Below are 57,671 nucleotides of genomic sequence, written 5' to 3'. Positions count from 1 at the left end.
TGCGGGATGGTCTACCCCATTCAACTCAAAACGCCTAAGAAACAGATATGACGATTTCACCTCAAACCCTCTCCACCGACGTCGCAATTGTTGGCGCCGGTCCGACCGCCCTCTTCGCAGCCTTTGAATGCGGAATGCTCAAACTGAGCTGCGTCCTGATTGACGCGCTCGACAGTATTGGCGGTCAGTGCGCGGCGCTATATCCGGAAAAGCCGATCTATGACATTCCGGCGCACCCTTCCATTGAGGGCGGCGCACTCATCGAAGCGCTGGATCAGCAGATTGCACCGTTCGACGTTCCCCGTCTGCTCGGCTCCCGCGTGGAAACCCTGACGGGCCACCGAGGAGACTTCACGCTCACCACAGTACGTGGCGACACCGTGAAAGCCAAGGCTGTCATCATCGCCGCTGGTGCTGGCGCATTCGGTCCGAACCGTCCACCGCTAGACGGACTGGAAGCGTATGAGCGCACGGGTGCAGTTCAGTACTACGTCAAGAAGCGTGCTGATTTCGCCAGCAAGAAAATTGTCGTTGCCGGTGGTGGCGATTCTGCTCTGGATTGGGCGCTGTCGCTTTCAGAGGTTGCTGAGCACATTTATCTGCTGCATCGCCGAGACCGCTTCCGCGGTGCCCCGGAAACACTGTCCCGCATTGACGATCAGATCAAAGCAGGCCGCATTGAAAAGGTCGTCCCGTACCAGCTTCACGCCCTGCATGGTACGGACGGCCAGCTTTCTGCCGTGGAAGTCACTACTCTGGCTGGCGAATCCCGCCATCTGGACGCTGATACGCTCCTGCCGTTCTATGGTCTTTCCACGGATCTCGGTCCGATCGCGCTTTGGGGTCTGGACACGCATCGCAACACGGTTCCGGTCACCCCGGCGACCTTGGAAAGCAGCACACCAGGCATTTTCGCCATCGGCGATGTGGCAACCTATCCTGGTAAGCTTAAATTAATTCTTCAGGGATTTTCTGAAGGTGCGATGGCAGTTCATGCCATTCACGCCATAGTTCATCCGGATACAGCCCTGCACTTCGAATATTCCACCAGCAAGGGCGTTCCGGGCTGAAAACCCGGGGGTAGACAACCGTTTCCGCTGGTGCTGATCTGATCGGTACCAAATCGAAAATACGGTTTTCTACCAATCGGAAAGCAGCAGAACTGTCATGAAAATCATCGTCATGGGCGCCGGCGTCATCGGCGTGACAACCGCCTGGTATCTTGCTCAGGAAGGTCATGAAGTTGAGGTTATTGACCGGCAGCCTGGCGTAGGGCTTGAAACGTCCTTCGCCAACGCCGGTCAGGTCTCCCCTGGTTACTCGACACCATGGGCCATGCCGGGTCTGCCGTTCAAAGTCGCCAAATGGATGACCAGCAAACACAGCCCGCTGATCATCCGCCCGCGCTTCGATACGGCCATGTTCCGCTTCATGGGCGAGCTGCTCGCGAACTGTTCGGAAAAAGCATACGACATTAACAAGAGCCGTATGCTTCGGATTGCGGAGTATGCCCGCGATAAAATCGACGCCCTGCGCGACGAAACCGGCATCGCGTATGACGGTGACCAAAAGGGTCTGATCCAGCTTTTCCGGGCGGATGCCCAGGTCGAACACGCAGCCGAAGACATGCGTCTTCTGGCAGAAAGCGGCGTGGATCATCAGCTTCTGAACGTCGATGAAATCATTGCGCATGAGCCGGGTCTGGCCCATGCCCGCCATCGCCTGCGCGGTGGCCTCCGCCTTCCAGGCGACCAGACGGGTGATGCGCATCTCTTCACACGTCGTCTCGCCGCCATGGCAGAGCAGAAGGGTGTGAAGTTCCGTCTTGGCACCACGATTGAAGCCATCGAAGCGGCTGACAAATCCATCGTAAGCATTCGTACCAGCGCTGGCCGCCTAACAGCAGATGCGTATGTGCTGGCTCTTGGCAGCTACTCCCCGCGCCTGATGAAGCCGCTGGAGCTGCGTCTGCCGATCTATCCGGTCAAGGGATACTCCTTGACCATGCCAATCACAGACGAGAGCCGTGCGCCGGTATCCACGGTGAATGATGAAACCTACAAGGTTGCCATCACGCGCCTCGGGGATCGCATCCGTATTGGCGGAACAGCCGAACTGACTGGCTTCAGCCTGCGCCTCAGCCCGGACCGTCGTGAAACGCTGGAACTATCCTTCAACGAGATGTACGGCGGCGGCGACCTCTCCGCCGCCCGTTACTGGACAGGCCTGCGTCCCTGCACGCCAGATGGCACACCCATCGTCGGACCAGCTCCGCGCTACGGCAATCTGTGGCTTAACACCGGTCACGGCACGCTTGGCTGGACCATGGCAGCGGGCTCCGGCCAGATCGTTGCAGACCAGATCTCCGGCCGACAGACGGCCATCCCGTCACTGGATCTCTCTCTCGACCGTTATCTGTAAAACAATGCTGCTATCGGCTTTATAAAGCTGATAGCAGCATTGTTTCTCTGGCAGACCGATCTGACGTGATCTGCCAAAATCGGTTTTTAGCCATACTCTTCCGCTCAAGCGGACAGAAAAGCCTGAACGTCCTCTGCGGACACTGTGCCTTCGTGCTCAAGCAGCTCCTGCTTACCACCAACATGATGGGGCATCACCATCAACGGTGTTCCGTCATCCATGAAGCGAATACGCAACGTCTCCCAATCTGGTGCTACAAACTGCCTGTAAGCCTGCACTAAAGCGCATTGGTCGATACACCAGTTGGTCGGATTATCCGAATTGTAGGCAATTTGAAGATAATTATGCAGGAAACGGGCGATGTCGGGCACTTTCTCCGCATTCCCAAAGTAGGAGATGCCAGCCCCAAAACCCCACGGCTCTCCAAAAAACTGATGCCCGGCCTTATCGTATGCATAAAGGCGGAAGCCATAATCTGCCGTGGCTTTCATCTCTTCCCAGAGTGTCAAAAAGTCTGACGGAAAGTAGCCGTCGCAGTCTGCAGTAATGACCGGACAGCTCCAGCGCTTGGCAATTTCCGGAAAAATCAGATATCGAATGGCCGTATAGGTTGCACCGTCGCGGTAGGTCAGCGGGCCATGCGCGAAGGTGAAATCAAGCCCATAATCATGCACTGACAAGGCACTGACTATCTCTTCCAACCAGTCCAACTGTTCATTCGTCGGGCTATCGACACCCAAACAGAGCCGGATGCGGCCACCCTTGGGTCGGGCCATGCACACTTTCAGCAGAGACAGCACTAGCTTGGGAATGAACTGGAAGTATCCAGTATCACATCCGAAAACCAGACAAAGCTCTGGCTGAACGTCCTCCTGCCCCGGAAGAACACTGGACTTCCAAGTCCACCCCGAAGTTCCAAGACGGTCTTCCACGACTTTGTTTTCAAGGCCTGCAACTTCATTTTCAGGCAGCCACGAAAACACACCGCAATTATAGTGAATTGGCATGATCCCGGTTTCGATGGCTTGGGTCTTGGCCTCGCTATAATGCTTGTCTGCGGCAGCTCGATCCCCGGACAGCCACGCGTCATGCCCCAAACAAATCTCGCTCCAGTAACGGATGCCATTACATGTCTGCTCATGCCGCAAAAGCGCCAGGCCACGGTCTCGACCTTTACTGAAACAGGACTGCTCAAACATCAGACTGTAGGCCTGCACCACATCCTGATTATTTGTTATGGCCAACTTCTGGGAGAGCATCAGGGAATCAAAAAGAGGATCGAAGCCACTTCCTGAAACCTGTTGCATCAGTTCTGGGAGAAGAAGAAGCATGTTCTCTCCTTCTGCCATTCTGGTCTCAAGATACCCAAATTGCCTGATTATGCTCGGATCAGGGAACTGCTGTGCAAGCGCCTGAGACAGGTGCGCTGTCGCGGCAGCATGATCTCCCATCCGCTCCGACAGAATGGCCTGAAAGTAGATGAGATCAGGACGCTCATCATACAGTCGGGCACATTTCAAAAATTCCTGGGCAAAATCCAATCGCCCCTGCTCTGCGCACATCAACGCCAGATACAGAATATGAATGATTTCATGCGGAGCGACGGAAACTTTAAGAATTTGCCTGTTCAGCCATTCAGTTTCGGACGTTGAATCAGTGCCCATGAGACTCTCAGACAGGGCATTCAACAGTTGAGATAAGGCTTTGGACGGGCAAGATTCCAAGATCCAGAGGGTCTCTTCGCCTTCAGTCTCCAAGAGAACGATATCATCTTCTCTCGTGGCCATCAGGGTTTCGAGAGGCCATGCCTGCTCCCCAATTACGAGAGAAAATTCACGAATATATGGGAGGTGCAAAGACCCTTTCCCCATAGACCATCTGCGCGACAGCAGAGCATGAAGGACAGGAATGAGAGATGCCCGGATTGGAAGAAAGCTCTCCCAGTCCATGTGATGCCCCGTCCAGTCCAGATCCATGGAATTTCGGCTGGAGAGAAACTCTGTTCCCATCCTCAGAACACACAAAGGTCGTGTTGTGTCAGGCAGCTCGCGAAGCACGAGCCCAGACCGGGCAGGTGTCACTTCATAACCGTTTTCTACCAGAACTGGTGTGACCACTTTTAGCAAGACGTCTGCAAAGGATGCTGTGCAGAGGCAGGCTTCCCTGCTGGCAAGCAGTGTTCCATGCCAAGACAGAAGATAAGAAGTCATGAAATCCAAATCCGGAAAATTGACGGGACGATAATCTTGAACGCAACAAGTCTGGGGTAACCGTACAGTAAAAACAAAAAAAGCGGGACCAGCCTGAGCCGATCCCGCTTTCCTCTACTTACCACCCGGTAAAACCGGGTAAGCCGCCATTAGTTGGACGGCGCTGCTTCATCCGTCGTGGAGGCAGCAGCGGCAGCCTTCTTGTGCTTCTTGTGGTGGTGCTTCTTGTGATGATGCTTCTTCGTGGTGCTCGTCTTGTCAGACGTTGCGGCATCCGTGGATGCTGCTTCCGGAGCGGCGGCAGGCGCAGCCGGTTCTGCTGGCGCGGCAGGAGCCGTCGGAGCAGGCGTTGCTTCGACCGGAGCAGACACTGGATCAGCGAAAGCCGGAGCAGCTGTCAGGGCCAGAGCAGAAACGGCGGCGATTAGGGAACGATTGAAAAGGCGCATCTGAGAACGAAGCTCCAGAGAACTGAAAAACGGACCACATTTCAGAAAACTCGAAGTGGCCATGCTCTGAAATTAGCACCAGTGCGCGTCTTCGTCGTGCATTAACTTTATGAAATTTCAGGGGGATAGAGGTTCCTCTTCGCAAAGACGCCTCAATTCCGCCAAAGTCCCGTCGAGGACTTCCTGATTTCTTGCCTCTCGACTCTCAGCCATAAAAAAACGCGCACCGGAAACCCGGTGCGCGTTCTTCGAAATCTATTCCCTGATGGGAAAGATCAGCTTTCGCGGCTTTTGGAAGCGCGCTTACGCTCGTTCGGATCCAGGTAACGCTTACGGATACGAATGGCGGACGGCGTCACTTCAACCAGCTCATCGTCTTCAATGTAGGCGATGGCCTGCTCAAGGCTCATACGGCGCGGCGGCGTCAGAAGCAGGGCTTCGTCCTTGCCGGATGCACGCATGTTGGTCAGCTTCTTTTCACGGACCGCATTGATGTCCAGATCGTTCTCGCGGGAGTGCTCACCCAGGATCATGCCTGTGTAAATCTTCTCGCCAGCGTCCACGAACATCGTGCCACGATCCTGAAGGGCAAACAGCGCGTACTGCGTTGTCTGACCATCTTCAGCGGAGATCAGCGAGCCGTTACGACGGCCTTCGATCGTGCCGACATATGGCAGATAACCATGGAACAGACGGTTCATGAGGCCCGTACCGCGCGTGTCGGTCAGGAACTCACCGTGATAGCCGATCAGGCCACGGGACGGGATCAGGAACGTCAGACGAACCTTGCCACCACCGGACGGACGCATGTCCTGCATCACACCCTTACGCAGGGACATCTTTTCGACGACAACACCAGAATACGGCTCGTCAACGTCGACCAGAACTTCTTCGAATGGCTCTTCACGATCGCCGGTCTCTTCGTTTTCACGGAAGAGAACGCGCGGACGACCGATCGTCAGCTCAAAGCCTTCACGACGCATCTGCTCAATCAGAACGCCAAGCTGAAGTTCACCACGACCGGCAACTTCAAAAGCTTCGCTTTCCGGGCTTTCCGTAACCTTAATGGCCACGTTGCCTTCGGTTTCCTTGAAGAGACGGTCACGGATCTGACGGGACGTAACCTTCTTGCCTTCACGGCCACCCAGCGGACCATCGTTGATGCGGAAGGTCATGGACAGGGTCGGCGGATCAACCGGGCGGGACGGCAGCGGCTCGCTGATGGACGGATCAGCAATCGTGTCCGGAATCGTTGCTTCGGACAGACCAGCAACGGCCACGATGTCACCAGCTTCGGCTTCATCAACCGGCACGCGGTCCAGACCACGGAAAGACAGCAGCTTGGTCAGACGGCCGGTTTCGACAACCGTTCCGTCCGGACGGAGCACGCGAACCGGCATGTTCACCTTCGCACGGCCCTGATCGATACGACCCGTCAGGATACGGCCAAGGAAGTTGTCGCTCTCAAGGATGGTTGCAACCATGCCGAAAGGCGCATCCTTGTCGACGTTTGGCGTCGGGACGTGGCGCAGAACCAGATCGAACAGCGGGGACAGGTCCTTCTTCGGTCCGTCCAGCTCAAGATCAGCCCAGCCCTGACGACCGGAAGCGTACAGCATCGGGAAGTCGAGCTGGTGCTCGTCAGCGCCCAGGGATGCGAACAGATCGAAGATTTCTTCGTGCACTTCGTCCGGACGCGCGTCGCTACGGTCGATCTTGTTCACGACCACGATCGGGCGGATGCCACGGGCCAGAGCCTTGCCCAGAACGAACTTCGTCTGCGGCAGAGCGCCTTCAGCGGCATCAACAAGGATGATCGCGCCATCCACCATGCTCAGGATACGCTCGACTTCGCCACCGAAGTCAGCATGGCCCGGCGTATCAATGATGTTGATACGCGAGTCTTTCCAGACAACGGATGTGCACTTGGCAAGAATGGTGATGCCACGCTCGCGTTCGAGATCATTGCTGTCCATCGCGCGGTCAGCAACGTGCTGGTTCTCGCGGAAAGAGCCGGACTGCTTGAGGAGCGCGTCAACCAGCGTGGTTTTGCCATGATCGACGTGCGCGATGATGGCGATGTTACGGATTTCCATTTGGTCTTCCAGACGGTGCATCGAAGATGAGAATTTGCGCCGTCTTCTGCACCGAATCCCGCGAATATGCAAACTCTGTCGCAGTCTTTTCGTAAAGGGGCCGGGTTGAGTGAGGCGCAAAGCTGGTCCACATCTTCGGAAAACACAGTCTTTCCGCGAGAAGAATCCACCATGTCTGACCATCATCCAACCGGGCCTTCCGCCCCGGGAACTGACGCCCTGAGCCAGCTTGGCCGTAACACGCCTGCAGCAAACAGCCCGGAAGAAGCCGTTCTGGAGCGTGTACCCTCCCCTCATCAGGGTCGCAAATACGTCGTGCGCTTCACGGCACCGGAGTTCACATCTCTTTGCCCCGTGACGGGCCAGCCGGACTTCGCGCACATCGTCATCGATTACATCCCGAGCAAATGGATCGTGGAGAGCAAGTCTCTCAAACTGTACCTGACCAGCTTCCGCAACCACGGCGCTTTCCACGAGGATTGCTCCGTTGCGATTGCCGAACGCCTTGTCGAACTGCTCGATCCGGAATGGCTGCGCATCGGAGCCTACTGGTACCCCCGCGGCGGCATCCCAATCGATGTCTTCTGGCAGACAGGTGAGCCACCAGCAGGCGTCTGGATTCCCTCACAGGACGTTCCCGGCTATCGGGGCCGTGGCTGAGACATGACTGAAGCGGCTGCCATTGCCCGTGCCCGCGGGCCTGTCACCCAGGCACGGCTGGCGGTTGATTTCAGACGGATTGGCCTTGAACCCGGCATGACGGTTCTGGTTCATACGGCCATGAGCCGTATTGGCTGGATCTGTGGCGGGGCAAGAAGTGTTATTGAGGCTCTTCTTCAGGTTGTGGGGCCGGAAGGCACGATCGTCATGCCTGCGCAGTCTTCGGACCTGAGCGATCCCGCCGGATGGTGTGATCCACCCGTTCCACAGACCTGGTGGGACACGATCCGGGCCAGCATGCCAGCGTTCGATCCCCGCACAACCTCCACGCGGGGCGTTGGCACCGTTGCCGAGACCTTCCGCACGTGGCCTGGAACGCTCCGAAGCCTGCATCCGCAGGTTTCCTTTACAGCCCGGGGGCCACGGGCTGCAGACATCCTCTCCAGCCAGCCTCTCGAAGACCCGTTTGGCGTTGTTTCCCCTCTCGCGGTTCTGAACCAGTGCGGCGCTTACGTGCTGATGATCGGCACAGGCTGGGAAACCTGTACGGCGCTTCATCTGGCGGAACGCCTCTCAGATCCGCACGGTCCCACGTTTGAAGACGGAACTGCTCTGCCGGTGGATGAAGAACGTCGTTGGGTCCGGTTCCGCATGCCGCAAACGAATGTGGAGCGCTTTCCGGCCATCGGGGCAAAGCTAGATGGGCAGGCCATGCTGCAACATGGCCATGTCGGGGCGGCCCCATCGCGGCTATTTCCAGTCGCTCAGGCCGTTGATATGGCCGTGGAAATGTGGAGCTTACCGTCCCCCTTATGACGTAACCGGGATGCGTATTTCAGTCCCCCCGTGCGGGCTCTTTCTGAGGGCCAGCACCATGAGAACCACTCCATAAACAAGCGCCACACCATCCACACTCACAGCCAAGGACGTAACCTCTCCCGACGTCAGAGATCGTGTCATGTCCGTCAGGGGGATCAGCAGGGTCAGCACGCCAGCCGCAGTTAGAAGGGGACGAAGACTTCTCGTTCCGCCCCAACACGCAGCGACAGTGAGGCAGATGAAAAAGACCGCGTAAAACAGGGCCTCGGCTGCCTGGTAGTGGCCGCCTTCTGGTAAGAAAGGCGCGGCAGCAAAAACTGCGGATACACCGCTGATGCAGCCAATCATACAGCCTGTTGTCAGAGCCGAAAGGCAGCGCGTTCCAAAGCTGTCTTCCGTCAGACCTGCCGAGCGGTCACGGCGCCTGCGTGATGAGATCCAGAGCTGATTGCCTGAGTAAAACAGGAATGCTCCACCAAACCCCAAAACAGCATAGCCCCACCGGATCAGCCACCCTCCGTAAGTCCCGAAATGCAGAGCGTAGATCAATGTAAGGGCCTGGAATGCCGGCTTCTGATGGTTAGGCAGAAAATCAGTTGAGATCAGGCGCCCTGTGTAAGGATTGACCTCGCCATACCCCCCATCCGGTCGCCGGCTGATCTGCGCAGCGTCCTGTACCGTCACGTGCAAAGACAGCTTCCCGCCCCGGCTGGAATAGGCCAGCGTGTCCGGCTCAAGCCCCGGAACCTGCTTTCGAAAGGCATCGACAATAGCCAGTGGCTCAAGAAGTGCCTGAAGCCGGTCACCCTGGTGCGAGTGATTTTTCTGAGGCGGATGTGCGGACACTGCTGGCAGAAACAGGGTTTTTTCCAACGCCATGATGGGCTGATGAAATGCAAACCCGGCAGCCGTTGCAGCCATCACGATGTGAAACGGCAGGGAGCAAACACCCAGCAACGTATGGAAATCGAGCCACATGCGGCGCAGATTTTCGGTCAGTCTTACGGCAAAGAGATTACGAACCAGAGAGGGCAGCAGAACAATCGTGCCCGACACGAGAGCCACAGCATACAAAAGCGCCACAATCCCCATAATGAGGCGCCCATATTCCCGGTTCAGGGGAAGGCCTATTCTTTGATGCAGGATGTTGAGGAAATACCCGACCTGCGAGGGTGTTCTCGTCTGGGTAACGAGTGTGCCATCTGCGGCCAGACCTGCATAAACTGTCCGTGCAGGCCCATGATCCCTGTCTGATGAGACAACCCACATGAGGCTCGATGGACTGGTCTCATCCGGATGCAAAACCACAGTATGGTTGGCAATCATGGACGGATCTGCCGTCTCGGCCTTCTGCACCAGCTCGGACAGGCGATCTGCCGGAACCGGCGCTGGCAAAGTAGCTGTGCGAGAGGCCCAGTTCCCCAGCGGCAATTCAAACATCGTCATGCCGCCTGCGTAAAAGGCGATGAACAGGAACAGCCCTGCCATAATGCCCACCCAGCTATGAACATTCCGGTAAAGCCGGACGACATCCCCGCGAATTTTCATGCCATGACACCATGCAGCAGGAAAAACAGGACCCACACCACGGCATTGACGAGAACCAGCGTCAGCCATGCCTGACGGGGTGAGCGGAACAGGAAAGAAAATGCCACCACGAGCCCCCAGACAGGCCCGGGAAACCAGCGCAAAATCTGGGATGCTGCGGTTTTAAGCTGGGCATCGGCGTGAAACAGCAGCCCCAAAATGCCCATCAGACCGATCGCCAGCGTGGCGCCGAGTATCAGTCCAGCCAACACCTTCCCGATCCATCCTGTGCCATCCAATGGCTTGGGCTGCGTCGTACCACTCACAATGTGCGCCCCTGAGGCCTGAAAATCGCCAGTGTCAGAGGCAGCAGAATACACGCCAGCATTAGCACGGTTCCGACGATCAGCAGTGCGGTCAGAAAATGCATTCTCAGGCTCATCACCCCCACAGCAGCCAACAGGCTGAGCAGCCCCGGCAATAAGCCCTCACGCGGCGAAAGAGAGCGGCGCAGTAGACACTGAGACGGTACAGAAAGGTAAAACAGTCCGGCCGCGAGACTTGTCAGGACTACAGAGAGGAGTTCAAACACCACCGGTCGCTCACCAACGATAGGACAGAGTGACGAAGACTGCCCGCCCTGGCGCCCATGCACAAGCAACCGAGCGCGTACATGCGGCGACGTAGTGGCGGTTTGCAATATTGGTGCCGTTGAACTGAATTCCGAAGCGCTGATAATCGATGTGCGCCTGCAAATCCCAGACAAGCTGGCTTGGAACCGTGAAGGTCGCAGGGAGTGCGCCTGCCGTGTTGCCCGTATAGCGCACACCAGCACCCAGACCCGTCACCCAGTTTCGGGCCAGATGGAAATCACGCTTCAGGAACAGGGATGCCATGTGAGATGGGATGGCCACTGGACGCTGGTTTTTCTGGGCCGCGACGGTCGTCTTCGTGATGCGAGGATCCTGATAGGTGAACGACGCCAGCATATCGATCTTGTAGGGGAGACGACCCACGCCTTCCGCCTCGAAGCCCCGTGTTCTTTGTTCGCCCGTCTGAATGTCATAGGTCGAATCAGCTGGGTCAGTCGTCAGAACATTGCTTTCGACCAGATTGAAGAAGTCAGCCGTTAGCATGAAATCTTCACCCCAGGGCGTGCCATGTGGAGGCTTGTATTTCAGGCCAGCTTCGATCTGCCGTCCGCGTGTCGGCAGAAAAGGCGTGTTCTCACGTGTCGTTCCAACCTGAGGCTGAAAAGACGTTGCATAAGACACATACGGCGCCAGACCGATGGCGGATTTGTAAAGCAACCCAACACGCCCGGTGAAGGCATTGTTCTGCTGAGGGGTCTGCTCCCCCGTCCGATTATTGACCGTCAGGCTTTGCGTGAAATCCTCACGGCCAGAAAGCGTCAGGTAGAAACGATGCCAGTCTGCCTGTTCCTGCGCGTAAAGGCCTGTTTGTGTTTCTGTCTCGTTTGTATTGGTGGTCGTACCGTAGGTCGGCCAGGAAATCGGATTGTAAACGGGATTGTACAGATCAAGAGAGGGCGCTGTCTTTTGCCCACGACGGAACGCCATAAAGTCACTGCGAAAATCCACACCGACCAGTAACTCATGGTGAACAGGCCCCGTCCTGAGCTTCAGGTTTGAGCGCGTATCCAGCGTGACATTGTTATAGTTCGAGGACTGCAACAGAGCCTGACGCGTCAGAGTTCTCTGGTCAGCAGACAGGGCAACAGCCGTCACATATCGGTATGACGCATCAATATGCGCGTAACGCATGTTCTGACTGATGGTCCAGTTGGGCGTCAGATGACGTGTGAAGCTGTAGCCGATGGAAGCCTGGCGCTTTGAGTAAACATCATAGTCTGCATCGCTGTTCAGGAAATTGCGCGCAATATAGCCGTATGGGCTCGCATAAAGCGTTCCGTTTGCGGGAAGAAACTGGGACGTGGACCCGCCGTCGACCTGCTCGTAACTGGCAAGGATCGTAAAATCCGTCTTGCTGTCCGGACGCCAGCTGACGGAAGGCGCGACGTAAATCTCATTGTTCTTGATGTTCTTGGCATACGTGTCGGATTTTCGGATCAATCCGTTGAAGCGCCACAGGAGTGTCTTGGAGGCGTTCAACGCTCCACCCACATCTGCCGCACCCTGAACACGACTGTAAGACCCGGTCTGGAACGTCACCTGATTTTGCTGATTCAACCGCGGGCGCTTGCTGACAGCATTGATGATGCCGCCAAGCTGTCCCGACCCATACAGCGCGGACGAGGCACCACGCAGCACGTCCATTTCCTCAAGGCCCCACGGCTCAATGCTGTAGGAAAAAGACGTCGTCGCGTCCGGCGTCCGTGTGCCATCAAGGTAAATATCCGGAGAAAATCCACGGATTGTTCCGAAATAGCCGCGTGGATCATCCTTTGAGCCATAATCGGAAACACCGGCCGCATAGCGAACTGCTTCGGAAATACTCCGGGCGTTCAGCATCGTCATGCGGGCCTGCGTAATGACGGTCAGGTTCTGGGGCACGTCTTCAAGTGGCGTGGATGTCTTGGTCGCAGCATTTCCGCCAGCCGCTAGCAACCCGACATGACTGCCCTTCACTTCCAGACGCTCTTCCCGTGACAGCTCAGGGGAATGACCGTCATGCCTGGAGTGTTCAGCGGCTTTTTCGCGGCCCGAAGGCGGATGCTGATAATGCCTCGGACGTTCCTTCTCCGGCTCCTGCGCAAGCACCAGACCCGAAGGCAGCCCCAGCAACATCGTTGCACAGGGAATAAGACACGACCGTACCCGCATCACAAAATCTCCGAAAAGCGAGCGCGGAGATAACACTAATGATAATTATTCTCAACAACGAAAAATGAGGAATTTCGAAAAAAGCTTCGAAATTTCCATCACTTTTTCAGATCATGACCTACAGGTCATATCCCTGTAACCAAAGCCGACGAATGGTTACGCTTCAATTCCTAACTGCCCCTGGAAGTACAGTAACGGGGCTTCATCACGAACAGTGATGGACGTGGGCTTCGCCATAAACAATGCATGCGTGCCACCTTGGAACGTCTCGACGAGTTCGCAATGCATCTGCACCAGCGCGCCATCGATGAAGGCTGTGCCATCTTCCGCCCGCACCACAACGTCTGACCCGAATTTGTCCGCCGTTCGGCTGGCAAACAGCATAGCCACATCCTTGTGGATGTTGTTCAGGATGCTCAGACCAAAACGTCCGGCTTCAGCAATCGCTTTATAAGTCGAGCTGCCACGATGCAGGCAGATCAGAAGCAGGAGCGGATCAAGGGAAACAGATGTCAGGGCGCTGATGGTTGCACCCTGTTCGCCTTCACTTCCCTTGGCGGTCACAACTGCGACACCCGTTGCGAAATGGGACATCGCCCGGCGAAAGTCCTGCTCATTCAGTGTCGTCATGACAACTCTCCTGCCATCGTCGGAATTTTTGGTTCCGGCACCATTACAGGAGAACCCTGACCGTCACCAGAAGCGAGGGAACCGCTGGACGCTCTCTTCTTCAGAAACGGGCAGTCATCGGATGCGCGCCCATACGGCCATCTTCGCGATCAAGTTTCTCAATCGCTGCCATGTCACTCTCAGTGAGGGTGAAGTCGAAGACGTCCAGATTTTCAGCCAGTCTTTTTGGGTTCGCTGATTTCGGGATCACGATCAGACCGTTCTGAAGGTGCCAGCGGATAATGACCTGAGCGGGTGTCCGACCAACGCTCCGGGCAACCTCCCCAATCGTCGCATTATCCAGTACCTGCCCTTTCCCGAGCGGGCGCCATGATTCCGTGCGAATATTGTGCTGCTCGTTAAAGGCACGGAGCGCCTTCTGCTGGAAAAATGGATGAAGCTCAATCTGGTTGACCGCCGGAACGACACCAGTTGCATCCATAATACGCGACAGATGGTCCGGCTCGAAATTGGACACCCCGATGGACTTCACGCGCCCCTCTTTTTGTAAGGTCACGAGTGCCTTCCATGTTTCCACATACTGACCCTGCTCCGGCATCGGCCAGTGAATGAGGTACATATCCAGAACCGGACGACGCAGCAGCCGGCAGCTCTCCTCATAGGCACGCAGCGTATTGTCGTAGCCCTGTTCGTCATTCCAGACCTTCGTCGTCACGAATACATCAGGATAATCCGCCAGAGCTTCACCAACGCCATCTTCGTTCCGATAAAGACGCGCTGTATCGACAGAATGATATCCGAGCTTCACAGCCTCCCGCACAACCGTTGCTGTTTCTTCAGGGAGCGTCTTCCAGACGCCCAGCCCGAGCTGCGGAATGACCCGGCCATCGTTCAGTGTAATTCTTGTCTGGTTATCCAGATATGGCACCTCATCGTTCATCAGAAATTCCTTTTCAAATCTTGTTCTTACATATCAAACGCCTGGTCGGCCGGCTGAGTTCAGGCTGGCACCACGAGCTGTGAAAGCTTGCGGGCCAGAGCTTCGGTGCTGAACGGTTTCACAAGCAAAGCACAGCCGGGTTCAAGCAGTCCTTCATCCAGAATATTCTGCTCCGCATAGCCCGTAATGAACAGAATTTTCAGATCGGGAAATCTGTCTCTCATGCGCGCAGCGAGTTGCCGCCCGTTCATGCCCCCTGGCATACCAATATCCGTAATCATCACGCTTGGCTGAACGCCATTCGAAAAACGATCTGACAATTCCAAAGCTGAAATACCGTCCTCTGCCGTCAGAACTCTTGCCCCCAAATCTCCGACAACGTCACTGACAATGAGGCGTACGGCTTCCTCGTCATCCACAATCAACACCAGCTTTCCAGAGAGCCGTACAGACGCCGTTTTCGTCAGAATATCGCCGTCAGGAACATCTGCTGGTAACAAAGTAGCAGGCCCGTTGTAGCGAGGGAGCCAGAGGCTAACAGACGTTCCGTCTCCAGGCTGGGACCTGATCTGGGCTTGCCCACCAGACTGACGGGCAAAACCGTAAATCATGCTCAACCCCAGGCCCGTCCCTTTCCCTAGAGGCTTGGTCGTAAAAAACGGATCAAACGCCCGTTGCAGCGTTTCTTCCGCCATCCCACAGCCGTTGTCCTCAACCTTTAAAAGCACGTAGTCACCAACAGGCACCCCGGCTTCGTGGCTGGCCACAGATCCTAAAGATGTATTAGCGCTCACGATCCGTATGGTCCCGCCGCTCTCCCGCATCGCATCACGTGCATTGATACAGAGATTGAGCACGGCGTTCTCAAGCTGGTTAGCATCAACCCGTGTCGTCCAGATTCCCGGCTGCAGATCAAACTGAATAGATACCAGTGGGCCAACGCTTCCGCGAAGAAGGGTCTCCAGACCACTGACCAGACCATTTACATCTGTCGGCACGGGGTCCAAAGGCTGCCGACGCGAAAAGGCCAACAGACGGTGCGTCAGTGAGGCTGCACGTCGCACCGCATCCTGTGAGGCCGTGATATAGCGATCAAGGCCAATAGTACGGCCTTGCGTCAGTCGGGTTTCAAGCAGCTCAAGACTCCCGCCTATTCCCGCAAGCAGATTGTTGAAGTCATGAGCGAGACCACCCGTTAGCTGGCCAACAGCTTCCATTTTCTGGGACTGGCGCAACTGCTCTTCCAGATCATTGCGCTCGGTGACATCACGGCCAACACCGTAAATGGTGTCACCTTCATTATTGAAGTTCCAGTTATAGAGCCGCCATGTGCCGTTCCGGTGCTTCATCCGCACGTCCAGCGCGACGTCGGACCACGGCGTGCTGTGTCGAACCTGATCAAAAGCTTCACAAACGGCGCCCTGATCATCCGGGTGACACAGGGCTTCAATCCTCAGCCCGATCAGACCTTCCTGTGTATAACCCAACGCCCGCAACCAGGAGGGACTGACAGCCATGTAGTGACCACTTCGGCTGATGATAACGAACAGGTCCTTGGCGATGGTCCAGAGGCGGTCACGTTCCCGCGTTCGCTGGCGGATCCGCTCCTCCAGCATGACGTTCATTTCACGCAATTCCTGCTGGGTCTTGGCCTGGCGCATGGCGGCATGGGTGCGATCTGCCACAGCACGGGTGAAGACGATTTCTTCTTCGGTCCAGACATGCGGAACAGTGGAATACACGCACATCACACCCACAAGCCTGCCAAACTTGAACAGGGGCACATTCAAAAGCGCCCGAATGTTGAGGGTTTCAAAGCGTTCGACACGCTTAAGCGTCAAAGTGTCCAGACGCACATCTGAAATTGCGACAGTACGCCCGCGAGCCAACAGAGGGCCATAATCACCATAATCCCGAAACGCATGGAATCCACGGATAGACGCCTGACGTTGGACATGACTGCCTGACCCCAGCGTCACTGTCCGCATTGCACCAATCAGCAGACCCGTTCCCGCCTCATCGACTGTTCCGTAGGCGGCGCAGCTTACGGAAAGTTCGCGACACAGGATCTGCGCGGCGACGCCTTCCATCTCATCAGCGTTTTCCAGTGCCCTCAGGCGATCTCCAAGCTCCACCAGGGCTGCCTGACGGAGGGCCTGTCTTTTGCTGTGATCAATATCCAGCACGATGCCGGGAAAACGAAGCGGCCGCCCGTCTTCAGTCAGATCGCAACGACCATTCCCTTCAAACCATCGCGGCCCAGCTGGTGTGTGGACACGGAATTCGAAATCGCATCGCCCCCCTGTGTGGAGGGCGTTTGTGATGGCGGCCGCAACGCGCCCCTGATCTTCCTGCTCGATAGCAGCATAGAACGCTGTAACAGGAACGCCCTGCTCCAGCGCTTTTGCATCAAGACCCAGCGTTTCAGCCAGACGGGTATCCCCGATCACGAGAGAATAATTGTCATCCCACATCCATGTTCCGGCAATGGCGCCTGCATCCAGTGCAAGCTGAAGCCGAAGACTGGACTGATTGACTTCCGTCAGATCACGCCCTGTCGCCAGAAGCCGCTGGACGTCTCCGTCTTCTCCGAAAATCGGCGTGACGGCCACATCCCAGAAACGGCGGTTTCCCCGCATGGTATTGGCATCCCCCTGAAAGCGTCCCGCCTCTCCACCCAGTGCCGTTTTGACGGCCTGAGTCGCCATGATGCGCGCCTGCCCCCGCCACAGATCAACCCAGGGAACACCATGCAGGATAATCGGGCTGTCGAGTTCCATAGCCTCGATGCCACCTGCATTGATGAACCGGATGCACCCATCCATGTCCAGAATATGAATGCAATCTGGCGAACTGGAGAGAAGAAGGTGGGTAAAAGCTTCGCTGGATCTGAGCGCTTCAGCCACGGCAGAGGCGTTTGAAACGTCCATAACCACGCCGACAGAGCACAGATCATCGTGACCCGGCCGATCATCATCCCGCCAGCCGCGAATAAGCAGATGCCGCACCATTGTCGGACCCTGCGCATGTGAGACCACGATGCGGAAACGGAATTCGAAAGTGCCTTCTTCCCGCAATTCGTCTTCTGCAACACTTTCATATGCGGCGCGGTCATCTGGGTGGAGGCAGGCATATGCATCTTCCAGCGAAAGCCCCTGCATCAGCAGTTCGGGAGGAAGCCCCCAGATCTGGGCAAAGCGCTCATCTCCAAACAAAAGCCGACGCGTCAGATTACAGCGGAAAAAACCCATCTCCGCGGCTTCGGCCATTCTTCTGATACGCCGATCCAGCCGATGAAGCTGACTGGCCACTCCGGAGCCGTCTGCCACGGGAAATGACCTGGCAATATGGCGCGCGCAAAGAGCCTGGACATTCTCCAGACCTGGCGTTTTCTGCCTGACACACAGCCAGACTTCAGGAGAGCTTTCATAAACGGGAAGACGGCAAACAGCCTCAGAACTTTGTCCCTCAAGCTCGGTAAGAAAGTGGCTGTCTCCACCAGAGACAATGACCCACTCCCGATCATGGTCACGGAGAACCAGAGCAGCAGCTCCACCGCCCAGACTGACCGCCAAAGCCAGTAGATGCTCCGAGAAGTCTTCAAGGGCTGTTCTGATCTGATGCACGATCGAAGGAGGAAGAGCGTTGCCGCTGGCTTGCGCTACTTCTGAACCGGCCGTCATGCTGTCTCTCCCGGTCACGCCGCTTTTCCCGGATGGACGAGGGCCGACCTCACACTAACAGATCTTCACAGGAGCGCAGCCTCCCGCCAGAGTTCTTTTCCATAAAACCTTTGCGACCATCAAGAGCGTGCTGCGTTTCCTTCGCCATGTGCCATCCGATGAAGAAGGAAACCCGCCATGCTTGGAATTGATCTGAGTGGTCGTACAGCCCTTGTCACAGGGTCCACTGGCGGGATCGGGCTCGCCATAGCGCGGCGCCTGGCAGAAGCTGGCGCAACCGTCATCATCAACGGCCGCAAACAGGAAAGCGTAGACAAAGCGCTGGACGTTCTGCGGGAACGTATTCCTGGCGGCACTTTTCGCAGCGTAGTGGCGGATGTTGGCACTGCCGAAGGGTGTGACACGCTTGTGAACACTGAAAGCGCAGTTGATATTCTGATCAACAATGCCGGAATTTTCGGCCCCAATGACTTCTTCAAGACCACGGATGAAAGCTGGCAGAAGCTGTTCGAGGTCAACCTCTTTTCCGGTGTCAGACTGGCCCGCGCATATATGCCAGGCATGAAAGAGCGTAACTGGGGCCGTGTTCTTTTCATTGCGTCGGAATCGGCAATCAACATTCCGGTGGAAATGATCGATTATGGTGTCAGCAAAACAGCCATGCTGGGTCTGGCCCGCGGTCTGGCCAAGGATATGGCGGGAACGAATGTCACGGTAAATTCCGTCCTGCCAGGACCGACCCTTTCCGAGGGTGTAGAAGACATGCTCAAGGCTCAGAACCCTGACAGCACTCAGCCTGTGGAAGAGCTTGCGGCGGATTTCGTCCGGAAGCACCGCCCAAGCAATATCCTTCAGCGCATGGCAACAGTTGATGAAGTCGCAAATATCGTTGTTTACGCAGCATCGCCCCTCGCCTCCGCCACGACGGGCGCAGCTTTGCGGGTTGATGGCGGAACCGTCGATACGATCTAAAGACCCGAGTTAAGAATATAAAAAAAGCCCCGGCGCCTTTCGACGCCGGGGCTTTTTATGGGGCGTTACAGGCTCAGCCGCGACGTGCAGCGGCCAGCTTCTGATCGGTGCGATACTGGCTCAACGCATACACGGACCAGATTGCAGCCGGGATCCAGCCAATGACAGTGACCTGAAGGAACAGGCAGATAATGCCTGCAAACGGGCGACCAATGGTGAAGAACTGAAGCCACGGCAGAAGCAGGGCAAGAATGAGACGCATAAGATAGTCCTTTCCTAAAACAGGGTCCGTCATTCTTCGTCAGGTCTGACATGGATGCAATGTTTCATCCGCCATGTCCGCCCTCAGGCACACTCGCCAGCTTCACGACAAATCAGTTCCAGCAGCAGCAGAGACCGACCGGTGACGGTGTATTCATGCTTCTGGTCAAAGACTTCTTTCTCGATCTCGCTACCAGCGTCTGGCTGGTTTGTGTCCAGCAGAAGCTTCCATCGGCCTTCTCCTGTCTCTGGCAGTATGAATGGAACGGCATCTTTCCATCCATTGAATACAAGCAGCACAGTCGCATCTGACCCGCGTCGCATGATGCCACTCCGTTGGCTGCGACCGTCGATCATCAGACCAAAACACTGATCATGCCCCCAGTCTTCCGGCATCATCTGATTGCTGCCAGCAGTCAGCCAGGTGAGTTCCTGAACATCCAGCTCTTTATTGTAAGCCTCCGTCAGAAAGCGCCCGCGCCGGAGAATGGGATACCGGCGCCTCAACCCTGTTAAGCGGCGAACGAAACTCTGAAGTTGGGCGCCTTCTTTGCCGATCTCCCAGTTCAGCCATGAAATCTCACTGTCCTGACAGTAGGCGTTATTGTTCCCCTGCTGAGTCCGGCCAAATTCGTCACCGGCCAGAAGCATCGGCGTTCCCTGTGACAGTAGCAGCGTGGACAGCATGTTTCTGCATTGGCGCCAGCGAGTAGCATTAATATCCGGGTCTTCTGTCGGTCCTTCCACGCCATAATTGAAGGATCGGTTATCGGGAGAACCATCCTTGCCGTCCTCCCCGTTCGCATCGTTATGACGCTCGTTGTAGGAAACGCAGTCCATGAGCGTGAAGCCATCATGAGCCGTGACAAAATTCACACTGGCCCATGTCTGCCGCCCACTGTGGTTGAAACGGTCCGGGCTGGCCAGAAGCCTGGGCGCCAGCGCGCCAGACTTGGCCTCGCCACGCCAGAAATCACGAACAGTATCCCGAAACGTGTCATTCCACTCTGCCCAGCCCGGCGGAAAATTCCCAACCTGATAACCACCCGGACCAACGTCCCAAGGCTCGGCAATCAGTTTCACATGCGACAGCACCGGATCCTGACGGCAGACACGCAGAAACGTTGCATCATTGTGGAAACCGTCTTCTTCACGGGCAAGTATTGTTCCGAGATCAAACCGAAATCCATCAACACCCATTTCCTTGACCCAATATCTCAAGCTGTCCGCAACAAAGCGGATGCAGTTCAGATGTGTCAGGCTGAATGTGTTTCCGGTTCCCGTTTCGTTTATGTAATGTCTTTTGCTGTCCGGCATGAGTCGGTAATAGGAAACATTATCCAAGCCTCGGAATGAAAGCGTAGGACCAAGCTCGTTACCCTCTGCTGTATGGTTGTAAACAACGTCGAGAATAACTTCGAGGCCCGCCTCATGGCAGGCACGCACCAAAGCCCGGAATTCCTGAGCCGCATTATCAGGCTCTGCTGCGTAATGGCTTTCGGGAGCAAAAAAACCGATCGTATTATAACCCCAGTAATTTCTCAGGCCCTTATCTGCCAGAAATTTGCTGTTAACGAAGCTTTGAACCGGCAGGAATTCCACCGCTGTCACGCCCATATCCCGAATATTTTTCAGCAGTTTCGGGTCTGACAGTCCGGCATAGGTTCCCCGCAGTTTCTCGGGCACGGCAGAGTTCTGACGGGTATACCCTTTCACATGCATTTCGTAGATGACCGTATCCGTCCAGGGTGTATCGGGATGGTCAAAATGCTGCGGCGTCGGGTCAATGATGATGGCTTTGGGGACGAATGCAGCACTGTCTGCCGTGCTGAAACTCAGATCCTTGTCCGGGCTGTCCAGCTCATAGCCAAACAGGGAAGGATCCCATTTAAGGTCCCCATGGAATGCTCTGGCATATGGATCCAGGAGTAATTTATTCGGATTGAAGCGGTGCCCTTCGTCAGGCTCATAAGGCCCATGAACACGGTAACCATATAACTGCCCCGGCTTCAGATCCGGGATCCATCCATGAAAAACATGATCGGTATATTCAGGCAGACGGATCCGATCTGTCTCGCGTGTTCCGTCTTCATCGAACAGGCAGACTTCAACAGCTTTGGCGTGGGCAGAAAAAACGGCGAAATTTACCCCGGAATCGTCATAGGTAGCTCCGAGATTATTAGGATTTCCTTCCTGTAATCCCTTCTGACGCGAACCGCTCATTTTGATTGTTCCAGCAAAAACGCAAGTCGGTTTTCCTGCCCCATGGCAGAGCCGTGCAGCTTTTGGGGCGATAACGCTGGAAGGGCTTCTGACACGACTATAAATTATTTGTGAAGGCGTTTCCAACAGCATCCATCAGGCGTTGTTTCATCGACAAAGCCAAAAAATATCCAACTCCGCAGGATAGCGAGAGGTGTGTGTGTGATGACGCAGAATACGCCCGCATCAGCTGTGAGAGAGCTGCAGCTTCTTTCCGTAGCGGCGGAGATTTATCCGCTGATCAAAACCGGGGGACTGGGAGATGTCGTTGGCTCACTGCCAGCGGCACTTGAGCCTCACGGGATCAGCACACGCACCATTGTGCCCGGCTATCCGGCGGTTCTGCATGCACTGTGCAACCGCAAAGAAACAATCCGGATCGACAATGTTCTCGGATATTCCGTTATTCTTTGGGAAGGCCGCACTGATGGAGGCACGCTTTATGCCGTGGACGTGCCAGATCTCTACAACCGTCCCGGAAATCCCTATCTTTCGCCAGACGGTCAGCCCTGGAGCGACAACGGCATTCGTTACGCGGTGTTATGCCGAACGGCCGCATTAATTGCGGCCGGATTACTACCGGACTGGAAACCAGACGCAGTTCTGAGCCACGACTGGCATGCCGGGCTGGTTCCCGCCTATCTGCGCTATATGGATGGCCCGACGCCGCCGGTCGCCCATGTCGTACATAACCTTGCGTTCCAGGGGCTCTTCCCACGCGAAATGCTACACGCGTTCGGTTTGCCGGAGTGGTCTTTTACCTTCGACCAACTCGAATATTACGGCCAGATCAGCTTCATGAAAGCCGCTCTTCAATTTTCAGACCGTCTGATCAGTGTGTCACCAACCTATGCAGAAGAAATTCAGACTCCTGAGGAAGGAATGGGGCTGGATACCGTCCTACGGGCACGTTCCAACGCTTTGACCGGCATTCTGAATGGTGTGGATCTTCGGGAGTGGAATCCCATGACCGATCCCTCCGTCTTTTTTCCCTATGCGGTTGGAGACATCATCGCGCGCCGTGCGAACAAGCGTGTGTTTCAGGCTGAGTTTGGCCTTCCCCAGAAATCGGATGCTCTGCTTCTCGGGATGGTCAGTCGTCTGACAACACAGAAAGGGGCTGACCTTCTCGCAAAGCTGGCCCCTCGTCTCTTTCAGGAGAATATCCAGCTCGCTGTTGTCGGTGTGGGTGATGAAGGCATCATGCAGGAGTTTGCGACCCTACGTAGCCGGTATCCGCAAAATTTCGTCTGCCATCTGCGGTACAGCGAGACACTTGGCCACAGACTGCACTCTGCGGTCGATGCATCCCTGATCCCTTCCCGTTTTGAACCCTGCGGCCTGACGCAGTTTCATGCTTTGCGTTACGGATCAATCCCGATTGCAGCCCGCGTGGGAGGGCTGAGCGACACCATTATTGATGCCAATTCAGCCGCTGTATCAGAGGGCGTTGCAAACGGAATTCTGTTCTCCCCCACCACAGAGGATATGCTCTATCTGGCAATCCGCCGCGCGCAGGCACTGTTTCGTCAAAAGGCTGTCTGGGCACGGATGCAGCGGAATGGGGCGCTGCACGATGTGTCCTGGAATGGCAAAGCCGCCCAATACGCCCGCCTGCTGCAGGACATGACCGGCCATGAAACAGTCATGACAGAGCCGGGCAGTGATATCGCCCCACGCCGGGCCGATCCGGCATCTGCACGTCCACGGCTGTCACGGCAGGTTGCACGGATGCCGCGCACCGCAGGCGACGCAGCAACATCTTCACTTGTTCCATTCACGCCCCGTACGGGCACCCGTTCCTGAAGGTATTTTTGCATGATGGCTCGTCCGGTCGATCCCGTTCTTCAATCCATGACAGACGCACTTATGGCCGGGCAATGCAGTGACCCCTTCGCACTCCTGGGCCGCCACCGGGATCATCGCCAGGATATTGTGAGAGTCTTTTACCCCGATGCTGTGGAAGTCCATCTCATGGTGGAACAGGCATCAGGGCAGGTTTTGGAAAAGACCATGCGTCGGATCGATGATCGCGGCCTGTATTCCGCCACGCTCCCCCGCTCCGCCCGCTATCGCCTGCGCATCCGCTGGGCCGACGCCTGGCAGGACACCCATGATCCATACAGCTTCGGACTGCTTCTGGGCGACATGGATCTGTACCTTTTTTCGGAAGGAAAACATCAGCAGATCGACCGGATGATGGGCGCCATTCCCATGGCCGTTGACGGCGTAAATGGCGTCCGCTTCGCAGTGTGGGCACCAAACGCCAAACGTGTCTCCGTCGTTGGCGACTTCAATATCTGGGATGGCCGCCGGCATTGCATGCGCCTGCGTCATGGGTCTGGCGTGTGGGAGTTATTTATTCCTGGAGTGCACGCCGGAGAGCGTTACAAATACGAAATAGTCTCTCAGGATGGACACGTTCTTCCCGCCAAGGCTGACCCCTATGCCAAAGCCGCAGAACTTCCGCCTGCCAATGCCTCCGTTATCGCGGCGCCAGATGACTTTGTCTGGCACGACGCGGAATGGATGAGCACGCGCGCGGCCAGACATGCCAATCAGGCTCCCATTTCAATTTACGAAATTCATGCACCCTCATGGCGTCATCCCCAGCACGGCAATGACATCATGACGTGGGAGGAGCTTGGTGATGCGCTCATTCCGTATCTTCAGGATCTGGGATTTACTCATCTCGAGCTGCTCCCGATCGCGGAGTATCCTTATTCCGGGTCGTGGGGATACCAACCGCTCAGCCTCTATGCGCCTACAGTACGCCATGGTTCACGCGCCCAGTTTGCCAACTTCGTTGACCGTTGCCATCAAGCCGGTCTCGGCGTCATCATCGACTGGGTTCCTGCCCATTTCCCTGCTGACCAGCATGGGCTGAGCCAGTTCGATGGCACACACCTGTATGAACATGCAGACCCGCAGGAAGGCTATCATCAAGACTGGCACACCCTGATTTATAATTACGGACGCAACGAAGTCTGTGGTTTTCTGGCGGGGAGCGCCCTGCACTGGCTGGAACAGTTCCACGTCGACGGTCTGCGCGTCGATGCTGTCGCGTCCATGCTGTACCGGGATTACAGCCGCAAGGAAGGGGAATGGCGCCCCAACATTCATGGAGGGCGCGAAAATCTGGAAGCGGTCAATTTCCTGCGCCATCTGTCAGAAACTCTGGAAGACCTCCACCCCGACACAATGCTGATCGCGGAAGAATCAACCTCCTGGCCAGGCGTGACAGCGCCCGCCAGAACAGGCGGCCTGGGCTTTACCTACAAATGGAATATGGGCTGGATGCATGACACGCTGCGGTACATGGAGCTTGATCCGCTCTGGCGCAGTTACCACGCAAGCGACATCACTTTCGGCATGATCTATGCTTATTCGGAACGTTTTATCCTGCCACTTTCCCATGATGAGGTTGTCCACGGAAAAGGGTCTCTCCTGACCAAAATGCCGGGAGATGAGTGGCAGAAACATGCCAATCTGCGCGTACTCTATGCCCTGATGTGGGCCTATCCGGGCCGAAAACTTCTCTTCATGGGCGGAGAGCTGGCTCAACCGCACGAATGGAACCATGAAGGTGAGTTGGCGTGGTATCGGCTGTGGGACGGGTATGGCCGCGGCATGCATGAGACGGTTCGTTCCATCAACACGCTGTATCGCTCGCACCCTGCCCTTCATGCTTCCGATGATGAGCATGAAGGATTTCAGTGGCTCGTTGCCGACGATATCGCCAACACCGTTTTTGCCTGGCTCAGACAGTCTCCAGATGCACGCCCTGTTCTTGTTGTGGGCAACATGACGCCTGTTCCGCGCATGAACTACCGCATTGGCGTTCCATGGCGCGGTGAATGGCGAGAGCTCCTCAATACAGACGCAGCCCATCTGGGTGGAAGCAATCTCGGCAATCATGGGCAGGTGTATGCCGAGGATATTCCCGCCCACGGCATGCCACACTCTGTCGAACTGATCCTCCCCCCCCTTGCCGTGCTTTATCTTTCTCCAGCTCCCTGAGACAAAGGACGCAGCGCATGTCTTCCTTCAGGTTTAAAAACCGCCTGGGTGCAGAACTCATCGCTCCCGATCGGACACGGTTCACGCTCTGGGCTCCCTCCTGTGAAAGAGTTTTCGTGGAGGTGGAGGACCTTCCGCCTGTCGCCATGAGGCGACACGCAGATGGAACATTCGTCGCCGAAGCACCTTGTGGTGCCGGGGCGCGATACCTCTACCGCGTCCGCGACAACGTCACGGTTCCTGACCCGGCCAGCCGCTTTCAGCCTGATGGCGTACATGGGCGAAGCGAAATTCTTGACCCCGGTTTTTATGATTGGAAAACACCCGACTGGAAGGGGCGCCCGTGGGAAGAAACGATCATCTACGAGACGCATTTGGGTCTAGAAGGCAATTATGAGGGCATGAAAGCCCGCCTTCAGGAACTGGCAGATCTGGGCATCACAACGGTTCAGTTCATGCCGGTCAACAGTTTCAGTGGTCACTGGAACTGGGGATATGATGGCGTTCTGGTTTATGCCCCAACGCCAGCTTATGGCCGGCCGGAAGCCCTGAAGGACCTGATCGACCATGCTCATTCACTGGGTCTGATGGTCTTTCTAGATGTTGTGTACAATCACTTCGGCCCAGACGGGAATTACTTGCTGGAATATGCAAAAGGCTTCTTCGACCCGCGCTACGACACGCCCTGGGGTGATGGTATCGACTTCCATAACCCAATCGTAGCGGATTTCTTTATCGACAATGCGCTTTACTGGCTGATGGAATATCGCTTCGACGGCCTCCGAATCGATGCCGCATGGGCCATTACGGATCGACAATGGTTTTATAAACTTCAGAGCCGCATTCACAAAACCGTCGAAAAGGGCCGCCATGTTCATTTAATTCTTGAAAATGAGAATAATGACGCAGGCCTTCTCCGCGATGGTTATTCTGGACAATGGAGCGAAGACTGGCACCATACCCTGACCGTCATGCTCAGCGGAGAGGACAAGGGGTTTTTCCTGCCGTTTCATCACGAAACAACCGGCCTTCTTAAACGTGTCCTGACAGAGGGGCTTGCATGGCAAGGCGAATTTTTCCCGCCGCGCCAGAAAACGCGTGGTAGTCCGAGCAGCGACTTGCCTCCAACGAAATTCGTGACGTTTTTACAAAACCACGATCAGATCGGTAATCGCCCTCTGGGGGAAAGATTGATCACCCTTTCTGATCCGAACGCCTTTAAAGCCGCCTATGCGCTGCTTCTTCTTTGCCCCATGACGCCAATGCTGTTCCTTGGGGAAGAGTGGGGCTCAAAAACGCCGTTCTATTTCTTTTCGGATTTTCACGGGGCCATTGGCGAGAAGGTCCGCCGTGGGCGCGAAGAACAGTTTGCCGAATACTGCAACCTGACGGACCCGGACATTCTTGCGACACTTCCTAGCCCCACTGACCCGAAAACATTTCGGATTTCTCGCCCGGACCGAGCCGAACGGGACACATCGGAAGGTCAGGCATGGCTTGCCAGAACAACAGAACTTTTGGCCTTACGCCATTCCAGAATTACGCCGCACCTGAAAGGAGCTTACAGCGCGGGAGCCGATATTCTGGGAGAGAAAGCTATCATTGCCTCCTGGACTCTTGGAGATGGCAGCCTGCTGACCATTGCCGTTAACCTGGGGACAGACACTGTCTCGCTCCTCGAGCCAGAAAACATCTTTTACGAAACCAGCCCTAAACGAGCATCCCAGACACTTCCGCCCGGAACGCTCGTTGCGGCACTTGGTCGCGCCTTTTAACGAAGGGCGACCTACAAAATCACAGCGGACGGTCGCCCTGGCTGGACGCTGTTTTTTCGTTCAGCCAGCCGCCCTGAAATCCCGCGCGCTTTAAGCCATCACGCAGGTAAGGATTCTTTTTCATCGTGTTCCACACGAAGCCACTGCGCCAGTTTTCCAGCATCAGCAGAATAGGTCCCTGATCAATGCCAAGCTGCTGCCCGTCTACCCAGTAATCATTCTTGTCTTTGAATGAGGGGTTGAAGGAGTCCAGGAAGCCATACTGATTGTAAATCCGGCTTCCGTAGCGCTTACGCATCTCTTCCAGTGCGGGAAGAGCAATTTCAGGCGCGAAGGCAATCGATCCGCCCGCGGCTGTTGGTGCAATGGTGCCATCGTCCAGAATGTAATCCCGGCCAGCACCACGTGCACTGTAAGCAAGGTAATGGCGATGCTTGCCGTCATAATCCTGCTGAATGTCCCCGGGGCCATCACAGGCGGTCAGCCCCCAGATATTGGCACCGTAGTCTTTCCAGTCTCCGGGATTCGCCTGTGCGTAAGCGCGCTGCGCGTACACAGCTTCACGCCCGTTCTGGAAATAGTCATCATCATGCTTGCGATTGAAATCGTCCTGAATGCCACGGAAATCAATCCAGGATTCACTGTACTGGTGACCAAAAAGTGGTGCGAAATTCAGCAGCTTATGGCCCTGAAAATCTCCCCATTGCCCATCGTAGGTTGCCGTCCAGGTCTTCCATGTTTCTGCTGGAAGGGGATGCGTTGGCGATGCAATGGCCAGAAGATAAATGATCAGGCCTTCGTTATAGCCCTTCCAGTCCGTCGTGATGAACGTGTTGGGCGGCGACCATCCCATGCTTAGCCAAGGGCCATGCGCTTTCATCCACGTCCAGTCGATACGGCGATACAGGCGATCGGCAATGTCGCGGATTTCTTTTTCCTGCGCAGTATCCCGGTCATAATACGACTGAGAAAAGAGAACACCGCCCATGAGAAGCGTTGTGTCTACACTGGAAAGTTCAGACCAGTCCGCGACGCGCAGGCCGGTATTGGGGTCCAGAAAATGGTAGAAAAAGCCTTTGTACCCTGCCGCACCTGAAACCTTGTCGTTCTGCGGCAGACCAATCAGAAATCTCAGGGTGGTCAGCGTGCGGTCCGCAGCCTGTTGGCGGGTTATGTATCCGCGCTCCGCTCCAATTCCATAAGCCGTCAAACCGAAGCCCACACCCGCAATGCTCGCGGCACCATTCGGCAACGGAGAGCGATCAGGGATCAACCCATTCTTGGAGTTGGCCGTATCCCAGAACCAGCGGAACGTCCGATGTTCCAGATCTTCCACAAAAGTCTGATCGGCCGCCGTGAGGGATGGTGGTTTGTCAGCCTGCGGTATCGCCGCACCTGCTGCGATGGCAGATCCTGAAAAGAGGGAAAGGTGCACAACCCCTGCCGCTACTCCAGTCCGGAGAAAACGGGAGGATGAAGCACAGAACTTTTGTCCTGCACGTCGTGCTGTCGAGAGAAACCTGCTGCCTGGCGCAGGCTGCATCCGAAAGTCAGTGCTCATAGGCTCACCATAAGCGCAGAAGATGCATCACTTGAATGTGGTGTTACATCACAACGGCGTGATGTCTGGGAGGCTTGGAAAAATGCCAGAAATATCGAAAATTATCTACTCGGAAATCACGAATCCCGTACGATTTTGCAAGCTTCCGTTACATGAGCGAGTCCCGAATTCCTACTGCCGTCAAACCTCCAGAAAACGAGCCGCAATTTCTGCCGTCACGAAGGCTGCAATCATTTCAGGACGCTTGTCCCGGACGCCAAAATCTCCAATCGGGCAGACAAGTTTATCAATCTGCTGCTGCGGGATGTCGATTGCCCGGAACGCACTCTCAAAGCGTTTGCGTTTCGTACGAGAGCCGATCATCCCAACGTATCGCAGATCATTTCGCGCCAACGCTGCCCCTGTAATGAGGGCATCCAGAGTGTGACTCTGTGTCAGCACCAGAACACCCGCACCAGCAGGCGCTGCATTCAATGTGCTTTCCCAGTCTGATGTGACCTGTGCTTCGACTGTTGGCGGAACAGGCCCGAACTCATCTTGCCGCGCATCAACCCAGACAAGCCTGAGGGGCAGAAGCGCCAGTGATCTCGCCAGCGCTCTCCCAACGTGCCCAGCCCCAAACAGAATCAACTGAGGCAGCGTCTCCCGCTCTTTCCAGGCCTGGTGCTCAATGTCATCCAGGTTTCGTATGCGCTCGATGCTCACCGTCACAGCGCCGCCACAGCACTGGTTGATGGCAGGCCCCAGCGGGATATGACGTTCCAGATGATCGTCACCATTGGTGAGGAGGGCCCGGGCATCCGCCATGCAGTCCCACTCCAGACGTCCCCCGCCGATGGTCCCAACCTGCTCGCGTTGTGTGAGGAGCATATAAGCCCCGGCCTCACGCGGCGTGGACCCTTTAGCGACCAGAACCGTAATTCTGGCCACCGCCTCCCCCGCATCACGCCAGCGGCGGATGGCTTCCAACATGGTCAGTCGATCTCGCCACGCAGGCTCATAGCAGTGCGCAGAACCCGTTCCGGCGTCGCGGGCGCATCAAGCTGCGGGCAGGTCTTGTAGTCATTCAGGCTGGCAAGAGCGTCCGAAATGGCCTGAAGAACCGCCACGCCATGCACAAAAGGAGGCTCCCCTACGGCCTTGGACCGGAAAATCGTCTCTTCCTGGTTTGGGGCATTTTCCAGCAGTTCCACATTGAAAATCCGTGGCCGATCGGAACAGGCCGGGATCTTATAGGTGCTGGGTGCATGTGTCCGCAGACGACCTGCAGGATCCCAGACCAGCTCTTCCATCGTCAGCCAGCCCGCACCCTGCACGAAGCCACCTTCGATCTGCCCGACATCAATTTCTGGATTCAGAGATTGCCCGGCGTCATGGAGAATATCCACGCGGTCCATGGTGTTCTCACCCGTCAGCAGATCAACGGACACTTCCGCACACGCCGCACCATAGGCAAAGTAAAAAAACGGACGGCCCCTCCCTGTTGCGGGGTCCCAGGAGATCTTGGGCGTCTTGTAAAACCCGTTGGAAGACAGGGAGATACGGGCAAAATAAACCTGCCAGGCCAGTTGCTGGAAGGTCATGACGTCTGACCCGACATGCACGCCATCTGGCAGGAACTGCACGTCTTCTTCCGCGACATTCCACTTTTCGGCAGCAAACGCGATCATGCGGCGCTTGATCTTGGTGATGGCATCCAGGACTGCCATGCCGTTCAAATCCGCCCCGGAAGACGCCGCCGTTGCAGACGTGTTGGGAACCTTGCCGGTTGTAGTGGCTGTGATGCGGACCCGATCGGACGTCAGGCCAAACTCGCGCATGGCAATCTGCACCATTTTCGTGTGCAGACCCTGCCCCATTTCGGTCCCGCCATGGTTCACCTGCACGGAGCCATCCGTGTAGACATGAACCAGTGCACCCGCCTGATTGTAATGTGTCGCCGTGAAGGAAATGCCGAATTTTACCGGCGTCAGGGCAATCCCGCGCTTAATGTATCGACTGGTTTTATTGAAAGCGCGGATCTCTTCCTTGCGCTTTGCATAATCGCAGCGTCGCACCAGTTCAGTGACAATTTCACGGCTGATCGAGTCTTCCACCGTCATATGATACGGCGTGATGTTCCGATCCGTCGTTCCATAGAAATTGCGCAGTCGCACGGTCACAGGATCAAGCCCCGTCGCAAATGCGACTTCCTCGATCACGCGTTCTGCCGCGACAATACCCTGCGGGCCACCAAACCCTCGATAAGCCGTGTTGGACTGCGTATTGGTTCGGAGTGGCTCGGAACGAAACCGTACGTCCGGATAAAAATATGCGTTGTCCGCATGAAACAGCGCACGATCCACAACAGGGCCGGACAGATCGGCGGACCAGCCACAGCGGGCAGCCAGAACCATATCGACTGCCAGAATGTCACCGTCATCCGTAAAGCCGACATCATAATCCACAACGAAATCATGCCGCTTGCCGGTCATCATCATGTCGTCGTCACGATCCAGACGCATCTTGGCAGCCTGGCCGGTCAGATCAGCCGCAATGGCCGCCAGACAGGCCGCAGCATTGGCCTGCGTTTCTTTGCCCCCAAAGCCCCCGCCCATCCGGCGCACTTCAGTCGTGACCAGATGATGGGGCCGCCCCAGAACACACGCCACCAGATGCTGCGTTTCAGACGGATGCTGCGTGGAAGACCAGACGCGCATTTCCCCAGCCTCACCTGGCTGAGCCAGAGCGGCCTGCCCTTCGAGGTAGAAATGCTCCTGCCCGCCCATCGTGATATTGCCGGACAGACGGCGCGGCGCGGCAGCCAGTCCGGCATCCACATCACCGCGCTTCATGACCAGTGGACGCCAAACCAGATCGCCGCCAGCTTCACGCGCCTGAGCAACGTTCAGAATAGCGGGCTTTTCTTCATACTCGATCTTCGCAAGCCGCACGGCCTGACGGGCAGCCTGCCGGGACGTCGCCACTACGGCAAACATCGGCTGGCCCCAGTAATAGACATGATCCGTGGCCAATAGGGGCTCATCATGCGCATGAACCGGGCTGATCTCGTTCTCGCCCGGAACATCCTCTGCCGTCAGAACCCGCACCACACCGGGCGCAGACCGCACCGCGCTCAGATCCATGGACACGATCCGCGCATGAGCCTTGGTGCTCAGCCCCGGAACGACATGCAACATGCCTTTCGGCTCCGGCATATCGTCGATGTAGTTCGCACGCCCTGTCACATGCAGGATCGCACTTTCATGCTTCATGCTGGTGGAAGCCGCGCCCTGAACCATCGGCATCTTGCGAGCTTCAGACATGGGCCAGCCCTCCCGTACGGGCCAGACGCGCCTGCGGGCCACCCGTTGTTTCCTCAAAGAAGCGCGTCAGCAGATTCGCGGCGACTGTCCGGCGATACCAGTCTGTGGCGCGCATATCCGTCAGAGGCGTGAAATCCTGTGCAATCGCGGCTCTTGCGGCGTCCAGCGTCGCTTCATCCCACAGGCGGCCGAGCAGCGCTGCTTCAGTATTCGCTGCGCGCTTCGGCGTTGCTGCCATCCCACCATAGGCCAGCCGGATAGACGTAATGATTCCGTCTGCATTCCGGCGTATGAAAAAAGCCCCCAGAACCGCTGAGATATCCTGATCGAACCGCTTGGAAATCTTGTAAGCGCGGAACTGAACGTCCTTTTCAGGAACCGGAAGAGTAACGGCTTCCACAAACTCTCCTGGCCGTCGATCCTGCTTTCCATAAGCAATGAAATAGGCTTCCAGAGGCATGGAGCGACGTTCATTGCCCAGTCGCAAATGCAGGGTTGCACCAGCGGCAATAAACATCGGTGGCCCGTCACCAATTGGCGAACCATTGGCGATATTTCCACAAACTGTCGCGCTGTTTCTCACCTGCGTTGAACCCAGACGACGGATCATCTCTGCTGCATCGGGAAGGAGGTCTGCGATAAACGGTTTGGCTTCCTGATAAGTCACGGCAGCACCGATCGTCAGGCCTTCATCCGTGAGCTCAATCTTCCGTAACTCAGGGACACGGCCGATCGAGACGACATGCCGCAGTTGCTTCATGCCTTTGGTCACCCACAGGCCCACATCCGTTGCTCCGGCGACAATCGTGGCCTCGGGATGCTGCGCCAGTGTGTCAGCCAGAACATCTACAGTCGCCGGAATTGTGAGGGTGCCTTCTAAGCCAGACACCTGAACGGTTTCACCGTCATTCAGGGCTGTTAGCCGCTCCGTAATCGTCGCAATCTGCGCATCAAAACGGTCCGGGCCGGCCGACATGGACTGTTTCATGGCGCGCACGATCGGCGCGTACCCGGTGCAGCGACAAAGATTTCCAGCCAGAGCGTCGTCAATCTGGGCGTCATCAACAGTTGCACCAGGCGTCTTGCGATATGCTGCCATGGACATGACAAAACCTGGTGTACAGAAACCGCACTGCGAGCCGTGCTGTTCCACCATAGCAGCCTGCACGGGATGCGGTGCATCAGGCGTACCGAGGTCTTCAATCGTATAAACCTGCGCACCATCCAGCATGCTGACAAACTGAATACATGCATTCACAGCGCGCCAAACGAGCCGATCCTGATCCAGTCGTACGACCAGCACGGTGCACGCACCACAGTCACCTTCGTTACAGCCCTCTTTCGTTCCGGTTTTGCCACGATCTCGCAGCCAGTCCAGAAGAGTCAGGGTCGGGTTCAGGCCATTCAGAGTGCAGTGCTCATCGCCCAGATAGAATTGTACAGCCTGTCTCATGATCCTTGCCCTCCATGAGGCAACACGCGCAAAGCAAAACGGAAGAAGGCTGGCTGGACTGTCAAAGTTCGACCCTGGTGAAGATGGGGAAACCCCGAATATGAAAATGGGAGACTAGCAGAGTCCTGCACCGAAGAGGGTGTTGCCGTCCATATCCAAGATACGCATAACGCGTTGCTTTTTCGAGAGCACAAATAACGCCCACTGACACACAAGACCGAGCTCACTTTCCGCTTCGTTATGCCGCAGCTTCAAGCACGCCTTTATAGCTGTTGCAGCGCGCCGCCTCAGAGAAGACCTTTTAGAACAGACCAGAGCTCGGGCTGCTCCACAGCACTGACGGTAAACCTCAACATGCTCGACGGTGCCTGCGTTGGAGAAAATAATGTTCCGGGTGCCAAAAGCATCCCTTTTGCAGATGCCGCCCGCGCAACGGCCTCAGAATCCTGCCCACAATCCGCCCAGACGAAAATACCCGCAGGCGGAAGATACGGCAGCGTAAGACCACATTCGATAAGCGCATCAGCACATTTCTGGCGCGCCTGATTCACCCTCTGCCGGAGCCGGGAAAGATGTCGACCGTAGTGTCCATCTTTCAGAAGACGCGCCATGACGTTTTCTCCCAGCTGCGGCGTACATAAGCCAGCCAGAAGTTTTAGGTCCGTCAACCGCGCCACAATATCCGGACGTGCCGCCAGCACACCTACCCTTAGACCGGCCGCCATCGTCTTGGCATAGCCTGTAACGAGAATAACCCGTTGCAGGCGGTCCATGGATGCAAGACGAATAGCAGTTCCATCATGGAAATCCGCGTAGGTATCGTCTTCCAGAACCATGAAGTCATATTTCTCGGCCAAACGCAGGATATCATGCGCCGCTGCGGCTCCGAGAGTATATCCCGTGGGGTTGTGAACGACGCTGTTAATCAGGAAAAGCTTCGGTTTATGCTCCGCAGCCAGACGCTCCAGAACCTCCAGATCCGGCCCTTCCCGTCCCCGCGGCACACTGATGATTCTTGCCTCGTAAGCAGCCAGCCGACCAAAAATCAGAGGCCAGCCCGGCTCCTCAACCAGTACCGTATCTCCACGCTGGACCATCAATCTCAGCACAAGATCAATTCCATGCGTGACACCCGCCGTCATCAGCAGATGATGATCCGGATGCACAGCGATGCCCTGACCACCAAGCATGGCCGCAATATGTCGGCGTAGCTGTGGGCTACCCTGGGGGTGGCCGTATTGCAGTAACCCAGCAGAATCTTCCCGTGCGGCAGCCCGAATGGCGCTGGCGATCAGATCCGCATCCAGCCAGTGAGGCGGAAGAACACCAGAGGCCGCAGTCAGGCGATTAGACTGCCCGGTGCCGAACATTTCGCGCAAAAGCCATGTTACATCGAGCTTTGACTGCTCCGGGGGCGCCTGCGTGATGGCTTCCGCAAAGACCGGCGGCTCGACGGGTGAGCGCACGAAATATCCCGCGCCCGGCCGTGACAAAACCAGCCCGCGCGCCAGAAGACGCTCATACGCTTCCATCACCGTATAGCGACTGAGCCCTGCGCTTTCGGCCATCTTGCGAACTGACGGGAGGCGGCTGCCGGGCCTGAGCCTGTGTGTCTCTATACGCTCGGCGAATTCAGTTTCGAGTTGCTCGACGAGCGTTGTGTCACCACCACGGACGGGCTTCCAGAGGGGAAATGTCCCATGCTGAGCTGGCATTACTGTCATGGTCAAACCTCCGGAACAGTCTGAAAGAATCCTGTTCAACTGTACCGGTACTGTTCCGGTAATCCTTGTCATAGTGATCAGGATAATCCCGTCTGCAACAGGAAATTCCGTCATGCCGACTTACTGGCAGGCTTTTGCGCCTCTCGTTCTTTTCACGTTTGTCGCATCCGTTACGCCCGGCCCCAACAATATGATGCTGGCGTCCTCCGGGCTTACACACGGTTTCCGCCGGACGATCCCACATATGCTTGGGGTTGCGCTGGGGTTTGTCCTGATGGTGGTCATTCTCGGCCTTGGTTTGGGAAGCCTGTTCGAGCATGCACCCTGGTTTTACGTTGGCCTGAAATATGCCAGCGCGGCTTATCTGCTCTGGCTGGCTTGGAAAATTGCCACATCCTCAGCAACGCCCGAAGCCAATGGGAAAGGCAAACCCATCAGCTTCCTGCAGGCTGCTGGTTTCCAATGGGTCAATCCGAAAGCCTGGGTCATGGCCGTCGGTATTGTTGCGGCCTATGTTCCGAAGGAAGGGTTCTTCTTCAACCTTGCCATCGCTGGCGTCATCTGTGGGTTGGTGAATTGCCCTTCCGTCGCGCTCTGGGCTGGCTTTGGCGCAGGCATGAGACGGTGGCTCCATCGGCCGCTTCTGTTACGGAGCTTTAACTATGCGATGGCTCTGTTACTGGTTGCGTCCCTTTACCCACTGGCTTTCGAAACGGCCTCTCGCTGAATTTCAACTTCACAGAGGGTAATGGCAGGCGACCTGCCGTCCCTCACCGGACGGCTGAAGTACAGGACGCTCTGTTGCACAACGCGGCTGGGCAATCGGACAGCGGGTATGGAAACGACACCCTGATGGCGGATTGACCGGGCTAGGCACGTCGCCTTGCAAAGGAGGCGGCAGAGCCCGGTCCGGGCGCGGAACCGCATCCAGCAATGCTTTGGTATAGGGGTGTGCCGGCCGGTCCAACACATCCAGACCATTTCCCTCTTCCACAATGCTGCCCAGATACATGACAGCAATCCGATCTGCCATTTGCCGGACAACGGACAGATCATGAGAAATAAAGATGCATGCCACGCCGAGAGAAGCTCGCAGATCCCCAAACAGATTGACGATCTGAGCCTGAACAGAAACGTCCAGTGCGGAAACGGGCTCGTCTGCGACAAGAAGCTCCGGCCCTAGCGCCAAAGCGCGGGCAATGTTCAACCTCTGTCTCTGCCCCCCGGAGAACTCATGTGGGAAACGCCCAGCGACTGACTGGGAAAGACCTACCTGATCAAGCAGTTCCGCAACGCGCTCCCTAACCCCATGCCGACGATGAATGCGAAGGGGCTCGGCCAGAGACTCTCCCACCGCTCGACGTGGATTGAAGGCGGCGGAAGAATCCTGAAAGACCATCTGCATTCGCGCGCGCCAGGGGCGCATTGCGCGATCGGACAGCCCGGAAATTTCCTGCCCGTCGAACAGAACCTTGCCAGATGTCGGCTGTGTCAGACCAATCAGAGTACGTCCCAGGGTCGACTTTCCGCATCCGGATTCCCCGACGAGCGCCAGAGCTTCTCCTTTCCGTACCTGCAGGGAAACACCCGAGACAGCATGCAGCACACGTCCCCGGCCAAGACGATAAGATTTCTCCAGATTGCGCGCTTCCAGCAGAACACTCATGCCGCATACAGGACACACGCCACACGTCGTCCCTCCTCGATTTCAGTCAGCGGCGGACGCACGGCACATTCTGACCGAACGAAGCTGCATCTGGGAGCAAACACACACCCAGTTGGACGATTATCAGGTGTCGGCGGCTGACCTGGAATGGTTGGAAGCCGTTCGGGTCTGGGACCGTCCAGGGGTGGAATGGCCGCTAGCAACGCCTGAGTGTAGGGATGCAAAGGACGATCCAGAACATCCCGAACCGGGCCATTTTCAACCACCAGTCCCGAATACATGACTGCCACCTGCGTGCAGGCCTGCGCGACAACACCCATATCGTGCGTAATCAGCATGACCCCAGCGCCTTCTTCCCGAATTTCGCGCAGCAATGTCAGGATCTGAGCCTGCACGGTGACGTCAAGCGCCGTCGTGGGCTCATCGGCAATCAGCAGGGCCGGTGTGCAGGAGAGTGCCATCGCAATCATGGCGCGCTGGCGCAGACCGCCTGACAGTTGATGAGGGTACCGCTTTGCGGCCATAGCCGGGTCGGGCACGCCCATCCGCTCCAGCAGCTGCACCGTCCTTGCACGGGCCTCGCTTCTGCTGACGCGATGATGCAAACGGATCTGCTCGTCAATCTGCGCCCCGATAGACCTAACTGGCAAAAAAGCTGTCATCGGGTCCTGAAAGATCATCGCAATCTGCGCACCCCGGAGCTTACGCATCACCTTGTCCGGGAGGTTGACCAGTTCCTGTCCAGAAAAGAGGATGCGCCCTGATGCTTTCAAACCGGGAAGAAGCCCCATGACGCTCATGGCCGTGAGGCTCTTGCCCGACCCGGATTCCCCCACGACCCCCAAAGCCTCGCCAGCATTCAGACGTAATGAAACACCTTCAAGGAGCCGCGTACCATCGGGCAGGTTTAGCTTCAGACCCTGAATATCGAGCAATTGTTCAGCGTCCATGCTGACCATCCCTGATACGCGGATCGAGGAGCGCATATAGTCCATCCACCAGAGCATTCGCGATGACAACGAACACGGCTGCATACATGACCGTCGCCATGATCAGAGGCAGATCCAGGGTGGCCAGAGCCTGATAGGTCAGACGTCCCACGCCCGGCAAAGCAAACACGACTTCTGTCAGCAACGCTCCGCCGCCTAGCAACTGGGCAAAATCCAGACCGAAGAGCGAGACATAGCTCAACCATGACAGCCGCAATCCATGCCAGAGCCAGACACGAGCCGGCCCTGCGCCTTTCGCTCTTGCCGTGCGGATAGAGTCTTCTCCCATCGCACTCAGAAGCTCTGATCGCAGAATGCGGGCATATAGTCCCATGAAGGAAACCGAGAGCGTCAGCGATGGAAGAAGCAATGATTTTGCCCAGCCGATCGGACTTTGAGAGAGCGGTACATATCCCAGCGGAGGCACCCATCGAAACAGCCACGTATCGTGCCAGCGACTCTGGGTGAACAGATTGATCACCTCCCCAAGCCAGAAAACCGGCATGGACAGCCCGATCAGACCCAGCACCATCAGGACCCGGTCCACCCAGCTATCCCTGAGCACCGCGGACGCAACGCCAATTCCCAGAGATCCCACAACCCAGAAGAAGGCAGCCCACACAACGAGGGACAACGTTACCGGCGCCGCAGACACCACTTCGGGCACGACTTTCTGACCATGATTAACGAAAGACGTGAGATCTCTGCTGACGAACAGCTTCTCCATCATACGCACGTACTGAACAGGCAACGGGCGGTCGAACCCATATTCAGCGCGGATCCGCGCCATGACCTGCGGGCTGGCGCCTCTTCCTGCGATACGCGCAGTCGGGTCTGCTCCTGGAGTGGCGAAGAAAATGCAGAATACCAGAACGGAAATGCCGAAAATCACCAGCGCCATCTGCCCGGCTCGCGACAGGAAACTGCGTATCATCGACCGGCTCCCTTCGGATCCAGATGATCCCGAAGGGCATTTCCCAGAACATTCAGGGCCAGCACTGTCACGACAATCGCTATGCCCGGCGCTATGGCGACAATTGGCCTCGTATAGAGAAGGCCTTCTCCATCCTGAATGAGCGTTCCCCATGACGCTGCGGGGGCCTGCACACCAAGAGACAAAAAGGACAACGCCGATTCCGCCAGAAGGCACAGAGCCATGACGAGAGGCCCGAGAATAACCATCGAAGGCGCAAGACTGGGCAGAATTTCACGTCGGAGAATACGAAAATCCGAGGCCCCCATTCCCCGGGCCGCCATGACGAATTCTGCTCGTGACAAACTCAGGACACGGGCTCGCAATGGGCGGGCGGCATACGGCACATAAACCAGCGCAATAATGCCTATGGGAATCAGAAAGCTATCGGCAGCAAGCGTTATAAACCCCAGATGAAGGCCATGCCCTACCGTTACAACCGACAGTGAAATGGCAAACAGGTAAACCGGGATAGCCCAGAGGATATCGAGTAACCGGGACAGGACGACATCCACCCAACCCCCGAAATATCCGGCACAAATACCGATACTTCCTGAAAGGCACAGACACAGCACTGCGGCTGATGCCGCGATCAACAGGGAGTTTCGACCGCCATACAACAGGCGAGACGCAACATCCCGTCCCTGGGAATCAGAACCCAGCATATAGGCACCCGGTGACCAATCAGGCCCCAGGGGCGTCAAACCCAGATGCAGTGGATTATCGTTAGGCTGCATCAGGTCCAGTGACTGGCCGTGACGTGTGGTGGTTCCAGCAATGTTGGAAGAAAACGGGTCCACTCCCACCATTTGGGCGTAGAGCGGAGCGCATAAGCTCGCCATAACGACGAGCCCCAATGCCGCGACTGCAAGAGCAACGCCTTTCTTGACGGAAAGCGCGCGGATCATTCGCAGAAAACCGTTTCCTCCCACACACACTCCCATCTGCCGATCTGTTCAGCCTACCGTTCTAGCGGACCGACAGGGGAAGAGAAGAGGTGTAAAGGAAGAAACGTAAATCGTTTATTTCAGATCGGCCTCAGAACGGACCGTGCATGCTGCGAGACCAGGCGGCGCAGGGCGGATAAATCTGTCAGGGTCTGGTTATGCAGCCCGCGAACGCTGTCATGGGCGGCATAGAAGCGGCGCGCACCCGTTGCGCTGACCAGAATGGCAACGCCGAGAAAAATACCATTGATTTCGATAACTGTGGAACCAAGCATGACGTCGAACCTTAAAAGCGCCCGACATCTGTGTGCTGTCGGGAAATTACGAATGAAAAGAGAAAGAATTCCGGCGCGCGGAAAGTCGGCAACACGGGGGTTGCCAGCAGCACATTCGACACATCATCAGGATGCCCTTCCGGTGGATCAGTTCGTGCTCTCATAACGGATGAAACGTCACATCGTCAATATATTACGATAAACAATAAGTGATTCGTAAAATTATATATTATATTACTTTTATATTTAGTTTTTTAAGATCAAATTCCGTCCTGCCCTTTTCCACGTCCTGTGATACAGAAACGATATGAACAAAAAGGCCTTGTCTTCCCCCGCTCCCTTCGAAGGTTATGCCGCTCCGCGCGGTAAGGTTTACAACTCATTCCTGGAGACAGTCGGGGGCACGCCGCTCGTTGCACTGCCCCGCCTGACGGAACAGGAAAAGCTTCAGGGGCGCCTCCTGCTGAAGCTCGAGTTCTTCAACCCGCTAGGCTCCGTCAAGGACCGTATTGGCGTTGCCATGCTCCGCGATGCCGAGGCCCGCGGGCTGATCACGCCGGGACGGACAGCCCTCATTGAGCCGACATCCGGCAATACAGGCATTTCGCTTGCATTTGCGGCTGTTGCGCTAGGCTATCGCCTGATCGTCACAATGCCGGAAAGTGCCTCCATTGAGCGGCGCAAGATGCTGCGTCTCATGGGCGCGACAACCGAGCTGACACCTGCAAATGACGGAATGGCCGGTGCCATCCGCCGGGCAGAAGAGCTGATGGAAACGCTGCCTGACGCGTGGATGCCAAGTCAGTTTGAAAATGACGCCAATCCGGCAGTTCATGAGCAGACAACCGCGTTGGAAATCTGGAACGACACTGCCGGGCAAGTGGATATGGTTGTAGCCGGGCTGGGCACTGGCGGCACAGCTTCCGGAATTGCGCACGGCCTCAAGAAACACAACAAGGCGATCAAGGTCTTTGGTGTAGAACCACGGGAAAGCGCCGTTCTACATGGTGATGAACCCGGCCCCCACGGTATTCAGGGTATTGGCCCCGGATTCCAGCCGGATACGCTGGATCTGCGGGCACTGGATAGCGTGATTGAGGTTTCAGAGCAGGAATCGCTTACAACAGCGCGTCTTTGCGCCGCCGTCGAAGGCATTCCCATCGGGATTTCTTCCGGTGCCGCGCTCTATGCGGGCATGACTCTGGCCAAGAAAACCGCCAATCGTGGCAAGACGATTGTTGTTATCGCCCCGTCTTTTGCGGAGCGTTATCTCTCCACACAGCTTTTCGACGGACTGGCCTAAAAACGTTCAATAAAATAACTTTATAATATAGTTATTTTATTGAACTCTGATTTATGTTCGTTATTAATCCAGATCACAAATCCTGATCGGGAATTGTCTCCCGGTCAGGTTTCTGGAGGCTTTGGGCATGAACCTTTTCTCTGGCCGCGCAACTGCTCTGGACCTAGCAGCGAGTGCTCGAGCGCTTTCCTTTCAGCACTCGTCTGAAGAGACGGTTCTTGCCGCCGAATTTCATCACATCAAAACACAGTTCACGCCCTTACTCGTACCTGGGCTTTTCGGTTCCGGACAGCACCACTGGCAGACCCGATGGGAAGCTGCTTTTGGCCTGCCTCGCCTGCATCAGGCAGACTGGGAAAATCCAACACCGGAAGAGTGGGACGCTGCACTGACGCAGTCCATTCAGCAGGCTGAAAAACCTGTCCTCCTGATCGCCCATAGCCTCGGTGCGGTCCTGACCATGCGGTGGCTCGCACAGCATGAGTCATCCAATGTCGCTGGTGCGTTCCTCGTTGCGCCAGCGGATATTGAACATACGACGCACCCGGAAGCATCCCGCATCAACGCGTTTGCTCCACTTTCAGAGGCTCCCTCTCCGGTTCCCGTCGCCATGATGGCCAGCCGGAACGATCAGTGGCTTTCCAACGATCGTGCCCGGCTACTAGCGCAACGGTGGCAGGCTGAATTTACGGATGCCGGTCTGACAGGGCATGTAGGGAGTAATGATTTTCTGGGGCTCTGGAGCCATGGCGCCAGAACCCTTATTTCCTTTGTTCAGCGCCGCCTCGCGACACCGGCTCAGTGAGAGTGTGGTTTCCAGCGGTTCAGAAGCAGGGAATTACTAACGACCGAGACTGAGCTCATGGCCATGGCTGCACCCGCGACAATCGGGTTCAGCATGCCCAGTGCGGCCAGTGGCAGACCCAGAACGTTATAGATAAATGCAAAGAACAAATTCTGCCGGATCTTCGAAAGCGTAGCCCTGGAGAGGGAAATGGCATCCAGAACGGCCGCCAATTCACTCTTCATAAGCACGACATCTGCCGTGTCCAACGCAACGGCAGAACCGGCCCCGACAGCAAAGCCCACGTCCGCTGCTGCCAGGGCTGGTGCATCATTGATGCCATCCCCGACCATCCCCACAACGGCACCTTCAGCACGATATTTCGTCACGCTCTCAGCCTTGTGCTGCGGCAAAACGCCAGCGAGGTAATCATCCACGCCAACCTGCCGCGCAACAACAGCTGCGGCACGCTCATTATCGCCCGTCAGCATGACAACCTTGATTCCACGCGCCTTCAGCGCTGTAACCGTTGAAATGGCATCCGGGCGAAGACCATCCCCCAACGCGACGATGCCAAGCAGGCGTCCTCCCGTGGCGACCGCAATTACGGTTTGCCCTTCATTTTCGAGCACCGCCACAGGAAGAGCATCCAGGCTGTAGCCGGCCTGCGTGAGATAGCGGGGAGATCCGAGCAAAGCTGCCTCTCCGTCAATCTGTGCCTCAACGCCTAGGCCTGGGATGGCCTTGAACCCATCCACACTCAAAATCGTCGCGTGGTGAGTTGAGGCATAGTCCACGATAGCCCGAGCCAGAGGATGCTCGGAATTCTGCTCTAGGGATGTAGCTACGGCCAGCAGACGGTCGGCCGAAACGCCGTCAGCAGGATGCAAACTGGTGACGGTCGGACGACCTTGCGTCAGGGTTCCAGTCTTATCGAGAATGATTGTCGTAAGTTTCTCGGCTTGCTCCAGCGCATCTGCATTCCGGAACAGAATACCATTCTGGGCCCCTCGCCCTGTCCCGACCATGATGGCCGTCGGTGTAGCCAGACCAAGCGAGCAGGGACAGGCAATGACGAGAACAGAAACCGCTGAAATCAGGCTCCATGTCATGGAACCTGTGACTAGCCATCCGATCAGGAAAGTCGCGACAGCAAATGCGACAACGGCGGGAACGAAGATGCCGGAAACACGGTCTGCCAGTCTCTGGACATTTGCCTTCGATCCCTGCGCCTGCTCGACCATGCGAACAATCCGCGCGAGAGCGGTATCCGAGCCAACACCTGTTGCCTTCACTCGAAGCATACCGTTTGCGTTGATCGTCCCGCCGAAAACTTCACTCCCGGCCTGCTTCAGAACCGGTACGCTTTCGCCCGTCAGCATGGCTTCGTTCACATCGGAAGCACCATCCAGCACTTCGCCATCCACCGGGACACTCTCGCCCGGCCGGACGACAAAGATGTCTCCGGTGTGCATATCAGCTACCGCACGATCAACCAGAACACCGTCCCGCTCGACATGTGCGGTTTGCGGCTGAAGCTGCAACAGGCTTTCAATCCCCGCACTGGTACGCACTTTGGCGCGCGTTTCCATCAGCTTGCCGAGTGAAATCAGAGTGATGATTGCACCACTGGCTTCAAAATAAACTGGCTGGGGCAAGTGCAGAATCGCGACGACGGCACTGAACAGATACGCGATGCTCGTTCCCAGAACGACCAGCACATCCATGTTCGCCGATCCGCCCCGAACTGCATTCCAGGCCCGGCGATAATGATGAGCGCCACAGACGAACTGAACCAGCGTCGCACTTACAAACTGAACCGCAAGCGGGACTGTCTCCATACGCCCCAGCAACATTCCGAACATTTCAATGAAAAGCGGTAGTGCAAGTACGAATGTTATCAGAAAGCGGTTTCGCTCCCGACGCCACACAGCTTCACGCTTTGCCTTCGGATCTTCGCGCATCCCTTCATCCAGACGAGATGCCCCAAATCCAGCCTTGGCGATTTTGGTCGCAAGATCGTCAGGCGTCACAATGCCTGGGACATAAGTGACATGCGCACGCTCGGCAGCGTAATTTACGCTTCCCTGCACGGACGGCATCCGGTTCAGAACCTTTTCAATCCGCGCAGCGCAGGCAGCGCAGGTCATGCCCGTAATTGCGAAGTCCACACTCTGCTCATCCACCGAGAAACCGGCTTTGCGCACTGCGGCAATAACGTCCCCGACTGTGGTGCCCGAGCCTTCCAGCTCGACCTGCGCACGCTCAGACGCAAAATTGACAGCTGCCTGAACACCGTCCTTACGATTCAGAACTTTCTCGATCCGCGCAGCGCAGGCCGCACAGGTCATTCCACCAACTGGAAAACTGACCGTTTGTGACATCTGGGACTCTCCTGAGCGGACGGAATTCGCGAAGCCACAGGCTCCAAAACAAAGGGGGATAATATACCCCCATATGGTATTATAAAAGACGCTGAACAGTTACGCTTTTTTCGCGAAGAATCATTTCCTGGCCATGAAATGCTTTGAGGGCTACGTGATGCGCAACACTGATGAGGGTGATGTGAGGCAGGCGTTCAAGGAGGCGCGCATAAAGATCAGCCTCGTTCTTCTCATCCAGAGCAGACGTGGCTTCATCGAGGAACAACGTGGACGGTCGAGCAAGAAAAACCCGAGCAAATGCCAGTCGTTGTTGCTCTCCCGGAGATAACACGTCTCCCCAGGCCGCTTCATTCTCCAGATCTGGCATAAGGCACCCCAGATTTGCCGCCAGAAGCGCCTCTTCACAGGCGTCACGGGCATAACGATCCGGGGTTGCTGGATAGCTAAGGGCCTGAAGCAAAGAGCCAGTCGGAACATAACTGCGCTGAGGCAGGAACATGGCATCGCGCATGTTGAAAGAAATATGCCCCGTCCCCTGCGTCCATAGTCCGGCGAGGGCACGAAGCATGGTGCTCTTCCCTGCCCCGGATGGCCCGCTAATGAACCACCGCTCTCCCGCAGGAATATGGAGGCTTCCTATATCCGCGATGCGAGAGCCATCAGAGCGATCCAGAGACAGAGCTTTGATTTCAATTCCATGGGTATCCGTCGGCTCCCGCACGATACCACCAGCCGGAAGGCTCACAACAACACGCTCAAACTCCCCCAGACGCTGAAGGATGGAGCGAAGCGTTGCCAGATCCGTGTAATTTTCGATGAACCATTGCAGGCTTCGGCGCACATTCATGAATGCTGAATTGATTCGCGAATACAGACCAAACGTCAGAGCATGTGCCAGCAGCTTCGGCACAAGCAGCGCCCACAAAACGATATTAACACCACCCGTATAGAGTTCGACCACAGTATTGGCGCGCCAGGTATAGGTCATGACGCTGCGCCAGTTTTTGGCAATACGGTTCAGGCATTCGGACAAACGGAAGTGCTCCGCAGCCTCTCCACCATAGAACGCGATCTGTTCCGCGTTGCGGCGAACATCCAGCAAGGTCGCGCGTAAATCAGCATCGTAATGCTGCTGACGATAATTAGCGCTTACGAGGGGGCCACCTGCTTTCTCAAGCACGAACGAAACCAGAAGAATGGAAATCGTCGTTCCGAAAAACATGTATCCGGGGATGACGATGTGCCAGCCATACCAGACAAATGAGAGCGTTCCACCGATCGTCCAAAGTACGACCGCAAAGGACAAAAAGGTTGTGACAGCCTGAATGGCTTCCAGCCCGAGGCGGAGCGTCCAGACGGTCATCTGGGCCAGATCATCGGCAATACGCTGATCCGGGTTATCCGCCCGGTTCTGACCATGTTCCAGATGATAATACGCGTCATCAGAAAGGTATTTGCGCAGATAGACCCGGGTATTCCACAGGCGCCAGCGCATGGAGAGCACCTGTGTCATATATTGCTGGATGACTCTCATTCCTGCGCTAAGCGACGTCATCAGAATATAAATGGGCAGTAACGCAATGCAGGCTGCAACACGGTACGCGAACATCGTGTCAAAAAAGGTCTGGTCCCATTTCCCAAACCACACCGCGACCTGAACATCCAGGAAGGATAAGCCGATAATACTGCCCAGAAGGCCCAGCGCCTTCCAGCGATCTTCCGACCGCCAGTAGGGGAGCAGAACCTTCCAGTCAGAAAGAGAATGTGGGAGTGTCGGGGGTTCAGTATGTGCCACGAAGCGTTGCCATGAAACTGCGGGGAGCGGCCGGGAAGTTAAATTGCCAGACGCCGCTGGCACGCTCGTAATAATAGCGGTCTGTCAGGTTATAGGCGTTCAGCTGAAGTTTGAGATGCTTGTTGAACCGGTATCCAATGACGCTGTCGAGCGTCATGTAACCGCCCTGAACTGTCGTGGCATAACTGCCCCGAAGATTACTGTATGCGTCCAGCCCGACGCCAAAGTTCAGTCCCTTCAGACGACCTTGCTGCACATTGTAATGTACCCAGGACTTGAACATGTGATGCGGTGAGAAAACACCCCCGAAGTCTGAAACTTTCGGGTTGGAAACCTTGGTATCCAGATATGTGTATCCGATGGAGACATCCAGTCCCGGCAGGATCTGGCCATCCACCTGCGCTTCCCAGCCTTGCCGGCGGATTGGGCCGGTCGTGATGTAAAAGCTGGTGTGATCCGGGTCCTGTACAGGCTGGTTCACACTCTCCATACGAAACAGGGCTGTCGAGATGTTGAGACGCCCGTGGAAGTACTCGCCTTTAAAACCCGTTTCGACCTGATTGCCCTGCTGCGGCGTCAAACCCTCTCCGTTGAAAGTCAGCCGCCCCACAGAAGGTGTGAAGATGCTGGCATAACTGGCGTACCAGGAGAGGTTGGGCGTGATCTGATACACCGTGCCGAGATAAGGCGTCAGTTGGCCATGAATATTCGCCGTGGTTTTCCATGAGCTTTCCGGAGACGGACTGCCATCCCGCGTCTTTTCGGAAAAGCGTGACACCCGGCCGCCAAGAATCAGCGAAAGATGATGGATCAGCTCAAGGCGTAGCTGACCATAGAACCCCCACTGATAAGCATTGTCGTCTGTGCCTTCAGCCCCGTCCGCCGGGTTATAGGTAATACTGCCTGTGGCAGGCTTCTTTACAACTGCCGTATTGTTAATGCTGACATCAGAGTAGAGCGCGTCTGAATTTACAGCTCCGTAGGCAACATGTGTGTTGTAGGCGTTATAATTAAAGCCCAGCAGCAAATGGTGCGTCCGGTGCAGAAGGCGAAAGCTGCCTGTTGCGTAGATGTCCGCAGATCTGGAGGTGTTCGTACCTCGGTATGGAAAATTTCCAGCGTCCTTGTAGGTCAGGCGCCCTGTCTGGGTATCAATGTTGGTCCACGGCTCATTATAAAGCGTGTTGTAGCTTTGGTCGTAGAATGTCCCACGTGCTGTGACGCTCCAGTCGCCCCAGAGCTTCTGCGTCAACGAGGCGATCGTCTGCTGCGTCATGTAATTGCTGTAGCCCCAGGGTGGCGTGGGGTTCGCATCCCGGCCGCCATACCAGAGCGTCCGCGTGGTCGTGACGGGGAGCCCGTAATAGGGTGCATCAATATTCTGCTTCTGGGCCGCATGAGACACAAGGAATGTGGTGGACGGTGTGATGTCCCATTCCAAAGCGCCATAGGCCTGCCACATCCGATTGTGGGCATACTTGTAGAAGTAATCGTTGTCCTGAAAGACGTCGGCCGTACGGAACCGTAGCGTTTTGGAGCGATTGAGCGGAATGGTCAGATCAACATCGGCGCGATAATTATTAAAGCTACCAACCGAGGCACTTCCGCTTGCAGCAAAATCCTTGCCGGGCTTTTTTGTCACCTGATTGACAACGCCGCCAGCTCCGCCAGCGCCCTGCAACAACCCGGCCGATCCGCGCATAACCTCGATCCTGTCAAACATGGACAGGTCAAAGCTTGCATTGTTCAGCGTTCCAGCAGCGTTCGGTGTATTATCGATGGACGTCGTGAGCTGATAGCCGCGTGAATAGAAATTACTGTTGGCGGTAGAACCGGGAAGAACGCGGATACCGTTAATCTGCCGCATGGCGTCCGTCATCGTCAGCATGTTGGAATCTTCCATACGCTGCTGTGTGATGACAGAAATGGAGTGCGGAATATCCTTCAATGCGACAAGCGTTTTACCCCATGCCTCTACGGCGGGTGCGGTATAGGAGCGTGGCGTTCCATAAACACGCAAATTCTCTGTTCCGCCATCCACGGTCGAGGCCAGATCGGGGCTTTGGGCCACGGGTGCTTCAGCAATAGCGGCTGTAGTTTCCGGAGAAACCATCGGCTTCCCGCAGACCTGCCGTCCCCCCGCATCTTTGTGCTGAATGCGGCAATGAGACATTTTCTGGCGTGTTTTCTCTCCGCGTTCAGCAGCCTGAGCATCAGGAGCGGAGCCCATCAGGACAGTCCCACAAAGAAGGGCAGACCCGGAGACCGAGAACTTCAGGAAACGTCTGGATGCGTCAATGCCGTGATGTGTCATAAAACCTGCCCAGAAAAAATAACTCTGCCGCACAATTTGTTTCGATTTGACAATATAACGCTGCAGCATGACACCCGGACTGGTTTCACAGATTGAACCGGGTGTTGTGTACCGTGCGCCTCTCTGAATGAGAAGGCGACGCGCGTTAGGAAACCAGGTCGAACCCTGTTTCTTCAACAGTTTCGGCCAGCCCCGCAGGAGTTGCCACGTCGGGATCGTACACCACCGTAACCTGTCCGCCAGCCAGTACGACTGTAACCGACGAGACGCCGCTCACGTGTTCCAGCGCCTCGCGCAGACGCTTTGCACATCCTTCGCAGGACATTCCTTCCACTTTGAGATGTGCTGTCTGCGTCATGGTCATTTTCCCTCCGGCTTACTCAGTATCCTTGGAATACTGCGATTCTTTCATACCCCTGTTGGGTATATGTGTTTTCCCTATGCGGTTTTCGGGCGGTTTTGAAATTAAAATCGTTAATATAACGTATTAAATAATGTGTACGGATGGGGGGTATCCAAGAGAAATCCTGTCTTCCTCCTTTTTGTGTGTGCTCTGTGAGTGAAATCTCTCTTCCATTCATTCCCTGCCTGGGTATAGGGTCATTGCAGGAGGCAGGCGGAAGGACATCCAGACGCCTGTGGAAGACAGGGATCTGTGATGCTCAAAACGCATACCCGGACATGGCTTGGCATCATTGCCTGCCTGCTGATGCAGGTGGGACTGATGGCTGGTGCCTTTCCGGCGCATGCAGCATCACGGGCACACGCCATGGCCATGACGCACTGCGCATCCATGTCTCACAAGACGTCTGATGCCTGTGACAAGCACAGTATGCCGGGCCTCGGAACTTCCATTCTCCATGATCATCACCACGCGGGGCATGGACAGGGCTGCTGCCACATCCATTCCGTGTCGGCTGAGCCTCTATTGACGCTTGCGAACACACCCTCGTTGTCGGCGCATCCTGCGATTGCCAGACGCTTTGCCAAAACAGGCCACACATCGCTGTCTGGAACAGACTGGATTCCGACGCCCCCTCCCCCCAAACAGCTGATTTCCTGAAACGACCCGATCCGCAGCTTTGCTGCGGCTGGAGTGTGCATCCGTACGCTCCGGTTTTTCTGCACCGTTTCCCGGTTTTCAGCTGATGCCTAATTCATTCGACCCCATACGCCCCCTGACGCGGCGGCGTTTTGTTACGAGCCTCGGTGCGGGAGCCTGCCTGGGCGCCCTGCCTCACAAAGCACAAGCGAGCACTCGCACGTCTACAGGCCTTCTGCCTTCAACCCCTTCCAATATCTGGGATCTGAAGGTCAACCGAACGCACATTTCTCTCGATGGAAAATCCATGCACGCCCCCAATATTGGTGGAACAGTGCCTGGCCCCATCCTGCGCTGGAAACAGGGCGAAACCGTCACACTGAACGTCTCAAACGCGCTGGATGAAACAACGTCGATCCATTGGCACGGCATCCGCGTCCCGTCCAATATGGATGGCGTGCCGGGCCTGAGCTTTGCGGGCATCCCACCGGGCAAGACTTTCAGCTATCGCTTTCGCCTGCATCAGAGCGGCACATACTGGTATCACAGCCATTCCAACATGCAGGAAGCGATGGGACTGTATGGCGCCATCGTCATTGACCCCATTCGTCCTGATCCGAATACCTGCGACCGGGATTATGTTATCTTTCTGGGAGAATGGACGGATGTCATGCCCCATGACATCGTCAGCAATCTCAAAATGCAGGATGACTATTACGTCTTCCGTCAACGAACAGCCGCGTCCTTTCCCAAAGAAGCCCGTGATACAGGAAGCGCCATGGCCGCTCTGAAGGACCGGCTTGCCTGGTCCCGGATGAACATGGCCGCAACCGATATCGCGGATGTTTCAGGGGCTATCTACACCTATACATTGAACGGCAACGCGCCAGACATGAACTGGAACGGCCTGTTCCGCCCAGGCGAGCGTGTGCGTCTGCGCTTTATCAATGGCGCCACCATGACGCTGTTTGACGTGCGGATTCCGGGTCTCGAAATGCTCGTCGTTCAGGCAGATGGCAACGATGTGGAACCAGTTCCGATTGATGAATTCCGCATCGGCGTGGCGGAGACATATGACGTCATCGTTCAGCCCAAGGAAGACCGGGCCTATACGATCTTTGCTCAAAGCGAAGACCGAACAGGCTTTGCCCGCGGCACACTGGCGCCTCGCTCGGGCATGAGTGCACTGGTTCCGCCCATGGATCCACGCCCCGTCCGCACCATGGTTGATATGGGTATGGGCAACATGAAGCCGGGAGAGAGCATGGACCACATGGCGATGCCCGGAATGGACCACGGCACGGACATGAAGAACATGCCTGGAATGGATATGTCTCACATGGACATGAGCCATATGGGGCATATGTCCATGCCAAAGATGGAAATCGACGATCCTGGGCCGCCGCCGATTAATGTCGAAAACCAGAACGTCGCGATAATGCCGATTGATCGGACAAACAGCCCAGGGGATGGGCTGGAAAACAATGGCCGACGCGTCCTGAATTATGGGCAGCTTCGCGCGACACGACCGGGCGCAGACCGCAGGCCTCCATCACGGGAGATCATCCTGCATCTGACGGGAAACATGGACCGTTATATCTGGGGCTTTAATGGCCGAAAATTCTCAGAGTCCGGACCAATCCGCCTGAAAAAAGGAGAGCGGGTCCGCTTCACACTGATCAATGACACCATGATGGAGCACCCGATCCATCTACATGGCCTGTGGAGTGAACTGGAGAATGGCCAAGGCGATTATCGCCCTTACAAGCACACCATCATTTCACAACCGGGATCTCGCATGAGCTATCTTGTGACGGCAGATATTCCCGGCATGTGGGCCTATCACTGTCATCTGCTCTATCACATGGATCTGGGCATGTTCCGCACCGTGGTGGTGTCATGAAAGCCGCCTGGGCAGCAACCATGCTTCTGGCTGGAACCGGTATGGCTTATGCCGAAGACACCACGCAGTATCACGCCGCGGATGCTCCGGTTCCGGGCGCGGTCACGCATCTTGGCAACATCATGCCCGTGATGATGGACCAGAGCAGCTGGTTCCATGGCATTCTGGAGCAGGCAGAAGGGCGCTATGCCCCCGCCGGCACTGATTTCCGCTGGGACGGTGAAGTCTGGTACGGCACGGATTATGACCGACTCTGGATCAAGTCTGAAGGCACCCTTGAGAAAGGACGCCTGAGCGATGGCCAGCAGGATATTCTCTATAGCCGTGCCATTTCCACATACTGGAACCTTCAGGGCGGCGTGCGTGTTGACTTGGATGACGGCCCGACCCGGACGTGGGGGGCCTTCGGTATTCAAGGGCTGGCCTTATACCAATTCGAGTTTCAGGCCACGGGGTATGTCAGTGATCGTGGGCGCTTTGGTGCCCGCGTCGAAGGATCATACGACTTCCTACTGACCAATCGCCTTATTCTCCAGCCTCAGGCGGAGTTCAATCTCTATACAAAGTCTGATCCAGCCCGGCAGGCAGGCGCAGGACTGTCAGACGTCGATGCAGGGCTCAGGCTTCGTTACGAGCTATGGCGAAAATTCGCGCCTTATGTGGGCGTCACATATTCCGGCCATCTGACACAGGCTCGCAGGATCGTACGGGATCAGGGCGAAAAGCCCGGCTCGGTACGCTTCAGCCTCGGCATCAGAAGCTGGTTTTGATCTTCAATTTTCAGGAGTTCTCATAATGAAAAAAGCTCTTCTCGCTGCTTCCGCCCTTCTGTTCGCCACAGTGGCATATGCTGCCCCCACCCAGACACCCGAGCCAAAGGCGCCTGTGGCCGTAAAGGCAGATCCTCTGGCAGGCCTGACCATGGATCAGCAGATGGAACTCTGCGAACGCCTTGAAACTCTCAAGACGCAGAGCAAACCCTTAACTCCGAAGATGCAGCAGCAGTTCAAGGCCTGTCAGGCGATGAGCATGGACGCTCCTTCTGACACAGCCCCGGACGCGACACAGGACCGCTAAATCCACCGATGGAAAAGAGGAGGCGTCAGCGCATCATCCGGCGCACGACCTGCAAAAGCTCGTCAATCGCCTCTTCGCCCCCGTCCGTCTGCACGGCTTTCCTGACACAACCATTAGCGTGGGTGGACAGGATCTGGATGGAAACACCATCAAGCGCGGATTTGATGGCAGAGATCTGTGTGAGAATATCAACGCAGTAACGGTCATCCTGAACCATGTTCAGGATACCACCAACCTGACCCTCGATCCGACGGATGCGGTTCAGCAGTGCCTTCTTCTGAGGCTGCTCAACGCGCTTTTCACCGGGTGTCTCACTGGTGGCACAATGCACACAGCCATCTGCCGGAATCTCGTCTTCTCTCGTCATACTCTTCATAGGTCACGGCTCCTCTGCGGTCATGCGAAGGCGTTCATAGCATCTCCACGCTCATTCCGACCATTCAGCCCTATCAGACGGGCTCTTTCTGGCGTTCTTGAGGCGGCCCACATGATATCACGCAAGAAAAATCCTGAGGCACACAGTCAATAAGTAAACTGTGGATGCAAATAATTCTCATCTCTCTCTTTTCGCTCCCGCCGGATGAGCCTATCTAGGGAAACGGCCAGCACGCCCAAGGGAGAGCTGGGAGGCACTGGGATAAGAAACTGATGTGGTATCTGAATACACTCTCCAAAGGAGATCATGCCATTATTGATCGGGTCGAAGAGCTGACACTGGCAGACCCCATTTCTGCCCGCCTAGGCGAACTTGGTTTTGTTCCGGGCGAAAGAGTGGAGATTGTGGCGACCGGTCCAATCGGCGCAGACCCTATTGCTGTTAGTCTTGGCACGTCCCGTTTTGCGCTCCGCAAAGGAGAAGCAGCGCGTATTGTTCTGCGCCGCCCAGTCTGACCATCATAATGACGTCTCCCGCCTCGCCGTCTCCTACGACTCATATGTTACAGACTGCCCTTGTTGGAAACCCGAACTGCGGCAAGACTTCGCTTTTCAACCAGTTGACCGGGAGCCGTCAGAAAGTAGCGAACTACGCTGGCGTTACTGTCGAGCGAAAAGAGGGCTTTTTCTCCACGCCGCAAGGTCGCCCAATCCGCGTTCTGGATCTTCCGGGTGCTTACAGTCTGGCCTCTACGAGCCCGGATGAGGATGTCACGCGCGATGTCTGCCTGGGACAACACCGCACTGAAAAACGCCCCGAACTTCTGATCAGCGTTATTTCTGCAACCAACCTTCGGCTGCATCTGCGCTTTCTGCTGGAACTTCGTCAGCTTGAAGTCCCCGTCATCGTTGCGCTCAACATGATGGATGAAGCCAAGCGTAATGGCATGACCATTGATATTGCCGGGCTTGAGCAAGAACTCGGCATGCCGATTGTGCCTGTCATCAGCCTGAACAGGCAGGGTGTTCAGCCTTTATTGGAAGCTTTGGACCGCCCTCTTCCACCCCCGCCAAAAGCGCTTTCCCCGGACGCGGACCTTCATGCCGAAGTCCGACGTCTGCTTCAGGCATATGTTACGAATCGCTCTGCTGGTCATGCCCGGTTAGTCGATCGGCTGGATCGCTGGTTCCTGCATCCTGTCTGGGGCCCGGTCATTCTGCTGGTCGTGCTGTTCGTAATGTTTCAGACAGTTTTTGCATGGGCACAACCTCTCATGGATGCCTTGGAAAGTGGCATTACCATGCTTGGGGAGTTCATTCTCCGGCCACTGCCTGACGGTGTCTTGCGGAGCTTATTGGCTGATGGCGTTATCGCAGGCGCAGGAACAGTCATTGTTTTCCTCCCGCAAATTCTAATTCTCTTCCTGTGGATTCTGGCCTTGGAAGAATCTGGATATCTGCCCCGTGCAGCATTCCTTCTGGACCGCGTCATGGCTTTGGCCGGACTGAGTGGCCGATCTTTCATCCCGCTTCTCTCCAGCTTTGCTTGCGCCATTCCCGGCATTATGGCCGCACGCACCATTCAGAATCCCCGGGATCGGCTGGTCACGATCCTGATTGCTCCACTCATGACGTGCTCCGCCCGTCTGCCAGTTTACACGCTGCTAATTGGCGCATTCATCCCGCACAAAACAGTTCTTGGGATTTTTGGAATTCAGGGTCTGGTTCTGTTTGGGCTCTATGCTTTGGCGATCGTCAGCGGCATCATCGCCGCCCGCATCATGACGCGTGGCGTCAAATCAGAAGAACATCCACTCCTTCTGGAGCTTCCCCCGTATCGGCGCCCTAATCTTAAGAGCCTAGCGCTCGGTCTGTGGCAGCGTGCCGTGATGTTCCTGTCTCGGGTTGGTACGATCATTGTATCGCTAAATGTCCTGCTCTGGGGCCTATCCAGTTTCCCACTTCCCCCCGCCGGCGCAACCGGTGCTGCTATTGACTACAGCCTTGCGGGCCGGATTGGGCACCTGATGCTGCCGATTTTTGCTCCCATCGGTTTCAACTGGCAGATCTGCGTTTCCCTGATTCCCGGCCTCGCTGCACGTGAAGTCGCCGTCAGTGCGCTTGCAACAGTCTATGCACTCGGGGTGAGTGAAGACGCTGCATCCGCAAAGCTTCTGCCGCTTCTTTCAAGCCAATGGAGCATTGCTACCGCTCTCTCGCTGCTGGCGTGGTATGTTTATGCCCCGCAATGCATCTCGACTCTGGCTGTCATGCGACGGGAAACCCAGTCCATGAAAGTCGTTCTGGGAGCAACAGCGTATCTTTTTGGTTTGGCCTATGCCGCAGCCTTCATCGTCTATCACGTCGCCAGGGCTGTCACAGGAGACGCATGATGGTTGAAACAATCGTTGCCATTCTACTGGTCAGTATCGCAGCACTCTATTGGTATGCACGTCTCTTTCCAGTGAGTTGGAGGCGCCTGAAGAATGCGTGCGGGTTACAATCTCACACCCCTGTTGTTATCCCTTCAAAAGGATGCAGCCGTTGCAAAGCTTGCAGCGGAAAAGCAGGGGGATGTCACTGAAGGCGCCTCCCTTGGATTTCAGCAACATTGCTCCATGTTCAAATCTGTGATTTCCAAATCTTTAGACAAACCGAAATTTTGTATTCCCTACAAAACACACGTACAAAACTCTGAAAGTCCCCAGCTCAGAGTAAAAGTTCTTATTCAAATTAAATTTTCTACCGAGCTCAGTCTTTAGTCGGATAAAATCTTATATATTTCCCCTTCTACTTGGCATTACTCTGGCTTTATGAACATTTCCTCTTCCCTTAATATCCGGGAAGCTTCCTCCTGTGGCTCCGACAGCCCAAGGGGATGTCATCCAACACATGATCGGACAAGCCTATTTCCTGAGGCAGGACTGGCATTTGCCTCTCCTTGTTGCAGACCGTCTAGTGGGTCCTGCTGGCCACCAATATCGCCATGACAGACAGCATCCCGCTCGAGGCTCTGTTTCTTAAAGCACTGCATATTTTCTTTCCCGGGATGCAGCAGGGCATAACGTTATTTCTCGCCATAGGGCTGTATTTCAGAGCTGTTCAGCCGCAGGGCTCCTCCACGCCTACGTGGGTTCTGGCAGCGCTAACAAGTTTAACCCTTCTGGTGCATCCTTATCTGATGGTGATGGTAGGAGCGCTTCTGGGTGCAATTCCATTATCCATTTTCTTCAGAGAAAAACGCTGGAAAGCATGTAGACCCAGCGCAGCAGCAACCTTGACGGCTGGAGCAAGCATTCTGCTGGCAGGAAAAGTTTTGGGCTACTGGGGTGGCGCCAGCGGAGGAGGGCTATGGAATCTACTCCATGAACCTGGCATCACCGTTCTGGCCGGCCCGGTCCAGCCTGTTCTTGCAGGCTACACAATCACAAGCTGATGCCACGGGGGGCCAATATGAGGGATATCAGTATCTCGGAGCCGGCCTTCTCTTTCTTCTGGCCATGCTTTTTTGTTGCAAAAAGGGATGGGCTCTTTTCCGTCCAAGCATGATCCGAAATATTGGTCTTTTGCTTGCCTGTCTGGCTCTGACAGTCATTGCTCTCTCCAATAGAATATATTTCTTTCATACTTGGCTCTTCCAGACGCACATCATGGTTCCTGGTGCTGAACAAATGCGCTCATCAGGACGTATGTTTTGGCCAGTCGCTTATGTCATTCTCCTTGGAGCAGTCTGGGGCGCCTGCCCTTCTCAGTCTGGCTGCTATTTTGCAATGGGTCGACACACGCGATTTACGTCAGTCTGACTGCATCGCTGAGGCTCAGTTGCTAAGCCCTCCATTAGCGGCTGATAGTCATTTGTTTGAAATAATGCATGCCTTTGAGCATGTTGAAATTTATCCTCGCCTTGAATGTGATGCCACAAACATTGAAGAAGATATGCCGCTTATCAGAACGCGTCCGTCAACACGATGTATACGGCTCGTTCACTCCCGGAAGGGGCATGCCATCTAGCCCAGGAAAATCCTCATTATCTCGACGATAAAACCCTTATCATTCTTAATGGCCCACACCGCGTGGCAAATGCATCGTCGTGGATTGACCGCACACAGGCTAGTTGCGGAGCAGTGAACACTCTCATCCTCGATAGGTTTTATTACATATATCAACAAAATATTACGTTTATTAGCATATGAATACTATTCATTCATGCTTCTTCTGATGACTACCGGAGTCAACCGATTGGTGGTTCGGGTCTTCGAGTGATTTGTGGTG

47 protein-coding genes (1 of these 47 running past the window's edge) are annotated in these 57,671 nt (G+C 55.9%); 19 read left to right on the top strand and 28 right to left on the bottom strand.

Features of this window, described 5'->3' with window-relative positions; translation table 11 throughout:
• Position 1, bottom strand: partial view of a glycosyltransferase family 4 protein gene (locus tag HK24_RS09215; RefSeq protein ID WP_086634227.1) — a 1-nt sliver only. Its footprint begins 1,067 nt before the window's first position; a 1-nt sliver of its 1,068-nt coding sequence is all that appears in the window; its start codon straddles the left edge of the window (only 1 of its three bases is visible, at position 1); its stop codon lies beyond the left edge, outside the window.
• 46 nt (positions 2-47) lie between these two features.
• Between HK24_RS09215 and HK24_RS09210 the strand changes: the two genes are divergently transcribed.
• Positions 48-1,070: an NAD(P)/FAD-dependent oxidoreductase gene (locus HK24_RS09210; protein WP_086634226.1), complete on the top strand. Its 1,023-nt coding sequence runs from the start codon at positions 48-50 to the stop codon at positions 1,068-1,070.
• Between the two features lie 97 nt (positions 1,071-1,167).
• Positions 1,168-2,421, top strand: coding sequence for a D-amino acid dehydrogenase (locus tag HK24_RS09205; RefSeq protein ID WP_086634225.1), 1,254 nt, complete (start codon positions 1,168-1,170; stop codon positions 2,419-2,421).
• Positions 2,422-2,525: 104 nt separating this feature from the next.
• On the opposite strand, the gene HK24_RS09200 is transcribed toward HK24_RS09205, so the two are convergent.
• From HK24_RS09200 to typA, 3 genes are all read right to left on the bottom strand, one after another.
• A complete protein-coding gene (locus HK24_RS09200) occupies positions 2,526-4,631 on the bottom strand; it encodes a type IV pilus biogenesis/stability protein PilW (RefSeq protein WP_086634224.1) in 2,106 nt (701 codons plus the stop codon).
• 149 nt (positions 4,632-4,780) lie between these two features.
• Positions 4,781-5,080 (bottom strand): hypothetical protein, encoded by a 300-nt coding sequence (locus tag HK24_RS09195; RefSeq protein WP_046900907.1) that lies wholly within the window; start codon positions 5,078-5,080, stop codon positions 4,781-4,783.
• 275 nt (positions 5,081-5,355) lie between these two features.
• Positions 5,356-7,176: a translational GTPase TypA gene (typA, locus tag HK24_RS09190; protein ID WP_086634249.1), complete on the bottom strand. Its 1,821-nt coding sequence runs from the start codon at positions 7,174-7,176 to the stop codon at positions 5,356-5,358.
• A 171-nt stretch (positions 7,177-7,347) separates the two neighbouring features.
• On the opposite strand from typA, the gene queF reads away from it, so the two are divergent.
• Both queF and HK24_RS09180 read left to right on the top strand, forming a co-directional pair.
• Positions 7,348-7,836, top strand: coding sequence for a preQ(1) synthase (gene queF / locus HK24_RS09185; RefSeq protein ID WP_046900909.1), 489 nt, complete (start codon positions 7,348-7,350; stop codon positions 7,834-7,836).
• 3 nt (positions 7,837-7,839) lie between these two features.
• A complete protein-coding gene (locus HK24_RS09180; protein WP_086634222.1) occupies positions 7,840-8,652 on the top strand; it encodes an aminoglycoside N(3)-acetyltransferase in 813 nt (270 codons plus the stop codon).
• On the opposite strand, the gene HK24_RS09175 is transcribed toward HK24_RS09180, so the two are convergent.
• From HK24_RS09175 to HK24_RS09145, 7 genes are all read right to left on the bottom strand, one after another.
• Positions 8,647-10,203, bottom strand: a complete 1,557-nt coding sequence (locus HK24_RS09175; protein WP_086634221.1) for a PepSY domain-containing protein — start codon at positions 10,201-10,203, stop codon at positions 8,647-8,649. The two genes, HK24_RS09180 and HK24_RS09175, sit on opposite strands and share 6 nt — an antisense overlap.
• Positions 10,200-10,508 (bottom strand): hypothetical protein, encoded by a 309-nt coding sequence (locus HK24_RS09170; RefSeq protein ID WP_086634220.1) that lies wholly within the window; start codon positions 10,506-10,508, stop codon positions 10,200-10,202. Before HK24_RS09170 ends, HK24_RS09175 begins: the two co-directional genes overlap by 4 nt.
• The gene (locus HK24_RS09165; protein ID WP_233126202.1) at positions 10,505-10,777 is read right to left on the bottom strand and encodes a hypothetical protein; all 273 of its coding nucleotides are present in this window, start codon (positions 10,775-10,777) and stop codon (positions 10,505-10,507) included. The genes HK24_RS09170 and HK24_RS09165 overlap by 4 nt, the downstream gene beginning before the upstream one ends.
• Positions 10,778-10,784: 7 nt before the next feature.
• Positions 10,785-12,986 carry a TonB-dependent siderophore receptor gene (locus HK24_RS09160; protein ID WP_233126201.1) on the bottom strand — a complete coding sequence of 734 codons (2,202 nt, stop codon included), beginning with the start codon at positions 12,984-12,986 and terminating at the stop codon, positions 10,785-10,787.
• Positions 12,987-13,142: 156 nt separating this feature from the next.
• Complete coding sequence (locus HK24_RS09155) at positions 13,143-13,616, bottom strand: flavin reductase family protein (protein ID WP_086634218.1); 474 nt, start codon at positions 13,614-13,616, stop codon at positions 13,143-13,145.
• A 100-nt stretch (positions 13,617-13,716) separates the two neighbouring features.
• Positions 13,717-14,556: an aldo/keto reductase gene (locus HK24_RS09150; RefSeq protein ID WP_086634217.1), complete on the bottom strand. Its 840-nt coding sequence runs from the start codon at positions 14,554-14,556 to the stop codon at positions 13,717-13,719.
• Between the two features lie 59 nt (positions 14,557-14,615).
• Positions 14,616-18,239: a PAS domain-containing protein gene (locus tag HK24_RS09145; RefSeq protein WP_086634216.1), complete on the bottom strand. Its 3,624-nt coding sequence runs from the start codon at positions 18,237-18,239 to the stop codon at positions 14,616-14,618.
• Positions 18,240-18,416: 177 nt separating this feature from the next.
• On the opposite strand from HK24_RS09145, the gene HK24_RS09140 reads away from it, so the two are divergent.
• Complete coding sequence (locus HK24_RS09140) at positions 18,417-19,211, top strand: SDR family NAD(P)-dependent oxidoreductase (protein WP_086634215.1); 795 nt, start codon at positions 18,417-18,419, stop codon at positions 19,209-19,211.
• A 73-nt stretch (positions 19,212-19,284) separates the two neighbouring features.
• On the opposite strand, the gene HK24_RS09135 is transcribed toward HK24_RS09140, so the two are convergent.
• Together HK24_RS09135 and glgX are read right to left on the bottom strand one after the other, a co-directional pair.
• Entirely contained in the window at positions 19,285-19,473 is a 189-nt protein-coding gene (locus HK24_RS09135) for a YqaE/Pmp3 family membrane protein (RefSeq protein WP_086634214.1), read from the bottom strand.
• A gap of 83 nt (positions 19,474-19,556) precedes the next feature.
• A complete protein-coding gene (glgX, locus tag HK24_RS09130) occupies positions 19,557-21,695 on the bottom strand; it encodes a glycogen debranching protein GlgX (RefSeq protein WP_086634213.1) in 2,139 nt (712 codons plus the stop codon).
• Between the two features lie 204 nt (positions 21,696-21,899).
• On the opposite strand from glgX, the gene glgA reads away from it, so the two are divergent.
• Genes glgA through treZ form a run of 3 tightly spaced genes read left to right on the top strand, consistent with a single transcriptional unit; the run spans position 21,900 to position 27,529 of the window.
• Complete coding sequence (gene glgA / locus HK24_RS09125) at positions 21,900-23,540, top strand: glycogen synthase GlgA (protein WP_086634212.1); 1,641 nt, start codon at positions 21,900-21,902, stop codon at positions 23,538-23,540.
• 12 nt (positions 23,541-23,552) lie between these two features.
• On the top strand, positions 23,553-25,754 hold the full coding sequence (glgB, locus tag HK24_RS09120) for a 1,4-alpha-glucan branching protein GlgB (protein ID WP_086634211.1): 2,202 nt from the start codon (positions 23,553-23,555) through the stop codon (positions 25,752-25,754).
• Positions 25,755-25,771: 17 nt separating this feature from the next.
• The gene (gene treZ, locus HK24_RS09115; protein ID WP_086634210.1) at positions 25,772-27,529 is read left to right on the top strand and encodes a malto-oligosyltrehalose trehalohydrolase; all 1,758 of its coding nucleotides are present in this window, start codon (positions 25,772-25,774) and stop codon (positions 27,527-27,529) included.
• A gap of 19 nt (positions 27,530-27,548) precedes the next feature.
• Here the strand turns inward: treZ and HK24_RS09110 are convergent, their stop codons facing one another.
• The 5 genes from HK24_RS09110 to HK24_RS09090 all read right to left on the bottom strand — a co-directional run bounded on the left by HK24_RS09110 (position 27,549) and on the right by HK24_RS09090 (position 35,572).
• Entirely contained in the window at positions 27,549-29,090 is a 1,542-nt protein-coding gene (locus tag HK24_RS09110; RefSeq protein WP_233126200.1) for a glucoamylase family protein, read from the bottom strand.
• Positions 29,091-29,270: 180 nt separating this feature from the next.
• On the bottom strand, positions 29,271-30,062 hold the full coding sequence (gene xdhC, locus HK24_RS09105; RefSeq protein WP_086634208.1) for a xanthine dehydrogenase accessory protein XdhC: 792 nt from the start codon (positions 30,060-30,062) through the stop codon (positions 29,271-29,273).
• A 2-nt stretch (positions 30,063-30,064) separates the two neighbouring features.
• Positions 30,065-32,395, bottom strand: coding sequence for a xanthine dehydrogenase molybdopterin binding subunit (xdhB, locus tag HK24_RS09100; protein WP_086634207.1), 2,331 nt, complete (start codon positions 32,393-32,395; stop codon positions 30,065-30,067).
• Positions 32,388-33,848 (bottom strand): xanthine dehydrogenase small subunit, encoded by a 1,461-nt coding sequence (gene xdhA / locus HK24_RS09095; RefSeq protein ID WP_086634206.1) that lies wholly within the window; start codon positions 33,846-33,848, stop codon positions 32,388-32,390. Before xdhA ends, xdhB begins: the two co-directional genes overlap by 8 nt.
• Before the next feature lie 287 nt (positions 33,849-34,135).
• A complete protein-coding gene (locus HK24_RS09090) occupies positions 34,136-35,572 on the bottom strand; it encodes a PLP-dependent aminotransferase family protein (RefSeq protein ID WP_086634205.1) in 1,437 nt (478 codons plus the stop codon).
• A 112-nt stretch (positions 35,573-35,684) separates the two neighbouring features.
• Between HK24_RS09090 and HK24_RS09085 the strand changes: the two genes are divergently transcribed.
• Positions 35,685-36,299: a LysE family translocator gene (locus tag HK24_RS09085; protein WP_086634204.1), complete on the top strand. Its 615-nt coding sequence runs from the start codon at positions 35,685-35,687 to the stop codon at positions 36,297-36,299.
• A gap of 9 nt (positions 36,300-36,308) precedes the next feature.
• On the opposite strand, the gene HK24_RS09080 is transcribed toward HK24_RS09085, so the two are convergent.
• The 5 genes from HK24_RS09080 to HK24_RS09060 form a co-directional block, all read right to left on the bottom strand.
• Positions 36,309-37,238 (bottom strand): ABC transporter ATP-binding protein, encoded by a 930-nt coding sequence (locus HK24_RS09080; protein WP_086634203.1) that lies wholly within the window; start codon positions 37,236-37,238, stop codon positions 36,309-36,311.
• Positions 37,235-38,188: an ABC transporter ATP-binding protein gene (locus HK24_RS09075; protein ID WP_086634202.1), complete on the bottom strand. Its 954-nt coding sequence runs from the start codon at positions 38,186-38,188 to the stop codon at positions 37,235-37,237. Before HK24_RS09075 ends, HK24_RS09080 begins: the two co-directional genes overlap by 4 nt.
• The gene (locus tag HK24_RS09070) at positions 38,178-39,161 is read right to left on the bottom strand and encodes an ABC transporter permease (protein WP_086634201.1); all 984 of its coding nucleotides are present in this window, start codon (positions 39,159-39,161) and stop codon (positions 38,178-38,180) included. The genes HK24_RS09075 and HK24_RS09070 overlap by 11 nt, the downstream gene beginning before the upstream one ends.
• Positions 39,158-40,108: an ABC transporter permease gene (locus HK24_RS09065; RefSeq protein ID WP_086634200.1), complete on the bottom strand. Its 951-nt coding sequence runs from the start codon at positions 40,106-40,108 to the stop codon at positions 39,158-39,160. The genes HK24_RS09070 and HK24_RS09065 overlap by 4 nt, the downstream gene beginning before the upstream one ends.
• A gap of 119 nt (positions 40,109-40,227) precedes the next feature.
• Positions 40,228-40,422: a hypothetical protein gene (locus HK24_RS09060; RefSeq protein ID WP_046900203.1), complete on the bottom strand. Its 195-nt coding sequence runs from the start codon at positions 40,420-40,422 to the stop codon at positions 40,228-40,230.
• A gap of 307 nt (positions 40,423-40,729) precedes the next feature.
• On the opposite strand from HK24_RS09060, the gene cysK reads away from it, so the two are divergent.
• Together cysK and HK24_RS09050 are read left to right on the top strand one after the other, a co-directional pair.
• Positions 40,730-41,725: a cysteine synthase A gene (gene cysK, locus HK24_RS09055; protein ID WP_046900204.1), complete on the top strand. Its 996-nt coding sequence runs from the start codon at positions 40,730-40,732 to the stop codon at positions 41,723-41,725.
• Between the two features lie 127 nt (positions 41,726-41,852).
• Positions 41,853-42,530 (top strand): alpha/beta hydrolase, encoded by a 678-nt coding sequence (locus HK24_RS09050; protein WP_086634199.1) that lies wholly within the window; start codon positions 41,853-41,855, stop codon positions 42,528-42,530.
• Here HK24_RS09050 and HK24_RS09045 read toward each other — a convergent pair.
• From HK24_RS09045 to HK24_RS09030, 4 genes are all read right to left on the bottom strand, one after another.
• Positions 42,524-44,893, bottom strand: a complete 2,370-nt coding sequence (locus HK24_RS09045; protein ID WP_086634198.1) for a heavy metal translocating P-type ATPase — start codon at positions 44,891-44,893, stop codon at positions 42,524-42,526. The genes HK24_RS09050 and HK24_RS09045 overlap by 7 nt on opposite strands.
• Positions 44,894-44,972: 79 nt before the next feature.
• On the bottom strand, positions 44,973-46,688 hold the full coding sequence (locus tag HK24_RS09040; protein ID WP_086634197.1) for an ABC transporter ATP-binding protein/permease: 1,716 nt from the start codon (positions 46,686-46,688) through the stop codon (positions 44,973-44,975).
• Positions 46,675-49,071, bottom strand: a complete 2,397-nt coding sequence (locus HK24_RS09035) for a TonB-dependent siderophore receptor (RefSeq protein WP_086634196.1) — start codon at positions 49,069-49,071, stop codon at positions 46,675-46,677. Before HK24_RS09035 ends, HK24_RS09040 begins: the two co-directional genes overlap by 14 nt.
• Before the next feature lie 76 nt (positions 49,072-49,147).
• Positions 49,148-49,360 (bottom strand): heavy-metal-associated domain-containing protein, encoded by a 213-nt coding sequence (locus tag HK24_RS09030; protein ID WP_086634247.1) that lies wholly within the window; start codon positions 49,358-49,360, stop codon positions 49,148-49,150.
• 300 nt (positions 49,361-49,660) lie between these two features.
• Here HK24_RS09030 and HK24_RS09025 point away from each other — a divergent pair, with 300 nt between their 5' ends.
• From HK24_RS09025 to HK24_RS09010, 4 genes are all read left to right on the top strand, one after another.
• Complete coding sequence (locus tag HK24_RS09025) at positions 49,661-50,065, top strand: hypothetical protein (protein WP_086634195.1); 405 nt, start codon at positions 49,661-49,663, stop codon at positions 50,063-50,065.
• An 85-nt stretch (positions 50,066-50,150) separates the two neighbouring features.
• Positions 50,151-51,947 carry a copper resistance system multicopper oxidase gene (locus HK24_RS09020; RefSeq protein ID WP_086634245.1) on the top strand — a complete coding sequence of 599 codons (1,797 nt, stop codon included), beginning with the start codon at positions 50,151-50,153 and terminating at the stop codon, positions 51,945-51,947.
• Positions 51,948-51,967: 20 nt separating this feature from the next.
• The gene (locus tag HK24_RS09015) at positions 51,968-52,717 is read left to right on the top strand and encodes a copper resistance protein B (protein WP_086634246.1); all 750 of its coding nucleotides are present in this window, start codon (positions 51,968-51,970) and stop codon (positions 52,715-52,717) included.
• Positions 52,718-52,742: 25 nt separating this feature from the next.
• The gene (locus HK24_RS09010; RefSeq protein ID WP_086634194.1) at positions 52,743-53,024 is read left to right on the top strand and encodes a hypothetical protein; all 282 of its coding nucleotides are present in this window, start codon (positions 52,743-52,745) and stop codon (positions 53,022-53,024) included.
• Positions 53,025-53,049: 25 nt separating this feature from the next.
• Here the strand turns inward: HK24_RS09010 and HK24_RS09005 are convergent, their stop codons facing one another.
• Positions 53,050-53,391, bottom strand: coding sequence for a metal-sensitive transcriptional regulator (locus HK24_RS09005; protein WP_167386112.1), 342 nt, complete (start codon positions 53,389-53,391; stop codon positions 53,050-53,052).
• A 281-nt stretch (positions 53,392-53,672) separates the two neighbouring features.
• Between HK24_RS09005 and HK24_RS09000 the strand changes: the two genes are divergently transcribed.
• From HK24_RS09000 to HK24_RS08985, 4 genes are all read left to right on the top strand, one after another.
• Complete coding sequence (locus tag HK24_RS09000) at positions 53,673-53,915, top strand: FeoA family protein (RefSeq protein WP_046900211.1); 243 nt, start codon at positions 53,673-53,675, stop codon at positions 53,913-53,915.
• 44 nt (positions 53,916-53,959) lie between these two features.
• Complete coding sequence (locus tag HK24_RS08995; RefSeq protein ID WP_233126198.1) at positions 53,960-55,792, top strand: ferrous iron transporter B; 1,833 nt, start codon at positions 53,960-53,962, stop codon at positions 55,790-55,792.
• 93 nt (positions 55,793-55,885) lie between these two features.
• Positions 55,886-56,161 carry a hypothetical protein gene (locus HK24_RS13580; protein ID WP_158092994.1) on the top strand — a complete coding sequence of 92 codons (276 nt, stop codon included), beginning with the start codon at positions 55,886-55,888 and terminating at the stop codon, positions 56,159-56,161.
• A 224-nt stretch (positions 56,162-56,385) separates the two neighbouring features.
• Positions 56,386-56,835 carry a hypothetical protein gene (locus tag HK24_RS08985; RefSeq protein WP_086634190.1) on the top strand — a complete coding sequence of 150 codons (450 nt, stop codon included), beginning with the start codon at positions 56,386-56,388 and terminating at the stop codon, positions 56,833-56,835.
• Positions 56,836-57,671: the final 836 nt, after the last annotated feature.

The sequence above is a fragment of the Gluconobacter sp. DsW_058 genome (genome assembly GCF_002153615.1).
Taxonomy (GTDB): Bacteria; Pseudomonadota; Alphaproteobacteria; order Acetobacterales; family Acetobacteraceae; genus Gluconobacter; species Gluconobacter cerinus.
The sequence above is the reverse complement of the archived record's forward strand: the minus strand, read 5'-3'. Positions and strand labels throughout refer to the sequence as shown.

What these genes read in the sequence shown, in the direction of transcription:
- HK24_RS09065 (WP_086634200.1), bottom strand. Translation starts at nt 40,108, where the DNA reads ATGATCCGCGCGCTTTCCGTCAAGAAAGGCGTTGCTCTTGCAGTCGCG.
- HK24_RS09075 (WP_086634202.1), bottom strand. Translation starts at nt 38,188, where the DNA reads ATGGACGCTGAACAATTGCTCGATATTCAGGGTCTGAAGCTAAACCTG.
- HK24_RS08985 (WP_086634190.1), top strand. Translation starts at nt 56,386, where the DNA reads ATGACAGACAGCATCCCGCTCGAGGCTCTGTTTCTTAAAGCACTGCAT.
- HK24_RS09155 (WP_086634218.1), bottom strand. Translation starts at nt 13,616, where the DNA reads ATGACGACACTGAATGAGCAGGACTTTCGCCGGGCGATGTCCCATTTC.
- HK24_RS09160 (WP_233126201.1), bottom strand. Translation starts at nt 12,986, where the DNA reads ATGCGGGTACGGTCGTGTCTTATTCCCTGTGCAACGATGTTGCTGGGG.
- queF (WP_046900909.1), top strand. Translation starts at nt 7,348, where the DNA reads ATGTCTGACCATCATCCAACCGGGCCTTCCGCCCCGGGAACTGACGCC.
- HK24_RS09045 (WP_086634198.1), bottom strand. Translation starts at nt 44,893, where the DNA reads ATGTCACAAACGGTCAGTTTTCCAGTTGGTGGAATGACCTGTGCGGCC.
- cysK (WP_046900204.1), top strand. Translation starts at nt 40,730, where the DNA reads ATGAACAAAAAGGCCTTGTCTTCCCCCGCTCCCTTCGAAGGTTATGCC.
- xdhA (WP_086634206.1), bottom strand. Translation starts at nt 33,848, where the DNA reads ATGAGACAGGCTGTACAATTCTATCTGGGCGATGAGCACTGCACTCTG.
- HK24_RS09195 (WP_046900907.1), bottom strand. Translation starts at nt 5,080, where the DNA reads ATGCGCCTTTTCAATCGTTCCCTAATCGCCGCCGTTTCTGCTCTGGCC.
- typA (WP_086634249.1), bottom strand. Translation starts at nt 7,176, where the DNA reads ATGGAAATCCGTAACATCGCCATCATCGCGCACGTCGATCATGGCAAA.
- HK24_RS09060 (WP_046900203.1), bottom strand. Translation starts at nt 40,422, where the DNA reads ATGCTTGGTTCCACAGTTATCGAAATCAATGGTATTTTTCTCGGCGTT.
- xdhC (WP_086634208.1), bottom strand. Translation starts at nt 30,062, where the DNA reads ATGTTGGAAGCCATCCGCCGCTGGCGTGATGCGGGGGAGGCGGTGGCC.
- HK24_RS09015 (WP_086634246.1), top strand. Translation starts at nt 51,968, where the DNA reads ATGCTTCTGGCTGGAACCGGTATGGCTTATGCCGAAGACACCACGCAG.
- HK24_RS09180 (WP_086634222.1), top strand. Translation starts at nt 7,840, where the DNA reads ATGACTGAAGCGGCTGCCATTGCCCGTGCCCGCGGGCCTGTCACCCAG.
- HK24_RS09145 (WP_086634216.1), bottom strand. Translation starts at nt 18,239, where the DNA reads ATGACGGCCGGTTCAGAAGTAGCGCAAGCCAGCGGCAACGCTCTTCCT.
- HK24_RS09070 (WP_086634201.1), bottom strand. Translation starts at nt 39,161, where the DNA reads ATGATACGCAGTTTCCTGTCGCGAGCCGGGCAGATGGCGCTGGTGATT.
- HK24_RS09000 (WP_046900211.1), top strand. Translation starts at nt 53,673, where the DNA reads ATGTGGTATCTGAATACACTCTCCAAAGGAGATCATGCCATTATTGAT.
- HK24_RS09050 (WP_086634199.1), top strand. Translation starts at nt 41,853, where the DNA reads ATGAACCTTTTCTCTGGCCGCGCAACTGCTCTGGACCTAGCAGCGAGT.
- HK24_RS13580 (WP_158092994.1), top strand. Translation starts at nt 55,886, where the DNA reads ATGCGTGCGGGTTACAATCTCACACCCCTGTTGTTATCCCTTCAAAAG.
- HK24_RS09035 (WP_086634196.1), bottom strand. Translation starts at nt 49,071, where the DNA reads ATGCTGCAGCGTTATATTGTCAAATCGAAACAAATTGTGCGGCAGAGT.
- glgB (WP_086634211.1), top strand. Translation starts at nt 23,553, where the DNA reads ATGATGGCTCGTCCGGTCGATCCCGTTCTTCAATCCATGACAGACGCA.
- HK24_RS09210 (WP_086634226.1), top strand. Translation starts at nt 48, where the DNA reads ATGACGATTTCACCTCAAACCCTCTCCACCGACGTCGCAATTGTTGGC.
- HK24_RS09205 (WP_086634225.1), top strand. Translation starts at nt 1,168, where the DNA reads ATGAAAATCATCGTCATGGGCGCCGGCGTCATCGGCGTGACAACCGCC.
- HK24_RS09005 (WP_167386112.1), bottom strand. Translation starts at nt 53,391, where the DNA reads ATGACGAGAGAAGACGAGATTCCGGCAGATGGCTGTGTGCATTGTGCC.
- HK24_RS09090 (WP_086634205.1), bottom strand. Translation starts at nt 35,572, where the DNA reads ATGACAGTAATGCCAGCTCAGCATGGGACATTTCCCCTCTGGAAGCCC.
- HK24_RS09080 (WP_086634203.1), bottom strand. Translation starts at nt 37,238, where the DNA reads ATGAGTGTTCTGCTGGAAGCGCGCAATCTGGAGAAATCTTATCGTCTT.
- HK24_RS09140 (WP_086634215.1), top strand. Translation starts at nt 18,417, where the DNA reads ATGCTTGGAATTGATCTGAGTGGTCGTACAGCCCTTGTCACAGGGTCC.
- HK24_RS09200 (WP_086634224.1), bottom strand. Translation starts at nt 4,631, where the DNA reads ATGACTTCTTATCTTCTGTCTTGGCATGGAACACTGCTTGCCAGCAGG.
- xdhB (WP_086634207.1), bottom strand. Translation starts at nt 32,395, where the DNA reads ATGTCTGAAGCTCGCAAGATGCCGATGGTTCAGGGCGCGGCTTCCACC.
- HK24_RS09110 (WP_233126200.1), bottom strand. Translation starts at nt 29,090, where the DNA reads ATGAGCACTGACTTTCGGATGCAGCCTGCGCCAGGCAGCAGGTTTCTC.
- HK24_RS08995 (WP_233126198.1), top strand. Translation starts at nt 53,960, where the DNA reads ATGTTACAGACTGCCCTTGTTGGAAACCCGAACTGCGGCAAGACTTCG.
- HK24_RS09175 (WP_086634221.1), bottom strand. Translation starts at nt 10,203, where the DNA reads ATGAAAATTCGCGGGGATGTCGTCCGGCTTTACCGGAATGTTCATAGC.
- HK24_RS09030 (WP_086634247.1), bottom strand. Translation starts at nt 49,360, where the DNA reads ATGACGCAGACAGCACATCTCAAAGTGGAAGGAATGTCCTGCGAAGGA.
- HK24_RS09085 (WP_086634204.1), top strand. Translation starts at nt 35,685, where the DNA reads ATGCCGACTTACTGGCAGGCTTTTGCGCCTCTCGTTCTTTTCACGTTT.
- glgX (WP_086634213.1), bottom strand. Translation starts at nt 21,695, where the DNA reads ATGAGCGGTTCGCGTCAGAAGGGATTACAGGAAGGAAATCCTAATAAT.
- HK24_RS09025 (WP_086634195.1), top strand. Translation starts at nt 49,661, where the DNA reads ATGCTCAAAACGCATACCCGGACATGGCTTGGCATCATTGCCTGCCTG.
- HK24_RS09150 (WP_086634217.1), bottom strand. Translation starts at nt 14,556, where the DNA reads ATGAACGATGAGGTGCCATATCTGGATAACCAGACAAGAATTACACTG.
- glgA (WP_086634212.1), top strand. Translation starts at nt 21,900, where the DNA reads ATGACGCAGAATACGCCCGCATCAGCTGTGAGAGAGCTGCAGCTTCTT.
- HK24_RS09135 (WP_086634214.1), bottom strand. Translation starts at nt 19,473, where the DNA reads ATGCGTCTCATTCTTGCCCTGCTTCTGCCGTGGCTTCAGTTCTTCACC.
- treZ (WP_086634210.1), top strand. Translation starts at nt 25,772, where the DNA reads ATGTCTTCCTTCAGGTTTAAAAACCGCCTGGGTGCAGAACTCATCGCT.
- HK24_RS09010 (WP_086634194.1), top strand. Translation starts at nt 52,743, where the DNA reads ATGAAAAAAGCTCTTCTCGCTGCTTCCGCCCTTCTGTTCGCCACAGTG.
- HK24_RS09020 (WP_086634245.1), top strand. Translation starts at nt 50,151, where the DNA reads ATGCCTAATTCATTCGACCCCATACGCCCCCTGACGCGGCGGCGTTTT.